Source organism: Nocardioides conyzicola, assembly GCF_039543825.1.
GTDB lineage: Bacteria > Actinomycetota > Actinomycetes > Propionibacteriales > Nocardioidaceae > Nocardioides > Nocardioides conyzicola.
On the sequence record NZ_BAABKM010000002.1, the window covers coordinates 1188999 to 1246669 of the forward strand.

Annotated in this window: 46 protein-coding genes (2 of these 46 cut by a window edge); 10 read left to right on the plus strand and 36 right to left on the minus strand. The window is 72.0% G+C overall.

What is annotated here, in order from left to right; genetic code table 11:
- Nucleotides 1-514, plus strand: partial view of a class I SAM-dependent methyltransferase gene (locus ABEA34_RS08880; protein WP_345520887.1) — the 3' portion only. Its footprint begins 74 nt before the window's first position; only the last 514 of its 588 coding nucleotides appear in the window; its start codon lies beyond the left edge, outside the window; its stop codon occupies nt 512-514.
- On the opposite strand, the gene ABEA34_RS08885 is transcribed toward ABEA34_RS08880, so the two are convergent.
- Entirely contained in the window at nt 511-1596 is a 1086-nt protein-coding gene (locus ABEA34_RS08885) for a LacI family DNA-binding transcriptional regulator (protein ID WP_345520888.1), read from the minus strand. The genes ABEA34_RS08880 and ABEA34_RS08885 overlap by 4 nt on opposite strands.
- A 134-nt stretch (nt 1597-1730) precedes the next feature.
- Between ABEA34_RS08885 and radA the strand changes: the two genes are divergently transcribed.
- Complete coding sequence (gene radA, locus ABEA34_RS08890) at nt 1731-3143, plus strand: DNA repair protein RadA (RefSeq protein WP_345520889.1); 1413 nt, start codon at nt 1731-1733, stop codon at nt 3141-3143.
- 113 nt (nt 3144-3256) lie between these two features.
- The gene (gene disA / locus ABEA34_RS08895) at nt 3257-4339 is read left to right on the plus strand and encodes a DNA integrity scanning diadenylate cyclase DisA (protein ID WP_345520890.1); all 1083 of its coding nucleotides are present in this window, start codon (nt 3257-3259) and stop codon (nt 4337-4339) included.
- A 13-nt stretch (nt 4340-4352) separates the two neighbouring features.
- On the opposite strand, the gene ABEA34_RS08900 is transcribed toward disA, so the two are convergent.
- Nucleotides 4353-5144, minus strand: coding sequence for a hypothetical protein (locus ABEA34_RS08900; protein WP_345520891.1), 792 nt, complete (start codon nt 5142-5144; stop codon nt 4353-4355).
- Between the two features lie 76 nt (nt 5145-5220).
- Between ABEA34_RS08900 and ABEA34_RS08905 the strand changes: the two genes are divergently transcribed.
- On the plus strand, nt 5221-6087 hold the full coding sequence (locus ABEA34_RS08905) for an HhH-GPD family protein (protein ID WP_345520892.1): 867 nt from the start codon (nt 5221-5223) through the stop codon (nt 6085-6087).
- A 51-nt stretch (nt 6088-6138) separates the two neighbouring features.
- Here ABEA34_RS08905 and ABEA34_RS08910 read toward each other — a convergent pair whose 3' ends face one another.
- Nucleotides 6139-8715 (minus strand): ATP-dependent Clp protease ATP-binding subunit, encoded by a 2577-nt coding sequence (locus tag ABEA34_RS08910; protein ID WP_345520893.1) that lies wholly within the window; start codon nt 8713-8715, stop codon nt 6139-6141.
- 273 nt (nt 8716-8988) lie between these two features.
- Between ABEA34_RS08910 and ABEA34_RS08915 the strand changes: the two genes are divergently transcribed.
- Nucleotides 8989-9909, plus strand: coding sequence for a hypothetical protein (locus ABEA34_RS08915; RefSeq protein WP_345520894.1), 921 nt, complete (start codon nt 8989-8991; stop codon nt 9907-9909).
- Between the two features lie 19 nt (nt 9910-9928).
- On the opposite strand, the gene ABEA34_RS08920 is transcribed toward ABEA34_RS08915, so the two are convergent.
- The 9 genes from ABEA34_RS08920 to ABEA34_RS08960 all read right to left on the minus strand — a co-directional run bounded on the left by ABEA34_RS08920 (nt 9929) and on the right by ABEA34_RS08960 (nt 18241).
- Complete coding sequence (locus tag ABEA34_RS08920; RefSeq protein WP_345520895.1) at nt 9929-10255, minus strand: histone-like nucleoid-structuring protein Lsr2; 327 nt, start codon at nt 10253-10255, stop codon at nt 9929-9931.
- 52 nt (nt 10256-10307) lie between these two features.
- Nucleotides 10308-10745 (minus strand): hypothetical protein, encoded by a 438-nt coding sequence (locus ABEA34_RS08925; protein WP_345520896.1) that lies wholly within the window; start codon nt 10743-10745, stop codon nt 10308-10310.
- Nucleotides 10746-10815: 70 nt separating this feature from the next.
- The gene (locus ABEA34_RS08930) at nt 10816-11589 is read right to left on the minus strand and encodes a type III pantothenate kinase (RefSeq protein ID WP_345520897.1); all 774 of its coding nucleotides are present in this window, start codon (nt 11587-11589) and stop codon (nt 10816-10818) included.
- Nucleotides 11590-11592: 3 nt separating this feature from the next.
- Complete coding sequence (gene nadC, locus ABEA34_RS08935; RefSeq protein WP_345520898.1) at nt 11593-12465, minus strand: carboxylating nicotinate-nucleotide diphosphorylase; 873 nt, start codon at nt 12463-12465, stop codon at nt 11593-11595.
- A complete protein-coding gene (locus ABEA34_RS08940) occupies nt 12462-14123 on the minus strand; it encodes an L-aspartate oxidase (protein ID WP_345520899.1) in 1662 nt (553 codons plus the stop codon). The genes nadC and ABEA34_RS08940 overlap by 4 nt, the downstream gene beginning before the upstream one ends.
- Before the next feature lie 9 nt (nt 14124-14132).
- The gene (gene panD / locus ABEA34_RS08945) at nt 14133-14552 is read right to left on the minus strand and encodes an aspartate 1-decarboxylase (RefSeq protein ID WP_345520900.1); all 420 of its coding nucleotides are present in this window, start codon (nt 14550-14552) and stop codon (nt 14133-14135) included.
- Nucleotides 14552-15445: a pantoate--beta-alanine ligase gene (panC, locus tag ABEA34_RS08950; protein ID WP_345520901.1), complete on the minus strand. Its 894-nt coding sequence runs from the start codon at nt 15443-15445 to the stop codon at nt 14552-14554. Before panC ends, panD begins: the two co-directional genes overlap by 1 nt.
- Entirely contained in the window at nt 15442-16380 is a 939-nt protein-coding gene (locus tag ABEA34_RS08955) for a Rossmann-like and DUF2520 domain-containing protein (protein WP_345520902.1), read from the minus strand. Before ABEA34_RS08955 ends, panC begins: the two co-directional genes overlap by 4 nt.
- A 145-nt stretch (nt 16381-16525) precedes the next feature.
- The gene (locus ABEA34_RS08960; protein ID WP_345520903.1) at nt 16526-18241 is read right to left on the minus strand and encodes a class I SAM-dependent methyltransferase; all 1716 of its coding nucleotides are present in this window, start codon (nt 18239-18241) and stop codon (nt 16526-16528) included.
- 168 nt (nt 18242-18409) lie between these two features.
- Between ABEA34_RS08960 and ABEA34_RS08965 the strand changes: the two genes are divergently transcribed.
- A complete protein-coding gene (locus tag ABEA34_RS08965; RefSeq protein ID WP_345520904.1) occupies nt 18410-19036 on the plus strand; it encodes a sulfotransferase family 2 domain-containing protein in 627 nt (208 codons plus the stop codon).
- On the opposite strand, the gene ABEA34_RS08970 is transcribed toward ABEA34_RS08965, so the two are convergent.
- Together ABEA34_RS08970 and ABEA34_RS08975 are read right to left on the minus strand one after the other, a co-directional pair.
- Nucleotides 19033-20742 (minus strand): glycosyltransferase family 61 protein, encoded by a 1710-nt coding sequence (locus tag ABEA34_RS08970; protein ID WP_345520905.1) that lies wholly within the window; start codon nt 20740-20742, stop codon nt 19033-19035. The two genes, ABEA34_RS08965 and ABEA34_RS08970, sit on opposite strands and share 4 nt — an antisense overlap.
- Nucleotides 20739-21908 (minus strand): hypothetical protein, encoded by a 1170-nt coding sequence (locus ABEA34_RS08975; RefSeq protein ID WP_345520906.1) that lies wholly within the window; start codon nt 21906-21908, stop codon nt 20739-20741. The genes ABEA34_RS08970 and ABEA34_RS08975 overlap by 4 nt, the downstream gene beginning before the upstream one ends.
- Before the next feature lie 135 nt (nt 21909-22043).
- Here ABEA34_RS08975 and ABEA34_RS08980 point away from each other — a divergent pair, with 135 nt between their 5' ends.
- Nucleotides 22044-23456, plus strand: coding sequence for an SDR family NAD(P)-dependent oxidoreductase (locus tag ABEA34_RS08980; protein ID WP_345520907.1), 1413 nt, complete (start codon nt 22044-22046; stop codon nt 23454-23456).
- 69 nt (nt 23457-23525) lie between these two features.
- Here ABEA34_RS08980 and ABEA34_RS08985 read toward each other — a convergent pair whose 3' ends face one another.
- From ABEA34_RS08985 to ABEA34_RS08995, 3 genes are all read right to left on the minus strand, one after another.
- Entirely contained in the window at nt 23526-24785 is a 1260-nt protein-coding gene (locus ABEA34_RS08985) for an HNH endonuclease signature motif containing protein (protein ID WP_345520908.1), read from the minus strand.
- Between the two features lie 323 nt (nt 24786-25108).
- The gene (locus ABEA34_RS08990) at nt 25109-28681 is read right to left on the minus strand and encodes a bifunctional glycosyltransferase/CDP-glycerol:glycerophosphate glycerophosphotransferase (RefSeq protein ID WP_345520909.1); all 3573 of its coding nucleotides are present in this window, start codon (nt 28679-28681) and stop codon (nt 25109-25111) included.
- A 108-nt stretch (nt 28682-28789) separates the two neighbouring features.
- Entirely contained in the window at nt 28790-30160 is a 1371-nt protein-coding gene (locus ABEA34_RS08995) for an endonuclease/exonuclease/phosphatase family protein (protein WP_345520910.1), read from the minus strand.
- A 138-nt stretch (nt 30161-30298) separates the two neighbouring features.
- Here ABEA34_RS08995 and ABEA34_RS09000 point away from each other — a divergent pair, with 138 nt between their 5' ends.
- Nucleotides 30299-33514 carry a bifunctional glycosyltransferase/CDP-glycerol:glycerophosphate glycerophosphotransferase gene (locus ABEA34_RS09000; RefSeq protein ID WP_345520911.1) on the plus strand — a complete coding sequence of 1072 codons (3216 nt, stop codon included), beginning with the start codon at nt 30299-30301 and terminating at the stop codon, nt 33512-33514.
- On the opposite strand, the gene wecB is transcribed toward ABEA34_RS09000, so the two are convergent.
- Nucleotides 33515-34597 (minus strand): non-hydrolyzing UDP-N-acetylglucosamine 2-epimerase, encoded by a 1083-nt coding sequence (wecB, locus tag ABEA34_RS09005; RefSeq protein ID WP_345520912.1) that lies wholly within the window; start codon nt 34595-34597, stop codon nt 33515-33517. It lies immediately after the preceding gene.
- Nucleotides 34598-34680: 83 nt separating this feature from the next.
- On the opposite strand from wecB, the gene ABEA34_RS09010 reads away from it, so the two are divergent.
- Complete coding sequence (locus tag ABEA34_RS09010; RefSeq protein ID WP_345520913.1) at nt 34681-35934, plus strand: nucleotide sugar dehydrogenase; 1254 nt, start codon at nt 34681-34683, stop codon at nt 35932-35934.
- Here the strand turns inward: ABEA34_RS09010 and ABEA34_RS09015 are convergent.
- The 17 genes from ABEA34_RS09015 to dacB form a co-directional block, all read right to left on the minus strand.
- Entirely contained in the window at nt 35931-38531 is a 2601-nt protein-coding gene (locus ABEA34_RS09015; RefSeq protein ID WP_345520914.1) for a bifunctional glycosyltransferase/CDP-glycerol:glycerophosphate glycerophosphotransferase, read from the minus strand. The two genes, ABEA34_RS09010 and ABEA34_RS09015, sit on opposite strands and share 4 nt — an antisense overlap.
- A 95-nt stretch (nt 38532-38626) precedes the next feature.
- Nucleotides 38627-40801: an acyltransferase family protein gene (locus ABEA34_RS09020; protein WP_345522774.1), complete on the minus strand. Its 2175-nt coding sequence runs from the start codon at nt 40799-40801 to the stop codon at nt 38627-38629.
- Between the two features lie 91 nt (nt 40802-40892).
- Nucleotides 40893-41909 carry a hypothetical protein gene (locus tag ABEA34_RS09025; RefSeq protein WP_345520915.1) on the minus strand — a complete coding sequence of 339 codons (1017 nt, stop codon included), beginning with the start codon at nt 41907-41909 and terminating at the stop codon, nt 40893-40895.
- Between the two features lie 96 nt (nt 41910-42005).
- A complete protein-coding gene (locus tag ABEA34_RS09030; protein ID WP_345520916.1) occupies nt 42006-43169 on the minus strand; it encodes a glycoside hydrolase family 16 protein in 1164 nt (387 codons plus the stop codon).
- 29 nt (nt 43170-43198) lie between these two features.
- Nucleotides 43199-45298 carry a glycosyltransferase gene (locus ABEA34_RS09035; RefSeq protein ID WP_345520917.1) on the minus strand — a complete coding sequence of 700 codons (2100 nt, stop codon included), beginning with the start codon at nt 45296-45298 and terminating at the stop codon, nt 43199-43201.
- Between the two features lie 111 nt (nt 45299-45409).
- Nucleotides 45410-46492 carry a GNAT family N-acetyltransferase gene (locus ABEA34_RS09040; RefSeq protein WP_345520918.1) on the minus strand — a complete coding sequence of 361 codons (1083 nt, stop codon included), beginning with the start codon at nt 46490-46492 and terminating at the stop codon, nt 45410-45412.
- 79 nt (nt 46493-46571) lie between these two features.
- Nucleotides 46572-47183 (minus strand): hypothetical protein, encoded by a 612-nt coding sequence (locus ABEA34_RS09045; protein ID WP_345520919.1) that lies wholly within the window; start codon nt 47181-47183, stop codon nt 46572-46574.
- A gap of 9 nt (nt 47184-47192) precedes the next feature.
- Nucleotides 47193-47699 carry a DUF3180 domain-containing protein gene (locus tag ABEA34_RS09050; RefSeq protein WP_345520920.1) on the minus strand — a complete coding sequence of 169 codons (507 nt, stop codon included), beginning with the start codon at nt 47697-47699 and terminating at the stop codon, nt 47193-47195.
- A 20-nt stretch (nt 47700-47719) separates the two neighbouring features.
- Nucleotides 47720-48289, minus strand: coding sequence for a 2-amino-4-hydroxy-6-hydroxymethyldihydropteridine diphosphokinase (folK, locus tag ABEA34_RS09055; protein WP_345520921.1), 570 nt, complete (start codon nt 48287-48289; stop codon nt 47720-47722).
- On the minus strand, nt 48286-48651 hold the full coding sequence (folB, locus tag ABEA34_RS09060) for a dihydroneopterin aldolase (RefSeq protein ID WP_345520922.1): 366 nt from the start codon (nt 48649-48651) through the stop codon (nt 48286-48288). The genes folK and folB overlap by 4 nt, the downstream gene beginning before the upstream one ends.
- Nucleotides 48648-49481 carry a dihydropteroate synthase gene (gene folP / locus ABEA34_RS09065; RefSeq protein WP_345520923.1) on the minus strand — a complete coding sequence of 278 codons (834 nt, stop codon included), beginning with the start codon at nt 49479-49481 and terminating at the stop codon, nt 48648-48650. The genes folB and folP overlap by 4 nt, the downstream gene beginning before the upstream one ends.
- Before the next feature lie 193 nt (nt 49482-49674).
- On the minus strand, nt 49675-50292 hold the full coding sequence (gene folE, locus ABEA34_RS09070) for a GTP cyclohydrolase I FolE (RefSeq protein WP_345520924.1): 618 nt from the start codon (nt 50290-50292) through the stop codon (nt 49675-49677).
- A 16-nt stretch (nt 50293-50308) separates the two neighbouring features.
- The gene (ftsH, locus tag ABEA34_RS09075) at nt 50309-52375 is read right to left on the minus strand and encodes an ATP-dependent zinc metalloprotease FtsH (RefSeq protein WP_345520925.1); all 2067 of its coding nucleotides are present in this window, start codon (nt 52373-52375) and stop codon (nt 50309-50311) included.
- 141 nt (nt 52376-52516) lie between these two features.
- A complete protein-coding gene (gene hpt, locus ABEA34_RS09080) occupies nt 52517-53068 on the minus strand; it encodes a hypoxanthine phosphoribosyltransferase (RefSeq protein WP_345520926.1) in 552 nt (183 codons plus the stop codon).
- A gap of 14 nt (nt 53069-53082) precedes the next feature.
- Nucleotides 53083-54060 (minus strand): tRNA lysidine(34) synthetase TilS, encoded by a 978-nt coding sequence (gene tilS / locus ABEA34_RS09085; RefSeq protein WP_345520927.1) that lies wholly within the window; start codon nt 54058-54060, stop codon nt 53083-53085.
- Between the two features lie 7 nt (nt 54061-54067).
- Nucleotides 54068-55105 carry a zinc-dependent metalloprotease gene (locus tag ABEA34_RS09090; RefSeq protein ID WP_345520928.1) on the minus strand — a complete coding sequence of 346 codons (1038 nt, stop codon included), beginning with the start codon at nt 55103-55105 and terminating at the stop codon, nt 54068-54070.
- 29 nt (nt 55106-55134) lie between these two features.
- Nucleotides 55135-56547: a D-alanyl-D-alanine carboxypeptidase/D-alanyl-D-alanine endopeptidase gene (gene dacB / locus ABEA34_RS09095; protein WP_345520929.1), complete on the minus strand. Its 1413-nt coding sequence runs from the start codon at nt 56545-56547 to the stop codon at nt 55135-55137.
- A 99-nt stretch (nt 56548-56646) separates the two neighbouring features.
- Here dacB and ABEA34_RS09100 point away from each other — a divergent pair, with 99 nt between their 5' ends.
- A complete protein-coding gene (locus ABEA34_RS09100) occupies nt 56647-57162 on the plus strand; it encodes an inorganic diphosphatase (protein ID WP_425576868.1) in 516 nt (171 codons plus the stop codon).
- 121 nt (nt 57163-57283) lie between these two features.
- Here the strand turns inward: ABEA34_RS09100 and ABEA34_RS09105 are convergent, their stop codons facing one another.
- Nucleotides 57284-57671, minus strand: the final stretch of a protein-coding gene (locus ABEA34_RS09105; protein ID WP_345520931.1) for an acyl-CoA dehydrogenase family protein. Its footprint extends 1595 nt past the window's final position; the window shows 388 of its 1983 coding nt (coding positions 1596-1983); its start codon lies beyond the right edge, outside the window — the gene reads right to left on this strand; the stop codon is at nt 57284-57286.

The following is a 57671-nucleotide window of genomic DNA, read 5'->3' on the forward strand; positions in this document are numbered from 1 at the left end:
GCTGGCCGCGACCGCGTCGTCGGTCGTGGGCGTCGAGCCGCACGGCGACCTGGCCGCCCTGGCCCGTCGCCGCACCCGCCGGCTGACCAACGTCACCGTGCTCGACGGCACCGCGCAGGCCCTGCCGCTCCCGGACGCGTCCGTCGACGTCGCGCACGCCCGGTGGGCCTACTTCTTCGGTCCCGGCTGCGAGCCGGGCCTGGCCGAGCTCGACCGGGTCGTACGCCGTGGCGGCACGGCGTACGTGATCGACAACGACCCGACCCGCTCGACGTTCGGCGGGTGGTTCCGGCAGGGTTACCCCGAGGTGGACCCGGGCGCGGTCGAGCGGTTCTGGTCGACCCGGGGCTGGACCCGGATCCCGGTCGACATGCGGTGGTCGTTCACGTCCCGGGCCGACCTGGAGTCGGTGGTGCGCATCGAGTTCGCGGCCGCGGTCGCCGACGCCGTGCTGGCGGAGCACGACGGCACCGAGGTCGACTACGCCGTCAACGTCTGGTGGCGCTCCTACTAGGAGGACCCGCGTACGGCGAGGGTCGGCGTCAGCATCACGCCGGTGGCGGCGGCGGGAGGGTGGGCGAGCAGGCCCTCGAGCGCGGTGACGACCTCGACGGCGACCTGCTCGAGCGGCTGCCGGACGGAGGTGAGCCCGGGCGGCACGACCTGGGCGACCTGGGAGTCGTCGAACCCGATGACCGCGACGTGCTCGCCGGCGCGCATCCTCCGGTCCCGCAGGGTGTGCAGCACCCCCATCGCGAGGGTGTCGGAGGCGCAGACGAACGCCGACGGCTCGGCGCTGTCGAGCAGGTGGGCGCTCGCCTCACGGCCGGAGGCGATGGTGTCCTCGACCCGCGACGCGAGGCCGGTGGTGGGCAGCCCGCGCTCGTGCATGGCCCGAGTCCATCCCGAGCGGCGGTCCTCGCCGATCCGGGAGTCCTTGCGCCACCCGATCCACGCGATCCGGTGGTGGCCCTTGTCCAGCAGGTGCCGCGTGGCGAGCTCGGTGCCGGCGGCGCCGTCGACGTCGACCCAGGAGTGCCGCGCCTGGCCCCCGTCTGCCGACTGGAGGGAGTCCCAGGGCCGGCCGAAGGCGACGAAGGGCGCCCGGCGTTCCTGCAGCCACGCGGCCTGGGGGTTGCCGAGGTAGGTGTCGGTCACGACGAACGCGTCGACGGCGGTGGAGCGCAGCAGGTCGTCGTACCCCGCGACCGGGTCGGTCGCCGACCCCGTACCCGCGAAGAGCAGCACGTGGTAGCCGGCCTCGCGCGAGGTCTCGACCAAGGAGTGCACGAAGCGGTCCATGGTCGCGTTGGCGGTGCCCTCCTGGGCCGGACCGATCCGCATCCCGATCAGGTGCGAGGCCCGGGTGCGCAGGTTGCGCGCGGCCCGGTTGGGCGAGTAGCCGAGGGCGTCGATCGACTCCTGGACCCGGGTGAGCGTGTCCGGCCGGAGGAGGTCGGGGTTGTTGATCGCGTTGGAGACGGTCTGCCGCGAGACGCCGGCGCGCTCGGCCACGTCGGCCAGCGTCGGCGGGGTCGTCGGCACGGTGGCTCGGGTCTGCACCCGACCGATGGCGTGCTCGTCGTTCCGGGGCACCCACACCTCCTCGACCTGCAGGGTGGCCGCTTGATCGTTCCAATGAGAACACACCCGGTCGCTCTTGGACACGTGTTCCACCACGACGCCGGTGTCGTACGCCGGGTGTCGGCGCCGCCGCCTAGCGTGTGCGCATGCCCAAGACCGCGAGACCCGCCTACCGCTGCTCCGAGTGCGGATGGGAGACCGCCAAGTGGGTCGGCCGGTGCGGCGAGTGCCAGGCGTGGGGCTCGGTGGCCGAGGCGGCGGCGGTGCCGAAGGGGCGGACGACGGCGAGCCCGGTGACGACCCCCGCGGTCCCGATCGGGCAGGTGTCGGTGAAGGAGTCGGCGTTCCGCACCAGCGGGGTCCCCGAGCTCGACCGGGTGCTGGGCGGCGGCCTGGTGCCCGGCGCGGCGATCCTGCTCGCCGGCGAGCCCGGTGTCGGCAAGAGCACCCTCCTGCTGGAGGTCGCCGCGCAGACGGCGCGCTACCAGCGCCGGACGCTCTACGTCACCGGCGAGGAGTCGGCCTCCCAGGTGCGGCTGCGCGCCGACCGCACCGGCGGGGTCCACGACGAGCTCTTCCTCGCCGCGGAGACCGACCTCGGTGCGGTGCTCACCCACATCGAGCAGGTGCGGCCGTCGCTGCTGGTCGTCGACTCGGTGCAGACGATCGGCGCCTCGGGCATCGACGGCGTGCCCGGAGGCGTCACCCAGGTCAAGGAGGTCTCGGCCGCCCTGGTCCGCGTCGCCAAGACGCACAACATCACCACCGTGCTGGTCGGCCACGTGACCAAGGACGGCTCGATCGCCGGACCCCGGGTGCTCGAGCACCTCGTCGACGTGGTGCTCAACTTCGAGGGCGACCGCAACTCCCGGTTCCGGATGGTTCGCGCGATGAAGAACCGGTTCGGGCCCATCGACGAGGTCGGCTGCTTCGACCTCGGCCCCGACGGCATCACCGCCGTGACCGACCCCACCGGCCTGTTCGTCGAGAACCACCACAGCCAGGTGCCCGGCACCTGCGTGGCCGTGACCATGGAGGGACGCCGGCCGATGCTGGCCGAGGTGCAGGCGCTCGTCACCCACAGCGCGGCCGAGCGACCCCGGCGTACGACGTCGGGCCTGGACTCGTCGCGGGTCGCGATGGTGCTCGCGGTCCTGCACCAGCACTGCCAGATCCGGCTGCAGACGATGGACGTCTTCGCGTCGACCGTCGGCGGGGCCAAGATCGTCGAACCCGCGAGCGACCTCGCCGTCGCCGTCGCGCTCGCCTCGGCCAGCCAGGGGGTCGCCGCGCCGCGCGGGATGGTGGCGATGGGCGAGATCGGGCTGGCCGGCGAGCTGCGCCGCGCCCGCGACCTCCCGCAGCGGCTCGCCGAGGCCGCCCGCCTCGGGTTCCAGCTCGCGGTGGTGCCGACCGAGCCCGGCCGCACGGGACCCCGCTCCCCCGAGTCGTGGACGGTCGACGGGATGCGGGTCGTCGACGTGCCCGACGTCCGAGCGGCCCTGCGCCTGGTCGACCTCGCCTCGGACGCCGACCGGCGCGGACCCCGGCCGGTGTGAACCGGCGACGGCCGTGAGCGTTCTGTGACCTTCTGGGACCCCTTCACGCCCTAGACTGGCCGCGCGGGGTCGACGTTCAGCGCCCCGGCTTCAGCCCATGGGAGGACCTCGCGGTGGCCATCGACCGCTCGGACGAGCAGCTGCGCCTGCGCGCCACACTCGCCACGATCGCGCCCGGCACCCCGCTGCGCGACGGCCTGGAACGCATCCTCCGGGGCCGCACCGGCGCCCTGATCGTGATGGGCCAGGACAAGGTGGTCGAGTCGATCGCCACCGGCGGCTTCATGCTCGACGTCCCGTTCACGGCGACCGGGCTGCGCGAGCTCGCCAAGATGGACGGCGCGATCATCGTCGACAAGGACGTCACCCGCATCCTGCGCGCTGCCGTCCACCTGATGCCCGACCACACCATCCCCTCCGAGGAGACCGGCACCCGGCACCGCACCGCCGACCGGGTCGCGCGGCAGACCGGCTTCCCGGTGATCTCCGTGTCCCAGTCGATGCAGATCATCGCGGCGTACGTCGGCGAGACTCGCCACGTCCTCGAGGACGTCGGTCAGATCCTGTCCCGCGCCAACCAGGCCCTGGCGACCCTCGAGCGCTACAAGCTGCGGCTCGACGAGGTGTCCAGCACCCTCTCCGCGCTGGAGATCGAGGACCTGGTCACGGTCCGCGACGTCGCGGTCGTGGCCCAGCGGCTCGAGATGGTCACCCGGATCGCCCGCGAGATCGAGGACTACGTCCTCGAGCTCGGCACCGACGGCCGGCTGCTGTCCCTGCAGCTCGAGGAGCTGATCACCGGCGTCGACCTCGAGCGCGAGCTGGTCATCCGCGACTACCTGCCGGTCGGCCGGCGCTCCCGCACCCCCGAGTCGGTGCTCGCCCGCCTGGAGTCGCTCTCCTCCATCGAGCTGGTCGACCCCGCGGCCGCGGCCCGGGCGCTCGGCCTCGGCACCGGCGAGCACCTCGACGGCGCCGTCGCGCCTCGCGGCTACCGGCTGCTCGCCAAGGTGCCGCGGCTCCCCAGCACCGTGGTCGACCGGCTCGTCGACCACTTCGGCACCCTGCAGAAGCTGCTCTCCGCCGGCATCGACGACCTCCAGGCCGTCGACGGCGTCGGCGAGCTGCGCGCGCGCAGCGTGCGCGAGGGGCTGTCCCGGCTCGCCGAGTCGACCATCCTCGAGCGGTACGTGTAGTCGAGAAGCAGGTTCAGTCGGAAGAGCCGGTGGGCTCACCGGTCGGCTCGTCGCTCGACTTCTTGCCGGGCTTGCCGCTGGGCGTCTTCGACGGCTTCGGCGTGGACGTCACGGTGACGGTCGCGGCCACGGGCGTGGTCAGCTCGAACTGCACGTCCGACGGCTCTCCACCGAGCGCCGAGGCGGTGACGTGGTAGAAGCCGGGATAGGCCCAGTCGCCGCGCACGGAGCACTCGGCGTCGGCGCGCTTGGCCTGCTTCCAGACGACCCCGATCTCGGTCGTCACGTCGTGACGTACGACGACGTCGCGCCGCGCGATCGCCCGGTGGCAGGTCCGGCTGTTCCAGATCGCGTCCTTGCCGGACGTGATGGACACGGTGAGCGTCTCCGGCGCCACCCGCCACGTGCAGGCCGGCGACTCCATCGTGCGCAGCTGCAGCACGATCATCACGTCGCGGCCGGCGATGGCGTTCTGGACCTTCGGGGTGACCGCGATGTCCGAGCCGACGCACTCGCCCTCGGGCTCCGCGAGCACGGGCGCCTCGCTGGTCGTCGGGCTCTTGCCCGGCTTGACCTTCGTCGTCGTGGTCGACGTCGGCGGCGTCGGGTCGTCGGTCGGCAGCGAGGACGACGGGCTGTCCGCGGACAGCCGGGCCGCGTCGTCGCCGCCCGTGGAGGACGCGTCGCTCCCGTTGCCGAGCAGGTGGGCGATCGCGATCACCAGGAGCACGGCGGTGCCGAGCACCATGAGCCGGCGTACCCAGTAGACCCGAGGAGGCAGGGGTCCTTGGGTCAGAGCGGGCATGAACTCACGCTAGTCAGTTCGCGGCGACCGACGGCGGTGCCACTCCGGGGACGACGCCAGGAGACAATGCCGTGACATGAGCGAGCTCCACGAACCCGTGCTGCAGTGGTACGACGACCACGCCCGCGAGCTGCCCTGGCGTGGCGCGGGCGCCTCGGCCTGGTCGGTCATGGTCTCGGAGTTCATGCTCCAGCAGACGCCGGTCGCCCGGGTGCTGCCCGTCCACGAGGCGTGGCTGCGGCGCTGGCCGACGCCGGCCGACCTGGCCGCCGAGCCGACCGGCGAGGCGGTGCGCGCGTGGGGCCGGCTCGGCTACCCGCGGCGGGCCCTGCGCCTGCACGCCGCCGCCACCGTGATCGCCGAGCAGCACGGCAACCAGGTCCCGTCGGCGTACGCCGACCTGCTCGCGCTCCCGGGAGTCGGCGACTACACCGCGGCGGCGATCGCGAGCTTCGCCTACGGCCGGCGCCACGTCGTCCTCGACACCAACGTGCGCCGGGTCTTCGCCCGGGCGGTCCAGGGCGTGGAGTTCCCCTCGGCGGCGGTCACGCGGGCCGAGCGGGAGGTCGCGACCGGGTTGCTGCCCGACGACGACGCCACCGCAGCCACCTGGGCCGTCGCCGTCATGGAGCTCGGCGCCCTCGTCTGCACGGCGTCGAATCCGCGCTGCGGCGACTGCCCGCTCGCCGAGCTGTGCGCCTGGCGCGCCGCCGGCCACCCGGCGTACGACGGGCCGGCGCGCAAGGTGCAGACCTGGGCCGGCACCGACCGGCAGTGCCGCGGCCGGCTGCTCGCCGCGCTACGGGACAGCGACGGTCCCGTCCACCGCTCGACGCTCGACCTGGCCTGGGCCGACGAGACCCAGCGGACCCGCTGCCTGGCGTCGCTGGTCGAGGACCGGCTCGTCGTCGCGGCCGGCCCGGACGCCTACGCGCTCCCCTGAAATGCCGAGTCGGCGCCAGATTGCTGCAATCTGGCGCCGACTCGGCGTGGGTCAGAGCTCGCGGGGGACGTCCGTGGCGCTGTCGCTGTCGTCCGGGCCCTCGATCGGAGCCACGTCGGACGACGCGACCTCGGCGGTCTCGAACGGCGGCAGGTCGGGCAGCTCGCCGATCTTCTGGCCGTCGAAGGTGAACTTCGCCTCCGGGCCCTCGCCGTCGACGTCGACCAGCACGATCTGGCCGGGGCCGACCTCGCCGAAGAGCATCTTCTCGGAGAGGACGTCCTCGATCTCGCGCTGGATCGTGCGCCGCAGCGGACGGGCGCCGAGCACCGGATCGAAGCCGCGCGTCGCCAGGAGGTTCTTGGCCGCCTGCGTCAGCTCGAGCTTCATGTCGCGGTCGCGGAGCCGCAGCTCGACGCCGGCGATCATGTTGTCGACCATGTGGACGATCTGCTCCTGCGTGAGCGGCGGGAACACGATGATCTCGTCGACACGGTTGAGGAACTCGGGCCGGAAGTGCTGCTTGAGCTCCTCCGACACCTTCGCCTTCATCCGGTCGTAGGAGCCCGCGTCGCCACCCTGCTGGAAGCCGAGGTTGACGCCCTTCGAGATGTCCCGGGTGCCGAGGTTGGTCGTCATGATGATGACGGTGTTCTTGAAGTCGACCACCCGGCCCTGCGAGTCGGTCAGGCGACCTTCCTCGAGGATCTGCAGCAGGCTGTTGAAGATGTCCGGGTGCGCCTTCTCGACCTCGTCGAAGAGCACGACGGAGAACGGCTTGCGGCGCACCTTCTCGGTGAGCTGGCCACCCTCTTCGTAGCCGACGTAGCCGGGAGGCGAGCCGAAGAGCCGCGAGACCGTGTGCTTCTCGCCGAACTCCGACATGTCGAGCTGGATCAGGGAGTCCTCGTCGCCGAACAGGAACTCGGCGAGCGTCTTGGACAGCCAGGTCTTACCGACACCCGACGGGCCGGCGAAGATGAACGAACCGCCGGGGCGCTTCGGGTCCTTCATGCCGGCACGGGTACGGCGGATCGCGCGGGAGATCGCCTTGACGGCCTCGTCCTGCCCGATGACGCGCTTGTGGAGCTCGTCCTCCATGTTGAGCAGCCGGGTCGACTCCTCCTCGGAGAGCTTCACGATCGGGATGCCGGTCGCGACGGCGAGCACCTCGGCGATGAGCTCCTCGTCGACCTCGGCCACCTCGTCCATGTCGCCCGCGCGCCACTGCTTCTCGCGCTCGGACTTCTTCAGGATGAGCTGCTTCTCCTCGTCGCGCAGACGGGCGGCGGCCTCGAAGTCCTGGCCGTCGATCGCGGCCTCCTTGCGCTGGCGCACCTCGCCGATCTTGTCGTCGTACTCGCGCAGGTCCGCGGGCGCCGTCATCCGGCGGATCCGCAGGCGCGAGCCGGCCTCGTCGATCAGGTCGATGGCCTTGTCCGGCAGGAACCGGTCGGAGATGTAGCGGTCGGCGAGCGTCGCGGCCGAGACCAGCGCCTCGTCGGTGATCGTCACGCGGTGGTGTGCCTCGTAGCGGTCGCGCAGGCCCTTGAGCATCTCGATCGTGTGGGCGATCGACGGCTCGGCGACCTGGATCGGCTGGAAGCGGCGCTCGAGGGCGGCGTCCTTCTCGAGGTACTTGCGGTACTCGTCGAGCGTGGTCGCGCCGATGGTCTGCAGCTCGCCGCGGGCCAGCATCGGCTTGAGGATGCTGGCGGCGTCGATCGCGCCCTCGGCCGCACCGGCACCGACGAGGGTGTGGATCTCGTCGATGAACAGCACGATGTCGCCGCGGGTGCGGATCTCCTTGAGCACCTTCTTCAGGCGCTCCTCGAAGTCACCGCGGTAGCGCGACCCGGCCACCAGGGCACCGAGGTCGAGCGTGTAGATCTGCTTGTCCTTGAGCGTCTCCGGGACGTTGCCCTTGACGATGTCCTGGGCCAGGCCCTCGACGATCGTCGTCTTGCCGACGCCGGGCTCGCCGATCAGGACCGGGTTGTTCTTCGTACGCCGCGAGAGGATCTGCATGACCCGCTCGATCTCCTGCTCGCGACCGATGACCGGGTCGAGCTTGCCCTCGCGGGCGTCCTGGGTCAGGTTGCGACCGAACTGGTCCAGCACGAGCGACGACGACGGGGCGTCGCTGGTCGAGCCGCCGGGAGCGGCGCCCGCGCCGGACGCCTCCTTGCCCTGGAAGCCCGAGAGCAGCTGGATGACCTGCTGGCGGACCCGGTTGAGGTCGGCGCCGAGCTTCTGCAGCACCTGGGCGGCGACACCCTCGCCCTCGCGGATCAGGCCGAGCAGGATGTGCTCGGTGCCGATATAGGAGTGGCCGAGCTGGAGCGCCTCGCGCAGGGACAGCTCGAGCACCTTCTTGGCGCGCGGGGTGAAGGGGATGTGGCCGCTGGGGGCCTGCTGGCCCTGGCCGATGATCTCCTCGACCTGGGCGCGGACGGCCTCGAGCGAGATGTCGAGGGACTCGAGCGCCTTCGCGGCCACGCCCTCACCCTCGTGGATGAGGCCGAGCAGGATGTGCTCGGTGCCGATGTAGTTGTGGGAGAGCATGCGGGCCTCTTCTTGGGCCAGCACGACAACTCGTCGGGCTCGGTCTGTGAACCGCTCGAACATGCGCATCGCTCCTGAAGCTTCGTGGGGCCCTCCCCGCCGGCATCGGAGGGAGGGTACGAGACAACTAACCCCGCTGACAGCCTACGCGTTCCCCCGCGAGGGCCAACGCAGTCCGCTGAGAGCGAACACGTCCAGACAGGCCACCTCCCCGTGGCCCGTCGAGGTGACTCCACGCCTAGCCCATCTGCGTCAGGCGCCGCCCGAACTCGGGCGCCTACGTTGCGATCACCGGCGGGATCGCCCAGAGCCCGTCACACGGGCAGGGGAACCACCATGTTGAAACGCACCTCGAACTACCTCGCGCTGGTCGTCGCACTGTTCGCGCTCTTCATCGCCATGGGCGGCCCTGCGTGGGCCGCCGAGAAGATCAACGGCGCGAACATCAAGAAGTCCACCGTCACCGGCAAGCAGGTGAAGAACTCGTCACTGGCCGGCGCCGACATCAAGAACGGCTCCCTCACCGGCGCCGACGTGAAGGACGGCTCCATCGGTGCCGGCGACCTGGCCCCCGGGTCGGTCACCACTGGCAGCTTCGCCGGCTCCGCGGTCGCGCCGTCGGCGGTGAGCGCCCAGACGGCGGACTCCGCCCAGACCGCGGACACGGCCCAGAAGGCGCTCGCCCTGCCGGGCGTCCTCCCCGGCGACTTCAGCACCGCGGGCGGCACCGGGAGCACGGCCGGCGCCTTCAGCCTGGCCCTCGGCCGGCGGGCGCAGGCGACCAACACCGGGTCGTTCGTGTGGGCCGACAGCACCGCCGCCAACTTCTCCTCGACCGCCGACAACCAGTTCGCGATCCGGGCTGCGAACGGCATGCTCCTCGCGAACGACGCCGGCAACGCCGCGACGGTGCCGATCGGCACCCGCTTCCGCGACAACGCCGTCGTCGCGTGGGCCCGGGTCACCGCGGCCGGCACCCTGGACTCGAACTTCAACGTCAGCGCGATCACCAAGGTCGGCACCGGGCACTACCACGTGGTGCTGAACACCTCGCTGCTCAGCGGCTTCACCCTGATCCCTGCGGTGACGCCGGAGGTGGACGAGGCCGCCGGCAACGTGCCGCCGACGGGGGCCGCGAACGTGCGGATCGCCGTGACCAACCAGTTCGCGTCCGGCATCACCTTCGACGTCTACATGTACAACGGCAGCTTCGCGTCGGTCGACAACGACTTCCAGCTGCTGGTCACGGGCCGCTGACCCGGTCGCCAACGACGGGTCAGTTGGCGGCTTCGTACGCCGCGCGCACGTCGGCCGAGACGCGGCCGCGCTCGGGGACGTCGTAGCCGTTGCTGCGCGCCCAGTCGCGGATCTCCTTGGCGCTGGTGCCACCGGTGCTCGCGGCCGCCTTGCGTCCACGACGCGGGGCGGAGCCGACCTTGCGACCGTGGCCGACGTAGCCGGCGAGGGCGTCGCGCAGCTTGGCGGCGTTCTTGTCGTTGAGGTCGATCTCGTAGGACGTGCCGTCGAGACCGAAGGAAACGGTCTCCGTCGCCTCGCTTCCGTCAAGGTCGTCGACGAGAACAATGCTGACCTTCTGGGCCATTTCGGAAAACCTCATTCGTGGAAGCGGAATTGTGGATTCATCATGCCACGCGTTATCCGACTTTTCGAAGTCCGCGTCCGATCCGGGCATCGTCGACGAATTGGTAGCGAATGGTCGCACCGAATTCCATGGGTGGTTTCCAGACCCGCACGACCAGGACCAGCCCGAAAACCTCCTCGTCCTCACCGGAGCGGTAGAGCGACGCCGCCCGGCGGGCGACCCGCCGGGCCGCCGGGACACCGTCGACGCGCGCCTGCACCTCGATGCGGCCCCACACGCCGTTGTCGAGCCCCGTCGACCAGCTCACCCGGTCGACCCGCGTCACGCCGTCGAGGGCCGCGACGTCGTCGACGACGCCCTGCAGCGCCGCGGTGCAGGTCGCCCCGGGGCAGGTGTGCTCCTCCTGCAGGTCCGAGCAGCCCAGCACGCCCAGGCCCAGGACGCCTGCCACCACCACCGCCCACACCCGCATGTCCACCTCCGAGGTCACTCGGGGGAGCCTCACCGTCACCGGCGAGTGGAAACAGGCGCTGACCGAGGCTTGTGGAGAAGCCCGGGTCTCAGCGGTTCCGGGAGAACACCAGCTCGAGCCCGCGCAACGTCAGCCACGGGTCGTGCTGGGTGAAGCTGCGGCACTCGTCGAGCACCAGCGGCGCCAGGTAGCCGGTGGCGATCACCTGGACGTCGGCGGTCCGGGCACCGAGCTCGTCGATCATCCGGGACACAATTCCCTCGACCTGGCTCGCGACGCCGAAAACCATTCCGGCCTGGAGTGCCTCCACGGTGTTCTTCGCGATCACCGAGCGCGGCCGGAGCAATTCGACTTTGCGCAGCTGCGCGCCGCGACGACCGAGTGCCTCGAGCGAGATCTCGATACCGGGCGTGATCGCACCGCCGACGTACTGGCCAATTCCTGAGATCACGTCGAAGGTGGTGGCGGTCCCGCCGAAGTCGACCACGATGGCCGGGCCGCCGTACTCGTGGACCGCGGCGAGCGCGTTGATGATCCGGTCGGTGCCGACCTCGCGCGGGTTGTCCATCAGCACCGGGATGCCGGTGCGGACCCCGGGCTCGACCACCAGGTGGGGCACCTCGGCGAACGCCTTCGCGAGCATCTGCCGCCACTCGTGCAGCACCGCGGGCACGGTGGCGCACACGGCGATGCCGTCGACCTCGTCGAGCGCCGGACCGAGCAGCCCACGCAAGAGCACCGCCCACTCGTCGGAGGTACGGCGCTCGTCGGTCGCCACCCGCCAGTCGGCCGTGACCTGGCCGTCGACGACCAGCCCCAGCACCGTGTGGCTGTTGCCGATGTCAGCGGCGAGCAGGGCCATGGCTCAGCCTTCGCTGAGATCGAGGCCGAGGTCGAAGACCTTGACGGAATGGGTCAGGGCCCCGACCGAGATGAAGTCGACACCGGTCTCGGCGACCTCGCGGGCCCGCTCGATGGTGAGCCCGCCGGAGGCCTCCAGCGTCGCCCGACCGGCGGTGATGCGGACCGCCTCGGCCATCGTCGGCGAGTCCATGTTGTCGAGCAGGATCTCAGTGCAGCCCACGGCGAGCAGCTCGCGCAGCTGGTCGAGGTCGGTGACCTCGACCTCGACACGGAGGTCGGGGTACGCCGTGCGCACGGCCTCGTAGGCCGGCACGACTCCGCCGGCGGCGACGACGTGGTTGTCCTTGACCATCGCCCGGTCGCTGAGGCTGAACCGGTGGTTGACGCCGCCGCCACAGCGCACGGCGTACTTCTGCAGGGCGCGGTAGGTGGGGAGCGTCTTGCGGGTGTCGAGGACCCGGGCGTCGGTGCCGGCGAGGGCGTCGACCCAGTGCGACGTGGCGGTGGCGACCCCGGAGAGGTGGCTGGCGTAGTTGAGGGCGGTGCGCTCGGCCGTGAGCAGGCCGCGGGTCGGGCCGGCGACCCGCATCACGACGTCGCCCGGCTCGACGTGGGTGCCGTCGGGCAGCCGGTCGGAGACGGTGACGGTGTCACCCATGACCTCGTGGAAGACCAGTGCGGCGACGCCGAGCCCGGCCACCACCCCGGCCTCGCGGGCGGCGAAGACCCCGACCCCTCGGGCGTCGGCGGCGATGGTCGCCTCGGACGTGACGTCTCCCCCGGGCAGGTCCTCGGCCAGCGCCTCCAGCACCTGCGCGCGTACGGCGTCGGGGTCGAGCCCGGCGGCGCGGAGCTCCTCGTCGTACGGCGTCACGCCGCACCGTCCGTGGCGGGTTCGGGGACGAACGACAGCGTGCTCGCGCCGTCGCTCATCACCACGTCGAAGTGGCCGGCGAAGCCGGCGTCGTCGCGCTCGGGGAAGTCCTCGCGCCAGTGCGAGCCGCGCGTCTCCTCGCGCAGCGCCGCCGCGTCCGCCAGGGCCAGGCTGATCGTGACCAGGTTGGTGGTCTCCCACGACTCCTGGTCGATCGCCTCGGCGCTGACGCCCGCGAGCTTGTCGAGCAGGGCGACGGCGTCGGTCAGCCCGTCCGCGGTGCGGAGCACGCCGACCAGGGAGGTCATCGCCTCCTGCAGCTCACGGCGTACGACGCCCGGGACGAGCCCGGCCGTCCGCGTGTCGGCGACCGGGGGCATCAGCGGGCGGAGCTCGCCGGGCAGCACGGTCGCGATCCGCCGGGAGAAGACCAGGCCCTCGAGCAGCGAGTTGGAGGCCAGCCGATTGGCGCCGTGGACACCCGAGCAGGCGACCTCACCGGTCGCGTAGAGCCCGGGCACGTTGCTGCGCCCCCACAGGTCGGTGCGCACGCCGCCGGAGGCGTAGTGACACGCCGGTGCGACCGGGATCAGGTCGGTCACCGGGTCGACGCCGTGGCTGCGGCAGGTGGCGAGGATGGTCGGGAAGCGGCGCTCCCAGAACGCCGCGCCCAGGTGCCGGGCGTCCAGCCACATGTGCGGCTGCCCGGTCTCGAGCATCCGGCGCATGATCGCCTTCGCGACCACGTCGCGCGGCGCGAGGTCGGCGAGCTCGTGCACGCCCTGCATGAAGCGGTTGCCCTCGAAGTCGACGAGGAACGCCCCCTCGCCACGCACGGCCTCCGAGATCAGCGGCTGCTGGCCGCGGGACTCGGGGCCGAGGTACATGACGGTGGGGTGGAACTGGACGAACTCCAGGTCGCGCAGCACCGCACCGGCGCGCAGCGCGACGGCCATCCCGTCGCCGGTGGAGACCGACGGGTTGGTGGTCTGCGCGAAGACCTGGCCGAGGCCGCCGCTGGCGAGCACGATCGCGCGGCACAGCACCGCGCCGACGCCGTCGCGCTGGCCCTCGCCCATGACGTGCAGGGTGAGCCCCGCGACCCCGCCGTCCTCGGCCAGCAGCAGGTCGACGGCCAGCGCGTGCTGGATGACCTCGATCTCGGGCGCCTGCTCGACAGCGGCGATCAGGGCGCGCTGGATCTCGGCGCCGGTGGCGTCGCCGCCGGCGTGCGCGATCCGGTCACGGTGGTGGCCGCCCTCGCGGGTCAGCGACAGCTCGCCGTCGGGGTTGTGGTCGAAGTTGGTGCCGAGCGCGATCAGCTCGCGTACGGCGTCCGGGCCCTCGGTGACCAGGACCTCGACGGCGGCCCGGTCGCAGGCGCCCGCGCCGGCGACCAGGGTGTCCACCTCGTGCTCGTGCGGGGTGTCACCCGGGCCGAGGGCGGCGGCGATGCCGCCCTGGGCCCACTGCGTCGAGCCGGCGGCGAGCACGTCCTTGGTGACCACCAGGACCTTGCCGACCTCGTGGCGCAGGCGCAGCGCGGCGGTCAGCCCGGCGATGCCGGATCCGATGACGACGACGTCGGCGGTGGTGGTCCACCCGGGCTCGGGGGCGAGGAGGCGCCCGGGGACGCGGCGTACGGAGGCGACGGGCATTGTCGCAATCTAACGCGCGGCGAGCTGGTCGCCGCGGAGCAGGCCGGAGCCAGCGGGCGCCTCGGCCGGGTCGAACCCCGTCGCGAGGATCTTGTTGTCGGCGTCGACGAACACCACGTGGGGCTGGAAGTCGCGCGCCTCGGCCGTCTCCATCTGCCCGTAGGCGATCAGGATGACCAGGTCGCCGGGGTGCACCAGCCGGGCCGCGGCACCGTTGATGCCGATCACGCCGGAGCCGCGCTCGCCGGCGATCGTGTAGGTCTCGAGGCGGGCGCCGTTGGTGATGTCGACGATGTGCACGAGCTCGCCGGACAGCAGGTCAGCGGCGTCGAGGAGGTCCTCGTCGACGGTCACCGACCCGACATAGTGCAGGTCGGCCTGGGTCACCGTCGCCCGGTGGATCTTGCTCTTCATCATCGTCCGCAGCATCAGGACGCTCCTTCCCGCGGCGGCACGGGGGAACCGAGCACCAGCGGCATGTTGTCGATCAGACGGGTGGTGCCGACCCGGGCGGCGATCAGGATCCGGGCCTCGGTGCCCGGGGGTACGTCGGCGGGCAGGACGCCCAGTGCCGGGTCGGTGATGACGAGGTAGTCGAGGTCGACGCCGTCGGCCGACCGGAGCTCGGCGCGGGCGGCGGCGAGCGCGACGTCGGCGCCGTAGTAGGCGCCCTCCTGCGCGGCGCGCAGGGTGCGGCTCAGGGCGGTCGCGTACTGGCGCTGCTCGTCGTCGAGGTAGCGGTTGCGGCTCGAGAGCGCGAGGCCGTCGTACTCGCGGACGGTCTCAGCACCGACGACGTCGACGCCCATGTTGAGGTCGAGCACCATCCGCCGGATGAGCGCGAGCTGCTGGTAGTCCTTCTGCCCGAACACCGCGACGTCGGGGCGCACCAGGCCGAAGAGCTTGGCGACGACGGTGAGGACGCCGCGGAAGTGGCCGGGGCGGGTCTTGCCCTCGAGGACCTTGCCGAGCGGGCCCGGCTTGACGGTCACCTGCGGGTCGCCGCCGGGGTAGACCTCCTCGACGCCGGGCGCGAACACGATGTCGACGCCCTCGCGCTCGCAGATCTTGAGGTCGTCCTCCAGCGTGCGCGGGTAGCGGTCGAGGTCCTCACCCGCGCCGAACTGGAGCGGGTTGACGAAGATCGACACGACGACCGGTCCGCCACCGACGCGCTCGCGTGCCGTCTGCATCAGGCTGGCGTGGCCTTCGTGCAGGGCGCCCATCGTGGGCACCAGGCCGACCGGGCGCCCGCCGATGCGGGCGTCGGCGAGCAGGGCCGAGAGCTCGTCGCGGGTCGTGGCGACGACGGGCGTGCTCATGGACGGCGTACGTGCGACGGCGCGCGCACCGGGCGCTCCGCCGCGTCGAGCGCTCGCAGGATGGCAGCGGCGCGGATGGGCAGCACCCGGCCGTCGGTGACCGCACGGTCGAGGGTGTTGCGGGCGAGGGCGACGTACGACGTCAGCGTCTGCGGCGCGTTGGCGCGGATGTCGGCGAGGTGGGCGCGGACGGTGTTGACGTCGCCGCGGACGATCGGCCCGGTCAGGGCGGCGTCACCGTGCTCGAGCGCGTTGTCGAGGGCGGCGGTGAGCAGCGGGCGCAGGGTGCCGGCAGGGTCGTCGGCGCCGGCCGCGGCGAGCATCTCCATCGCCTGGGTGACCAGGGTGACGAGGTGGTTGGCGCCGTGCGCGAGACCGGCGTGGTAGAGCGTCCGCATCTCCTCGGGCACCCACATCGGGGTGCCGCCGAGGTCGGCGACCAGGGACTCGGCGAGCGGCCGCTCGGCGTCGCCCGCGGTCAGGCCGAAGACGCAGCCTCCCCCGAATTCAGCAGAGAGACGCTCGAGGTCGATCGCGGTGCCGGTGAACGTCATCGCCGGGTGCATCGCGACCACTCGCGCGCCGACGGCGGCGGCCGGCTGGAGCACCTCGAGGCCGTGCCGGCCCGACGTGTGCACGACGTACTGCCCGGGCCGGATGGCGCCCGCGTCGCTCAGGGTGGTGACGACGTTGCGCAGCATGTCGTCGGGGACGGTGAGCAGCAGCAGGTCGCAGGTGCGCGCGACCGCGGTCGGCTTCAGCGTCGGGACGCCCGGCAGCAGGTCCGCGATGCGGGTGCGGGAGGCGTCGGACTCGCCCGCGGCGGCCACGATCTCGTGACCGGCGGCGCGCAGGGCGGCGGCCAGGACGGCGCCGACGCGACCCGCGCCGACGACCCCCACCCGCAGTCCGGTCGCCCGGGGGTGCAGCGTCATGTTAGGACCTTTCGTTCCAGTCCCTCCGACCACTCGCTCCCAGACTTCGGGGGCGAGCCGGGTGGGGTACCGGACTACCGATGCTGACGCTGTGAGCGTACGCCGCGCGCTACCTCCCCGAAACAGAGCCGTCACGTGGGGTAGGTCACAGGCGGTGCGCGACCACCCGCATCAGCACCGGGTCCTCCTCGCCGTACGGCGAGAGGCCGGTCCCCTCCTCCTCGTGCTCGACCGCCCAGCCGCGTCCTCGGAGGTCGGCCACGAAGGCGGGCCCGTTCTGGAAGCGCCGGTAGTGCCGGGTGTGGACCTTGGTGGTGCGCGCGTCCTGGTCGGTGCGGAACTCCGCGGCGAACGCGTCACCGGGCCGGGCGTGGGCGTCGATCGCGTCCAGCAGCGCAGCCTGCACCTCCTCGCGGATGGCGTGCAGGAAGAAGCGCAGGTAGAAGAGCACCGGGGCGCCGTCCGGGTCGCGGACCACGTCGAGGGCGGCGCCGAGGTCGTCGACGCTGGCGACGTCGCAGGTGCGGAACTCGACCCGGTCGAGACCGAGGTCGGCCGCCCGCTTCTGGGCGTGCTCGATCCCGACCGGCGACTGGTCGAGGCCGAGGACCCGGCGGTCGGTGGTGCCGAAGGCGCACGAGTCGCGCCCGTCGCCGCAGCCGATGTCGACGACGGTCCCAGCGGTGTCGGGCCGGGCGCTGACGAACTCGAAGAACGTCGAGCCGGTCGTGTACTCGGTGCGCGCGTAGAAGTCGGCCCAGTAGACCTTGGTCCGCTGCTCGACGCTGAGGCGGCCGTCGAGCGCGGCGCTGGTCCGGTCGATGTCCCAGTTGAAGCCGGGCTTGGGCAGCCGCCAGTCCGCGCCGTACAGGTGGGCGATCAGCGCCTCCGGGTCGCGGGGCGCGAGCGCAGTGCCGCCCGGCAGGTCGATCTCGGCGGTGCCGCTCCACTGCGACTCGGTGAAGTCGGTGCTGCCGGCGACCCCGAAGGGGAAGCACAGCCGCCCGTCGGCGTCGAAGTAGGTGTGGAAGAGGTCGATGCGGTGGTCGGGGTTGTCGGGATCGACGATGTGCAGGCACGCGGGGTGGGCCTCGGCGCGGAGCCCGTCCGCGACCAGGGCCAGGGCGATCCGGACGAGCTCGTCGGCCGCCTCGGGGCCGGTCCGGGCACGCGAGACGTACGCCGCGTCGAAGTCGACGTCGTGGCCGATGTAGCCGCCGTCGCGGACCGCGCCGAGCAACGTCCCGTAGATCACGAACGCGTCGTAGTCGAGATCGGCACGCAGCAGCGCGCGCACCCGCTCGTAGAGGGCGAGCACCGCGGCCTGCCACTCGGTGTCGAGGCGCTTCGAGAGCTGGACCCGCCCCCACTGACCGAGGACGTAGCCGCTCGCCAGCTTGTCGCGCAGGTCGGCCGGGGTCTGGGTGCCCTTGGTCCGCGGCCGCAGGAACATGCCGTGCTGGTTGATCGGCAGGGGCTGCCCGTCGGCGACGACGCGCACCTGGGTGTCGGGGCCGCAGTAGTCCCAGATCTCGCGCAGCCGGAAGGAGAAGGTACGGATCTCGGCCCGGCTGTTGCGCCGGTCCTTCGCCGGGCCCGGCAGCATCGGGTCCCCGCGGCCGGGTCGGCGCGCCTTGCCGGCGCGGACGCTCGTGGAGCCGCTCATCGCACCACCCGGGGTGGCGTACGTCGAGCAGACGTCGACCTGGCCGACCCTCAGCGTGATGCGCGTGGGCGGCGTCCCCGGAGGCACGGACACCCAGCCGGTCAACAGCGTGTGGGAGAAGTGCTCGACGATGCCGACGACGGGCGGCGCCGCGACCGGGGCCCGCCCGCGCAGCCGTCCGGCCGCTCTGCCCAACCTGCCCACCAACGACACGTTGCTCCACCTTCCAGCCGGCCCGGGTGGGGTAGTTGACCGACGAGCCGACACTCTATTGCTTGGTCGCCGGCCGTTAGGGTGGGGGAACGACGAGTCCCCGCCTCGGGTTCTCGGTGGGGTGCCGTGGGTGTAGAGGAGCGACGTGTCGTGCCGGTGTTGATCAAGGACGGCCGTTCGGTCCTGTTCATCCACATCCCGAAGACGGCGGGGACCGCGGTCGAGCGGTCCTTCGAGCGCGCCGGCTGGTCGGTGCACTACAAGGAGAACCGCCGCACCCACCCCGAGACCTTCGACCTGCTGCGCTGCCCACCGCAGCACTTCCAGGCATCGCTGCTCACCGAGATGTTCGCGCTCAAGAAGTTCGACCTGATCTTCACCACGGTGCGCGACCCGATCGCCCGGTTCCGCTCCGAGTTCACGATGCGCAACCGGAAGCTGGAGGAGCCCCCGACCAGCGAGCAGGTGGACGCCTGGGCCGAGCGGGTCTTCCGGCGCTACGAGGTCAACCCCTACATGTTCGACAACCACCTGCGCCCGCAGACCGAGTTCCTGGTGCCCGGCGCCGAGGTCTTCCGCCTGGAGGATCGCCTCGAGACCATGTACGCCGACCTCAACGCCCGCTTCGACTTCGGTCTGGACGGGAGACCGCGCGGTCTCAGGAGCGGCAACGTGACGAACCTGCACAGCTCCGAGGTGCCGATCTCCCCCGAGCTGACGGGCTACCTCCGCACGCGCTACGCGGCGGACTTCCGCGACCTCGGCTACGACAGCTAGGGCAGCTCGTCGAGGAGCCCCCGCAGGAACGGGCCCTCGCGCTCGGGGTCGTAGCGGAACGAGTCGTGCAGGCCGCCGCCCGAGCGGCAGACCACCGCATCGATGTGGTGACGGCGCACCGCCGACATCAGGAACTCGTTGCGCGGCATGTAGGACTCCGACGTCACCGTGATCACGCGGGTCGGCTGGGGCACGAACGCGATCTGGAAGAGCCCGCTCCCGGCGTACCCACCGATGGCCTCGGCGCCACGGAAGAGCTGCACCTGCTCGCCCAGGCTGTAGTCCTCGGGGTAGACGACCTCGAAGCCGTAGCCGGCGAACACGCCCTCGAGCTCGTCCGGGTTGACGCAGGCCCGCTTGTCGCCGCGGCGGCCGACGAAGAACCGCCGTGGCCACTCGCGTTCGGGGGCCGCGGCCGCGAGCCGGTCGCCGACGGCGTCCCAGGTCTCCACGATCCGCGGGTGGATGAAGTCGCCGAGGCAGAACATCGGGCTGCCGGAGATCAGCCGCTCGACCCGGACCGGGCCCTCGACGAAGGTGATCCGGTCGCGCGGGATGCCGCAGGCCTCGTAGAACTGGAGCTCGTACTCGACCAGGCCCTGTCGCTTGGGCGTTGGCGTGAGGATGACCCGCGTGTCCGGGTCAAGCGCGAGCGCCTCGGGCCAGCTCCACACCCTCGAGATGGTCTCGGTCATCAGGTGGCCGAAGTGGCCCCGGAACTCGTCGTCGAGGTGCAGGAACGTGCCGGACAGGTGCGGGATGTCGTCCGCGAGGCGCTGCCGCGGGAGCGCGAAGTCGTCGGCGATGTCGACCAGCTGCCGGTGCCGCAGCACGCCGTTCTGGTTGTGCCGGAACGTGTCGGGCAGCAGCACCCGGCCGTCGGTGACGATCTGCCGCGTGCGTACGACGACGTCGCGGTAGTCGCGCAGGCTCAGCTCGGCCGCCGTGATCGGACGGTGTCCCGGGCGGAGCCGCGGCTCCGGGCCTTCGACGCCCTCCGGTGGCTCCGGCGGGTCGCCCGCCGGGATCTTGAGGACGACCCGGTGGGGCGTGTCGGCGAGCTTGAGGTAGCGGTTGAAGCGCGCCTCGTGCAGCTTGACCAGCACGTCGGGCAGCGCGTGCCAGAGGAGGAGGTGACCGCCGGACGCCTTGCTGCGGACGTGCTTGCTGATCGCCACCAGCTGGTTCTCCGGCACCCGCCGCCGCCAGTTGAGGGTGCGCAGCGGCGCGGGCTCGGTGGCGGCGCCCGCGGCGAGCAGCTCGCCGAGCGGTCCGGGCTCCTCTCCGAGCTCCCCCGCACCGCCCACGACGATGTAGCGACCACGCGGGCGGAGCTGGAAGAAGGTCGCGCTGAAGCGCCGTTGGCGCTGGTCAGCGGGACCGGCGTCGACGATCACGTCGAACGGGCCGGCCGCGGTCATCGCCAGGTGTCGCTTGCCCCCACTCTCCGGAGTCTCGATCACCCGGGCCTGCGGCACCGCGGCCCGCAGGAGCTCCAGCAGCTCCGGCTCCGCCGGGCCGAGGACCGCCACGACGGCACCGTCGGGCAGCGAGAGCGACCGGATCAACCGCTCGACCCGGACGGGGCCTCGCGGCTTGACCGCGGGCTCGGCCGGGTCCACCTCGGGCTGGCTCCGCCGCACCCATCGGGCCGTGCTGCGCGCACCGGGCACCCGTGCGACCGCCCGGCGTACCAGACCCGTCATGTGCGCTGCCTCAGCCGGCGACGGGCTCGCTTGCCGACCTCGCGCAGCAGCTGGCGGCCGCCGTACGCCTCGAGGCCGGGGGCGTCGCCCTCGGAGGCCGGTGGCTGGTAGTCGAGCCCGGACTTGTAGAAGATGTCGGCGATCCGGCCGGCCGAGTCCACCGAGACGGTGTCGGGAGGTGTGGCGTCCTCGGGGAAGGCGGCGGGGTCGACCAGGAGGTCCTGCAGGTCGCCGATGACCGTGGCGTCGGAGCCCTCGACGGCCGAGATCCAGCCCTGGGTGTAGTCGTTGGCACGCTCGGCAGCCCAGCGCGGTGTCCGGATCGGGTACGGCGTCAGGCCGGTCAGGTGGCGCAGGCCGGTCTTGCCGGCCGCCCCGACGGTGAACATCCACGTGGGGTGGTCGCCCCCGCGATCGGTGTAGGCGATGTTGAAGTGCCGCAGCATCTCCGCCTCGGGGTAGGGCAGCGACGAGTTGTCGAGGTCCTGCAGCTTGAGGGTCTCCTCGGGCACGCCCATCAGCCCCTCGAAGGCCCGGAGGTGGGCGGAGCGGTCACCCGGGGCGGGCACGACGAACACGAGCTTGTCCTCACCGAAGACCGCGCCCCACTCCTGGACCACGCGACGCAGGCTGAAGCGGTGCAGCTCGGGCATCACCCGGGTGTACTTGACGTGGACCTCGCCGTCGACCGACACGGCGTCGAAGTGGCGGTGCAGCCAGGCGTCCAGCGAGTCGGTGCCGCGCCGCCGCAGCACCTCCTGCCACTGGGAGGCGAGCAGCGGGGCGAGGGGGCGCAGGGTCAGCACGACGGTGACGTCGCGGCCCAGCTCGTCGGCGATGTGCTGGATGCGCTCGGGGCTCGCCTGCGTGAGGGTCTCGCTCGACCAGATCGTGCAGCGCGCCGTCGAGGTGCGGAAGCTCGTCGCGAGCTCCTTCCACCGGTCCTGCCAGGCGTCGTTCCAGTACGGCGCCAGCGTGCCGGCCGCGGTGAGCGCCGTCTTCATCTCGTGCCGGCCACGTCCGACGTTGGCGACGCCCAGCCCGCGCAGGGTGGGACGGGCGTCCTGCAGGGCTGCCTGGAGCGCCGTGGTGCCCGTCTTGGGCATGCCGATGTGGATCAGGGCCGACCCGTCCGGCAGGGGTGCGGCGGTCTCCGCTGAGCGCATTCGGAACGTCATCTCCTTCGTCGCACCGCAGCCGGCGGGTGGGGAACGCGGTGCCGGTGCACTCTACCGGGGGACGACCCGGCCGACCTGCCCTGCCGGGGCTGGCGGCGGACGACGCACGATAAGGTCGGCGCCGTGAGGAACGTAGCCGTGCTGCTGGCCGGAGGTGTCGGCGTACGGGTCGGTCTCGACGTGCCGAAGCAGCTCATCAAGATCGCCGGACACCCGATCATGGAGCACACGCTCGCGATCCTCGACCGGCACCCCGACGTCGACGAGATCGTCGTCATGATGGCTCCCGGCCACCTCGACGCGGTGCACGCGATGGTCCGCGACGGCGGCTACTCCAAGGTCACCTCGATCCTCGAGGGCGCCGGCACGCGCAACGACACCACGCTGGCCGCCCTGGCCGCCCTGGGCGACGAGGACTGCAAGGTCCTGTTGCACGACGCCGTACGCCCGCTGGTCAGCGCCCGGATCATCACCGACTGCTTCACCGCGCTCGACACCCACGACGCCGTCGACGTGGCGATCCCGTCGGCCGACACGATCATCGAGGTCGGTCCGGACAACACGATCCGGGACATCCCGCCGCGCTCCAACCTGCGTCGCGGCCAGACGCCCCAGGCGTTCAAGCTCGCCACGATCCGGGAGGCCTACCGGCACGCCGGCGAGGACCCGAACTTCGAGGCCACCGACGACTGCACGGTCGTGCTGCGCTACCTGCCCGACGTCCCGATCTGGGTCGTCCCCGGCGACGAGCGCAACATGAAGGTCACCGAGCCGATCGACATCTACATCGCCGACAAGCTCTTCCAGCTGACCGGGAACGACGCACCGGCGATGCGCAGCGACGAGGCCATGCGCGCCGCCCTCGACGGCAAGACCATGGTGGTGTTCGGCGGCAGCTACGGCATCGGCGCCGACATCGCCGAGCTCGCGGCGTCGTACGGCGCGAACGTGGCGTCGTACAGCCGCTCGACGACCCAGACGCACGTGCAGCGCCGCGAGGACATCGGCGCCGCGGCCCGCGACGCCGTCGAGCGGTTCGGGTCCGTGGACTTCGTCGTCAACACCGCCGGCGTGCTCCCCCGCGGCACCCTGGTCGAGGCCTCCGACGAGACGATCTACTCGGCCACCGACATCAACTACATCGCGCCGATCCTGATCGCCCAGGAGTTCCACCCGCTGCTGCGCGCCACCCAGGGCAGCCTGCTGCTCTTCACCTCGAGCTCCTACACGCGCGGACGCAGCGGCTACAGCCTCTACTCCTCGGCGAAGGCCGCGACGGTCAACCTGACCCAGGCCCTGGCCGACGAGTGGGCCGCCGACCGGATCCGCGTCAACTGCATCAACCCCGAGCGCACCGGCACCCCGATGCGCACCAAGGCCTTCGGCGACGAGCCCGCCGGCTCGCTCCTCGAGTCGACCGCCGTCGCCAAGGCCTCCCTGGAGGCGCTCGTCTCCGGCGGCACCGGGCACGTGATCGACCTGCGCCGCCTCGACCCGCTCGAGTCGCTGCGGTTGACCGATGACATCGAGGCCTGAGCCTCGAACCCACCCTTGTCCGCTGCCGGACATGGCTGTGACCCCGTCGGCGGTGCCGGCGGGGTGTGGTCAGCGGGTATGTCGGGTGTGGGTGGTGTCCCAGGCGTAGGAGTACCCGTAGGGGGTGGTCCAGGTGAACGTGGTCGGTCCGGTGCGGGTGACGGTCCAGCCGCCGTGGGTCTTGTAGCGGTGGTGACCCCGGCAGAGGGGCGCGAGGTTGACGGACTCGGTGTTGGTGCCGTCGAAGTTCTCGAGATGGTCCAGGTCCGCTGGCCGGGCTGGTCGGGTGCAGTGCGGGAAGACGCAGGTCGCGTTGGTCAGGATCGCCTGCTCGCGCATGGTCTCGGTCGGTCGGTAGGCGTCCGTCGACAGGTGCTCGTTGAGGTCGATGACCGGGCGGACCGTCACCTTCGTGTTGATGCCGGCGCACCAGCCCTTCACCTGGTCGACTGACACCGCGGAGCGGGTGTTCTCGACACCGGCGACTCCCGCGTCGGAGAGGTGCACGTAGATCACGAGCTCCCGCTTCCGCTGCGGCCGCGGTTCGTCCTGGGTGCCGAGGTCGAGGGTGAGCTCGCGGCGGGCCAGCGCTCCGGCGGCCATGGACCGGCGGACGTTGAGCGACTCCTCGCACCCGAGGTCGGCGAGCTCCTTCGCGCCGGCGGCGATCGCGTCGTTGAAGTCGATCGCATCGGCCAGGTCGAGCTCCCCGTCGACGTGGACGGTCCCGTTGAACGACACCTGGTCCAGGTCCACATCCAGGCACCTCTCGTCGGAGGCCTCCCGGCGCCGCTTCTCCGCGAGGTCCGGGTCGAACCGGCGGATCGCGTCCTCGACGGCGCGGTCGATCTGCGCGAACGAACACCGACGGAGGTGATGCGCGAGGTGGGCGTCCACGTGACGCGCACCGTCACGGCACAGCGGCTTGGTGGCCTGGGCGATCTTGCGGGCCTTCCACACCTGCACCCGACCCGCGGTGACCGCGGCCCAGATCTTCGGGAGCCGGTAGCGGATCTCAACCGCATCACCCAGGTAGGTACGGCCGGCATCGGTGGACATCCCCAACGCCATCGCGAGGTCACCGACGCAGAACTCCGCCACCAACGGCGCACCCAGTCCGGCGACCGCGAGCTCGCCCTGGGTGCCGTCCACGGTCGCGGCGTCATCGATCGTGTCGGTGGGGTTCATGACCGCCCACTGCACAGCCAGCTTCAGCTTGTCGATCTCGACCTGGTTGCCGATGAGGTGGCGGTCGTGGAGCGCGGCCAGCACCTGGTCCGGCGAGTCGTACGACTCCCCGGATCCGGTGGTGTGCTGGCCTTCGCTCATAGGTCCAGCCAAGCACTGGCCACCGACATTGAGGTGCTCAGAACCCCTTGTTTGACTGGGATGTGGACACTTTCCAGAAATACTTCCGAGGATCTTTTCGCGGCCGCCGGTGGGTGGTTGCCGGCGGTCGGAAGGCCGGGCACCAACCGCAACCCGCTGCCCGCCGTACCCGGCGTAGCTGCCTATCGGCGGCCGACCCGAGTCGACCCGCAGCCATCGCACATCGCGCTGCCCACGCTGCGGGGGTCTCGACGACGCTCGCTGGCGCTCGCTGCTCGACCACCGAAAAGCCGGACGCGAGCCGTCGACCGACAGTCGACGGCTCAGCCGAAGAAGGCCTTGACGACCTTCTGCGCCGAGTGGCCGTCCTGGAGGTAGTTGTAGCGGTCGTGGAAGGTCTTCATCGCGTCGGCGTACTGGCGCTGGACGCCGTCGAGGTCGCGCAGGAGGGCGATGACCTGGTCCGGGGTGTCGACCAGCGGCCCGGGCGCGGACTCCTCGAACGGGTAGAGGAAGCCGCGGACGCCGCCGGTGTAGGTCGCGAGGTCGGGGACCAGGAACACCATCGGCCGGCCGGTCAGCGCGAAGTCGAACCGCAGGGACGAGTAGTCGAGCACCGCGGCGTCCGAGGCCAGGATCAGGTCGTTGATCTCGGGGTAGTGGGTCACGTCGACCAGCTGGGCGTCGCCGTCCGGCGTCGCGGTGCGGCCGTGGAACCGGTGACCGCGCATCAGCAGGACGTAGTCCCGACCGAGCTTGCGGCTCGCCGCCTCGACGTCGAGGTGCAGGACCGCCTCGGCCCGCCGCCAGTTGGTGGCCAGGTCGTCGCGCCAGGTCGGCGCGTACAGGATCGCGCGCTGACCAGGGGCGATCCCCAGCCGGGCCCGGGTCTCCTCGCGGATCCGCTCCGCGTCGGGTGAGAGCAGGACGTCGTCGCGCGGGTAGCCCTCGTGGTGGATCGGGCCGTCGTAGCGGTACTCGCGGCGGTAGTGCTCGTCCATCTCCGGGGCGGGGGTCAGGATCATCGACCAGTCCCGCGACGTCCGGGCCAGCTCGAGCTCGATGCGCCGCGGCGTGTAGCCCTTGCCGTCCCACATCCGGATGCCCATGGACTTGGCCGGGTAGCCGTGGAACGTCTGGAGCATCTGCTGCCCGGGCCGCAGCGCGAACCACCGGTCCGGGTCGATGTTGAGGCACAGGTAACGGGCGGTGGCGATCACCCGGTACCACTCGCGGGAGTGCATGAGCAGGGGCGTGCCGCCCTCGGGCACCACGGAGGCGCCGTCGACGACGCCCCAGTAGATGGTGAGGTCGGGCCGGGACCGGCGCAGCTCGTCGTGGATCGCCCGCTGGCTGTCGGTGGCGGTCACGCCCGTGTAGGACTGGAGGTAGACCGCGTTGTCGTCGAGGGGCAGGTCGCAGGCACGGTACGCCGCCTGCAGACGGGCCTGGGCGAGCTGGCCCCGGTCGGCGTCCGAGAGCGGCGGCATCAGGACCAGGCCCGCCTCGCGGCCGCTGCGCGAGCGCCGCATCCGCACCTGGTCGGTCACGGTGAAGTCGAGCAGCTGGTCGAGCAGGCCTTCGCCGACCAGCGCGCGCCCGGCGTACGGCGACGCCTGGGGACCGAACTCCACGCTGAAGCGATAGCCGCCGATCGGCAGCAGGGTCTCTCCGAGGCCCCACTCGTCCCAGCGCATCGGGAACCGGAGCCGGAGCCCACCGTCGGCCTCGCTGACCTGGCCGTCCACGGTGACCCGCCGGCGACCGAGGCGGACGGCGTACCGGGCGGGCGGGGTGCCCAGCCAGCGCGCGGTGACGTCGATGGTGCCGTCGCCCAGGTCGATGTCCTCGACGACCAGTGTGCCGAGCACGTCCACCACGTCGACGTCGCCACTGTCGGACCGGCTCAGCGCGACGGCGCCGGTGCCGGTGCCGAGCCACTGCGGCGCGTCGGCGGGCCAGGCGATGCCGACCTCACGTCCGGACGCGGTCACGGCCACCAGCCGCAGCCGGCGCGGCGGGTCGGCCGGCCGTTGGCGGGGCAGCTCGAGGCTGATCGTGGTCGGTCCGACGGTGTCGGCGCACCGGACCCGCGCGACCGTCCCGACCTGGTCGACGGCCCGGACCTCGGTCAGCCGCTCGCCCTCCGTCTCGACGGTGGCGTGGACGGTCGAGCCGGCGACCGTCGCCTCGACGAGCCGGGGCCCGGAGGCGGGCGCCGCGACGAGCTTGAACCGGCTCGCGTGCCGGCCCCGGACGCCGACCCGCGCACCTGCGACGAGCCGGTCACCCAGGTGCCCGGTCTCGACCATGCCGGCGGACGCGCGGTCGTCGATCTCGGCGATGGAGCCGGTTCGGGTCAGCCCACGGGCCTGGACCTCGAGCTCGATCCTCCACGAGGTCTCGCGACCTCGCTCGGCGGCCCGAGCAGCCAGCACGGTCGTGTCGACGGCGAGGGTGACCGCGCCCTCGGCGTAGTCCTGGTAGCGCGAGCCCTCGAAGAGGTTGGCCCGCACGTCGGCGTACCGCGTCACCTCGACCGGCAGCCGCTCGCCGCTGCCGTGCTCCACGAGCCAGGCCCGCACCGCGGTGTCCGGCCCGAGGTCGACGTGCTCGATCCGCGCGAAGCCGCGCAGCTCGAGGCGCTGGGGGGTGACCCACTGGATCCGGTAGAGCGCGGCCCACAGCGGCGTCTCGGCCTCGCGCATCTCGAACGCGTCGAGAGGTACGCCGACCGCAGGGTCCTCGAAGTACGGCAGCCGCGCGAGCACGACGCCGTCGCGGACCTCGGTGGGCCGGTGGGAGCGTTCGAACAGCCGGGCCTCGACGTAGTGCTCGAGCTCCTGGCGCCGGTCCTCGCGCACCAGCCAGAGCTTGACGCGCGAGTCCGCCCGCAGGCTCGCCCACGCGCTCTCGCCCCCGGACGCCACGAGCTCGTCGACGACGTCCCGCAGTCGTGCCCACTGCTCCGGTGTCGCGCGCTCGACGTCGCCGAGGAAGGGCTGGATCGCCGCGTCGAGCGTGCCCCAGAGCCACCAGTCGAGGACGTCGGGGAGCTCGAGGGCGGCCACGGACCGCTGGGTGGCGGCGTGCTCGTCGAGCCAGCCACCCAGCTCGGACAGCACGTCGCGGACGGCCCCGACGCTGACGCCCTCGCGGCGGCCGGTCGGGATGTAGGTCGCGTCGCGCAGCAGGTCGAACGACGGCGCCGCGACGTAGGACTGCAGCGCGAGCTCGGTGCCCAGCCGGTCGCGGGGGTCGAACCGGAGCCCGGCCTCCTGCCAGAACGAGCGCCGGAGCATCCGGTTGCCGACCCCGAGGTCGGTGATCGCGACCGGGGTCTCGGCCAGGGTGGTGCCGCGGATCTCGGTCTGGTGGGCGGCCTCGAACGGCGACTCGACCGAGGCGTTCAGGGACAGCGGTGGCTCGATCCGGCCCACGGCCATCGCCGACCCGGTGTCCTCGAGGCACAGCACGAGCCGCTCGATCGCGTGCCCGGCCAGGTCGTCGCCTCCCCGGGCGAAGACGAGGTAGCCGTCGCGGGCCCGAGCGGCACCGGCGTTCCAGGCGGACGCGAGGTCCGCGGCCGGCGACTCGATGCGGATGCGCCAGTCCTCGGCGGCCTGCTCGCGGGCCGCCGCCAGCGCTCCGGCCGCCGGTCCGTAGGGCACGACGAGGACGTCGAGGTTGCGGTGGCTCTGGCCCCGGATCGACTTCAGGCAGGGGACGATGCGGCGGGTCTCGGAGTCGCTGACCGCGACCACGATCGTGACGCGCGGCCCCTGCCAACGACCTCGGAGGGCCCGGGTGGTCCGGCCCAGTGGTCCCCGGACGGCGGGCGGGGCGGCACGACCGATCCGCACGAGCGTGCGCTCGAGCCGTTGCCGTGAACGCACCCAGGTCTCCTTCCGTCCGCAAGCCCCACGATCGTATCGGGACCGCTGCCGTCGGCTACGCCGAGGTGGACCCCGGCGCAGCAGGTGGCGGAAGGGTGACCGGTCCCGTCAGGGAAGCGGCTCGCCGATGGGCATCTCGGCGATCTGCATGAAGTGGTCGGACGCCACGTTGACCGCCTTGGTGTAGGCCAGGTTCTTGTACCAGTACGACCCCTTGAGGGGGCCCTTGCTCATGATGTAGTCGCGACGGAGCGGCTCGGCCACGACCGGGAAGTCGAAGTCGTTGGTGCTCGGGTACTGGCCGTTCATGACGTCGTTGGTCGCGAGGGAGTCGTACCAGCCGGACTGGATCAGGAGGCGGTGGACCGCGTTGTCGGGCGGCGTGTAGATCGTGGAGTTCAGGTCACCGGCGAGGAAGACCTGCTCCGAGGGGCGCGCCGCCTGGAAGTCCGCGACCTTGTCCAGGATGGCGTTGGCCTGCTTCAGGCGGGCCTTCGTGTACTTGCCCGTGGTGCCCTTCGGGTCGTTCCCGGTCGACAGGTGCGCGGAGATGAAGGTGAAGGTGATGTTGGTCGAGCGCTGCCGGAACCGCGCCCACGAGGTCCAGCAGGTGTCGGAGGCGGCCACGCCCTCGACGTGGAAGAAGCCCTGGTCGAGCAGCTCGTACTCGCTGTTCTTGTAGAGGATGCGGGTCCCCTGGCGACCGTTGCCCGGCTGCGTGGCCGTCTTGAAGGGCAGCGAGTTGGCCAGCTGCCAGTCGGCGGCGGGGTAGAGGGCGGCGAGACGGTTCTCGATCCGGTTGTACTGCCGCTCGTTCTCGTTGCTGTAGCCGACGTCGTCGCTGCCGCTGGCCTCCTGGATCGAGACCACCCCGGCACCGCTGTCGTTGATCGTGGGGTAGACGTAGTCCTGACGGTTCGCCCACGAGTACGGCTCCGACTTGCTCTTCTCCACGTTCCAGGAGCGCACGTTGAACGTGCCGAGCACGGCCGTGCCGGTCGCGGTCGGGGTGACCGTCACCGGGGCCTTGATCCACTTGGTGGGGGCCTTGCCGACCGGGCCGTACTTCTTCTTGCGCACCATCTTGACCTGCACGAAGGTGAAGGCACCGGACGCCGGCGTGACCAGGCTGGCGTGCGGCACCACGATGCTCCGGCGCTTGTTCTTCAGCTTGTAGAGACGCGTGTGCTGCTCCATGGTGCGTCCGGTGGAGGTGCGGACCTCCCAGCGGACGATCCGCTTCGTCTTGGTGGTCGTCTTCCACGTCACCTTGATGGTGCCGGCAGCCGTGTTCCGGAGACCCACCTCGAGGTAGCCGGTGGGCTCGACGAAGCCCTGGTACGCCGTCGTCGTCACCTTCGCCGCCGCTGCCGGCGGGGTCGGCGCGGCTCCTGCGCCCTCGGTCGTCACGGCCGGCATCACGCCGGCCACGAGCCCGATCAGGCAGAGAGCCACCATGCGGCGGAGGGAGCGGGTCATCGTCGTCCTTGGGTTCGGCGTGTGGGAGCGCCACCATCATCGGTCAGAGTCGGCGCCACCGCACAAAAACCGACGAGGTCGATCGGCGGCGCACCGCCCGATACGCTGCGAGCCCCCGTCGCCCACCAGAACAGGCCGATGCCCGATCGTCCACGACGCCGTCGACTGACCGACCTGATCGGGCAGCGCGGCGACCCGACTCCGCAGCCGGCGGCCGAGCCTGCTCCCGACCCGTCTGCGCCCGGTCGTCACGAGGTGGCCCCGGTCCTCACGGTCGTCGTGCCCGTCTACAACGTCGTGGAGTACCTCCCCGAGTGCCTCGACAGCCTGCTCGGGCAGACCCTCAGGCGCCTGGAGGTCATCGCCGTCGACGACGGCTCGACCGACGGGTGCCTCGACGTCCTGCGCCGGTACGCCGAGAACGACGCGCGGCTGCGCGTCCTGACGCAGGAGAACTCCGGCCAGGGCGCGGCCCGCAACCTCGGCGTGGCCGAGGCGCGAGGCGAGTTCCTCACCTTCTGCGACGCCGACGACGTGGTCCCGCCTCGGGCCTACAAGGCGATGGTCCGCACCCTGCAGCGCACCGGCTCCGACTTCGTGGTCGGCGCCGCCCAGCGCACCCGGCACGGCCTGGCCCGCCAGGTGGCCTGGGGTCGCGCCGTCCACGAGTTCGACCGGCTCGCCACGACCATCGACGACTTCCCGGCGGCGATGCAGGACATCATCGCGTGCAACCGGGTCTTCCGCACCGCCTTCTGGCGCGACCGGATCGGCGGGTTCGGCGCCCGGACGGCGTACGAGGACCACGTCCCGATGCTGGCCGCCTACGTGCGCGCCGAGCGGTTCGACGTCCTCGCGCGGGTGACCTACCTGTGGCGGATGCGCGAGGACCGGACCAGCACCGGCCAGCAGAAGGCGGTGCTGCAGAACCTCCTGGACCGGATCACGGTCAAGGAGGAGGCGTTCGCGCTGCTGCAGGCCGAGGCCAGCGAGGCGACGTACGACGCATGGGTGGGTCGCTGCCTCGACATCGACTTCCCGCCGTTCCTGGCGCACGCCCTGATCGGGTCCGACGACTACCGTGCCGCCCTCGCGGCGACGTACCGCACCTTCCTGGACCGGGCGACCGACCGGGCGCTGCGCATGGTGCGGCACGACCGCGCGGTGCGCGCGTGGCTGTGCGCCGAAGGCCTCTGGGACGAGCTGGCGGTGGCCGACGAGCACTTCCGGGGTGCGGCCCTGCCCGCGGTCCGGGTCGAGGGCGACCGGCTGTACGCCGTACCCGACCTGCCGGACGCGGTGAACGCGCTGGTGCCCGGCGAGCTGTGGGCGCTGGCCGACTCCGAGACCGCGCCGCGCACCGGGCTGCGGTCCGTGGCCGTCGACGGGACGACGATCCGGCTGTCGGGTCGGGCGCTGGTCCCGGGTCTCGGCACCTCGGAACGGCCGCTCGACCTCGAGGCCTGGCTGGTCGAGGCGTCGACGGGCGCGGTCGCGGCCCTCCCGGTCGAGACGTACGCCGACCCCGAGGTCGACCAGTGGGCCGACGACGGCAACGTCAGCTACCTCCACTCGGCGTTCGACGCCACCGTCGACGTCGCCGCGCTCCCTCCCGTGGAGGAGCCGGCCACGTGGACGCTGCGGCTACGGCTGCGCGCGGGCCTGGTCGTCCGGGAGTCGGGGGTCTACGAGGCCGTCGACGGATCGGCCGCCCAGCAGCTCCGACCCGAGACGGTCGAGCTCGGCGGGTCGGCGGTGCTGGTCGAGCCGGGGTGGGACCAGGCGAGCGGGTTCCGGCTGCAGTGCGGCCCCGCCCCCGCGCCGGAGCCCGACAGCGAGCCGGTGCGCGGCCTCCAGGTGCTCCGCCTCGAGCTCGAGCCGGGCGCGCTCGTCGTCGACGCCACGGCGACGGACCTCTCCGTGGACGAGCTCGCGGCCGCCGTGTGGCGGGGCCAGCACGTCGACCTCCCGGCGAGCGCCGTGGAGACCGGCGCCGGGTCGGTGCGCCTCCGCTTCGCCACGACGACCACCCCGCCGCACGGGCTCGCCCTCCTCGCGCCGAGCGGGCGCTACACGCTGGTCGTCCCCACCGACGACGGAGCCGAGGTCGAGGCGACCGCGGCGGCGCCGCTGGCCCGGACCCTCCCCCGGTCGAGCGTCGACGAGGAGCTGAGGCTGACCCGGCGCCTGCGGCCCAACGGCACGCTCGACGACGACCAGCGGCGCCCGGACGTGCAGCTGCGATCGCGCCGAGCCCACCAGCTGCGGACCACCGAGCCGGATCCGACCCCCGGCGTACTGCTCCGCGCCGGTCGTGGCGCCGTCGACGACAGCCCCGCGGCCCTCGACGCCGCGCTCGCCCGGCTCCGGCCCGACGTCGGCCGCACGTGGGCCGTCCGGGACCGCAGCGTCACCGTGCCCGAGGGCGCGCGCGGCGTGCTCGTCGACGGACGGGGCTGGTACGACGCGCTGGCGGCGTCCCCGATGCTCTGGGTCAGCGGCGAGCTGCCCGACTACTTCGTCAGGAGCCCGCAGCAGCGGACGCTCCAGACGTTCGCGGGCTTCCCGACCGCGCCGATCGGCGTCAGCGCGTGGCAGGCCCGCGGCCAGAACGCCCGGGCGGTCGGCCTCGAGGTCGCCCGCCGACGACAGCAGTGGGGGTGCCTGCTCGCCCCGACCGACGCGGTCGCGGAGCTCTACCGCACCGAGTTCGAGTTCGAGGGCCCCGTCCTCGTCACCGGCTACCCACGCTGCGACGACCTGGTCACCCGGGACCGGGACCGGGTCCGGGATGCCGTGCTCGCCCGCATGGGCCTGCCGGCCGACCGCACCGTGGTGCTCTACGCGCCGGTCCACCGGGACCGCGCGGCCCGCGCGCTGCTGCGGTCGGCACCGGACCCGGACCTCGACGTACGCCGCCTCGCGGCCGCGCTCGGACCCGACCACGTGGTGCTGACCCTCGGCGTACGCGCTCCGGACCGCCCGGACCCGGGTGCGGCTCCCGTCGTCGACGTCACCTCCTGGCCGGCCGTCAACGACGTCCTCCACACCGCCGACGTCGCCGTGCTCGACTACTCCGAGCGCCGCTTCGACTGGGCGCTGACCCGACGTCCGGCGATCTTCCACGTGCCCGACCACGACGCCTACCTGGAGGCCTATCCCGGACCGATCGACTTCGACAGCACCGCCGCAGGGCCGCAGGTGGCGGACCTGGAGGGCGTCCTCGGCGAGCTCGGTGACCTCGCCGGGCTGCGGGAGCGCTACGCGGGCGCCGTCGACACGCTCAACTCGACGTACAACGCACTCCACGACGGCCACGCCGCCGAGCGGGTGGTACGGGCACTGCTCGGCTGATCAGCCGGGCAGCCCGGCGACGACGATGTCGGCGATGCGCTCGCCGGCGGCGCCGTCCCACAGCGGCGGCACCAGCCCGTGGGCCGGGCCACCACCGGCCAGCACGGCGTCCACGTGCTGGGTGAGGTCCTCGGTCGTGACCAGCCGGTTGGTGCCGTGGGTGATCGTGACCGGCCGCTCCGTGTTGGGCCGCAGCGTCAGGCAGGGGACACCGAGGACCGTCGTCTCCTCCTGGATGCCGCCGGAGTCGGTCACCACCAGCGTCGAGCCCTCCACGAGCCCGAGGAACTCCAGGTAGCCGAGCGGGTCGGTGGCATGCACCCGCGGGTGGTCGAACAGGCCCGACGCCGCCAGCTGCTGCCGGCCGCGCGGGTGCACGGGGAGCACGACGTCGATCCGGTCGCCGACCTCGCGCAGGGCGGTCACCATCCGGGCCAGGGTCGTGGGGTCGTCGACGTTGCCGGGCCGGTGCAGCGTGGCCACGGCGTACGTCGTGGGCAGGCTCAGTTCAGCCACCACGCGGGAGCCGTCGAACCGGTCGCGCAGCCGCAGCAGCGTGTCGATCATCGGGTTGCCGACGAAGTGGAGCCGGTCCGGGTCCACGCCCTCGCGGGCGAGGTGCACGAGCGCGTCGGCGCTGGTCACGAGCAGGACATCACTCAGGCGGTCGGTGACGACCCGGTTGACCTCCTCGGGCATCGTCCAGTCGAAGCTGCGCAGGCCGGCCTCGACATGGGCGACCCGGATCCCGAGCTTCGAGGCCACCAGCGCCGCCGCCAGCGTCGAGTTCACGTCGCCGTACACGACCACCAGGTCGGGGCGCTCCTCGAGGAAGACGGTCTCCAGGGCGGTCATCATCGCGGCCGTCTGCGCAGCGTGCGAGCCGGAGCCGATGCCGAGGTTCAGGTCCGGCTCGGGCAGCCCGAGCTCCTGGAAGAAGACCTCCGACATGTTGCGGTCGTAGTGCTGACCGGTGTGGACCAGGAGCTGCCGGACACCCCGTCGCTCGAGGGCGGCGATCACCGGCGCGGCCTTCGGGAAGTTCGGTCGGGCACCCGTGACGTGCAGGACCAGCGCGGACATGCGTTCCTCTCGACGGACGGTCCCTCGGGCGGACGGGGCGTGAGAGCCTTGCCGTGGTTGGGCCTCGAGGAGCGGACAGAGCAGTGGGCAGTGTAGTCGTCGTGGGACTCGGGTACGTCGGGGTGCCGCTGGCCGAGCTGGCCGTCTCCCGCGGTCTGGAGGTGACCGGCCTCGACACCTCCGACCGGATCGTGACCGGCCTGAACGCCGGGGTCTCGCACATCGACGACCTCGGCGACGAGGACGTCGCCGAGATGCTCGCCGGCGGCTTCCGGGCGTCCTCGGACCCCGCGGTCGTGGCCACGGCCGACACCGTCGTGATCTGCGTGCCGACGCCGCTGGACCCGGCTGGCGGGCCCGACCTGTCCATGGTGCGCGCGGCAGCGAGATCGATCGCCCCGCACCTGACCAGCGGCACCCTGGTCGTGCTCGAGTCCACGACGTACCCCGGCACGACCGAGGAGGTGCTGCGTCCGATCCTGGAGGAGCTGTCCGGGCTCACGGTCGGCTCCGGGCTCGCGCTGGCCTTCTCCCCCGAGCGCGTCGACCCCGGCAACCCCGAGTTCGGCATCGCCAACACCCCGAAGGTCGTCGGCGGCACCACCGAGGAGTGCGCCCGACGGGCCGAGGAGTTCTACTCGCAGCTGACGTCCCAGGTAGTCGTCGCCCGCGGCACGCGCGAGGCCGAGATGTCGAAGCTCCTGGAGAACACCTACCGCCAGGTCAACATCGCCCTGGTCAACGAGATGGTCCGCTTCTCCCACGAGCTCTCGATCGACTTCTGGGACGTGATCCGGCTCGCGCGGACCAAGCCCTTCGGGTTCCAGGCCTTCTACCCCGGCCCGGGCGTCGGCGGCCACTGCATCCCGATCGACCCGAACTACCTCTCCCACCGGGTCGAGGAGCAGCTCGGCTACCCGTTCCGGTTCGTGGAGCTCGCCCAGGAGATCAACTCCGGCATGCCGCGGTACGTCGCCCAGCGGATCCAGTCGCTGCTCAACGACCGGTCGCTGCCGGTCAGGGGCTCGGGCGTCCTGCTGCTCGGCGTGACCTACAAGCCCGACATCGCCGACCAGCGGGAGTCGCCCGCGATCCCCCTGGCCCAGGTGCTGCTCGGGATGGGCGCCCGGGTCTCGTACGCCGATCCGCACGTGCCCGCCTGGGTCGTCGACGGTGCGGTCCGGGCCGACGACCCGGTGTCGGCCGCGGCCGAGGCCGACATCACCGTGCTGCTCCAGCAGCACCGTGCGTTCGACGTCGACGCCATCGCTGCTGCCGCGCACTGCTTCTTCGACCTGCGCGGGGTCGCGACCGGTCCTGGGGTCGAGCGGCTCTAGCCGCCGGCCGTCCCGATCCGGTCGAGCGGTCGTCCCGCGGCCGCGCGCGGGACCTTGCGGTCGAGAGCGAGGATCGCCTCGGTGACCCGTTCGCAGCACCGGCCGTCGCGCACCGGGAAGGTCGCCGCGATCCGCGCGTCGTACGGCGCGGCCGGCACCGGTCCGTGCTCCAGCGCCGCGAGGATCGCCGCGACCACCTCGTCGTGGGTCGCCCGCACGGGCCCGAACCCGTCGCGCTCGTAGTCGAAGTAGCCGGTCCGACCGACGTGGTCGCCGCCGAGGACCCGCTCGCGGTCGAACTGGTAGTAGACGACCGGCCGGTCGATGTAGGCGGAGTTGAACGCCATGGAGGAGTAGTCCGTGACGAGCAGCGCGGCGCGGGCGAAGAGCTCCCGCACGTCGGTCCCCACGAACGAGAGCTGGCGCACGTGGTCGGGCAGGTCCACGCCCTCGAGCACCTCGCTGAGGTTGGGGTGCGGCAGGAACCCGATCGTGAGGCCGTGACGAGCGCACGACTCGGCGACCCGGGGGTCGCCGAGCACCGCCGTCCAGCGCTGGAAGAACTCGGACTCGAAGAACTCGGGACCCGGCACCCCACGTCGCTGGGTGCCGTTGATCAGCGGCAGCGCCAGCCAGTTGCGCCAGGTCGGCGCCACGAGCAGCAGGTCGCGACGCTCGGGCCCGATCTCGGCGCCGACCCGGTGCAGCAGGTCGAACCGCGGCAACCCCGTGAGGACGGTCTCCACCTGCGTCGCCTTGTAGGCCGTGTGGTCGGCCACGATCGACTCGAGCTCCGGGACGGTGCTCGTGACGATCAGGTCGATCGGCTTGCGGTTCAGCCAGGTCGAGAGGTCGTCCTTGATGACCCCGTGCTGGAGGAAGGTGAAGCGCCAGGGCTTGTCGACGAAGTCGAGCTCCCCGGGGTCGACGATGGCGTCGTCGGCGTGCGACGACACCAGGTGCCGGCAGTTGAGCATCAGCAGCTTCCACTGGTCGGACCCGAACGCGACGAGACGTCGACCGTGGCCGTCCTTGCGCAGGCGGCGCCAGTCAGGCGTGTCCTTCTCCAGGACGAACCATGCGTTGATGTCCGGTCGCTCGCGGCGGAGATGACGGAAGAGGTGCTCGCCGCTGTCATCGGCGTCGTGGATGCGGTCCATGAGCACCCAGGCGCCCTCGAAGCGCCGGCGCGTCTTGCGGGAGGACGCCTGGTCCAGCAGCTGGTGTTGCTCGGGGGTGAGGCCGGGCGGTCGCTCGATGCCGCGGCTGCGGTCGTCGGCCTGCTGGATCTTCCCGGGGAAGAGCGTGCGGACGACGGGGTCCGGCTCGCTCGGGTGCAGCACCACGTCACGGTGGTCGAGCTGCAGCCGGATCGAGGCCCGCGCCGACGTCCAGAGGATGCGCTCGTGCAGCAGCACCCGACCGTGCGACACGACGTCGCGGATCTTGGCGGCGTACGGCGTCACCGTGACGCCCTTGACCTGGAGGCGCTCGTGCGGAGCCGCGCCGGTGAAGTAGTAGGACAACCGGACCAGCTCGCGACGCCGGTCGTACCCGGTCACGGTGGCCTGCCCCTCCTGCCACGCGTCGCTGGCGTAGCCGTGGAGCAGGAGGTAGCGCCACTCCCGCTTCAACGGACGCGCCCGGAACCCCTCGACGACGCTCGGCTCGAGGTGGCCGACGATCTCCGCCAGCAACGAGTGGAACTCGTCCGCGACCGCACCACGACCGGCGGTGGCCGCGCCGTACCTCTCATCGGTGCTGAAGAACCACGACAGGTCGTAGATCACCAGGGCCTGGAGCCATGCCGGGACGGCACCGTGCTGGGCCACCGCGCGCTGGAGGACGTCGAGGTAGCCGTACCGGAGCACGCTCGTGTAGCGGCCGGCGTCGGAGAGGCTGCGCTGGAGGGTCGAGGTCCCGTCAGCGCGGCGGCGGTAGTGGTAGCGGGCCCGGCCGATGAAGCCGACGACGGGGTCGGGGACACCCAGCAGGTACCGCGCGGTGAAGTGCCCGTCCTCGAAGTTGGGCCGGACCCGGTCGTCGAAGCGCAGGTCCTCGTCGATCAGCCGATCGCGACGGAAGAACGCCGCGGGAGCACTGCCGGTGAAGAAGTCGATCCCGTCGTTGAGCCGCCGGGGGACGTCACCGTCGCGGAACATCGAGCGCAGCGGGTGCCGCCTGACCTCGCCGGTGGCGTCGTGGACGATGGAGAACTGCGTGACCATCAGGTCGATGTCGGGACTCGAGTCGACGAAGTCGCTCACCCGCTCGAGGTAGTCCTCGGCCACCCAGTCGTCCGGGTCGGTGAAGGTCACCCAGGTCCCTGAGGCGTGCCCGAGCCCGAGGTTGCGGGCGCTGCCCTGACCGCTGTTGGTCTGGGTGAGGACCTGCACCCGGATCGCGGACTCGGCCTGCCACCGCCGGAGCCTGGCCAGGCTGCTGTCGGTCGAGCCGTCGTCGACGACGATGACCTCGAACCGCTCGGGCGCGAGGGTCTGCGCCTCGATCGAACCGATGAACTCGTCCAGGTACGGCGCGACGTCGTACACCGCAGACACGATCGAGAACGAGGGAGCGTCGGTGCGCGGCGACATGGGGCGGTGACTCCTCAACCGGCACTACTTCCGAGATTCCGGCTACCTCGACGGATGGACCTCGGGCAGTCTAGCGAGGTGCCGGGGCCCGGACCTCAGGGCTTCGGGCCCATCGCGGCCACCAGCTCCGGCTCGAGGAACGGGCTGAGCGAGCGGGCGTAGGTCGCCGTCAGGTGGGAGCCGTCGAAGTAGACGACCACCCCGCCGACGACGGGCCGGCACTGCCGCGGCCCGCAGATCCTGTCGTTGAGATCGACGACGTCCACGGAGGGTGAGTCGATGGCTCCGGCCGCCGCGACCGAGGGGTCCGCAGGCTCCCAGTCGGCGCGCGAGCCGGCACAGGCGGCGAAGTCGTCGCCGTGGCTGGCCAGACAGTCGGGCACGGAGGGCACGTCTCCGTCACCCGGCGCGGGAGTGTCACGCAGCACCACGACCGGCAGGTGCTCGTCCGACCACGAGCGCAGCACGTGCTCGTAGCCCTGCTCGTACGGCGTGGCGCTGTCGGCCAGGTCCGCTCCCTCCACCGGCAGGGAGACCCGGTTGGCCACCACCACCAGGTCGGGCTGCTCGGCACCCACCCGGGCCGTGACCCGGTGGACCCAGTCCAGGCAGGCCGTCGACTGCTCCGCGGTGTCGAACTGCTGGCGCACGTCCGCGAGCGCGCACCGCGAGGACAGGTACGTGACGACCTTCCAGTGCTGCTGGCGTGCGATCTGCTGCAGGGCCGGCACCCACTGGCCCGCGTGCGAGTTGCCGACCAGCGCGACGGTCCGCTCGGCCGTCCGGTCGCCGAAGACGCACTGGACCGTCGGATAGGCGGGCAGGGCCGAGAAGCAGTCCTTCCCACCGTCGGAGCTGCCGTACGCGGCCGACTTGTCCAGCGCCGCGAGCACCGGAGCAGGGACGGGATCCCCCGTGCTGGGCGGACACTGCCGAGAGGCGACCAGGGCGCCCGCGCCGAAGCAGGGATCGTCGGAGCGCAGCGCCCGCCCGAGCTCGCTGCGCGCGGCGTCCTCCCGGGCGTGGAGGTCGACGACCAGCAGGGCTGCCGCCGCGATCACCACGGCCATCCCGGCGGCGCCGAGCGCATAGGTCTGGCCGAGGCGACGCGACCAGGACGGCGTCCGGAAGACGTCCTCGACGTACGTCTTGGTGAGCGCCGCGAGCACGAGGGTCGCCACCACGATCACACCGTTGTCGATCGCACCGCGGTGACCTCCGCTGACAGCGGGGGCCAGGACGATGAGCGGCCAGTGCCAGAGGTAGACCGAGTAGGAGATGTCGCCGAGCCACTGGCACGGGCGGAGCGCCAGCAACCGGCCGGGCGACCAGGCCTGGGTCCCCGCGGCGACGCCCAGGACGAGTGCCGTGCCGCCGACCGGCACCAGCGCCTGCCACCCCGGGAAGGGCGTCGAGCCGGTGTAGGTGAAGCCGGTCCACACGATCGCAGCGATCCCGATCCACGCCGCGACGGCCGCGAGCGCGGGGTCGAGGCGGAGCGGTCGGTCGCGCAGCACGAGGAGCGCCGCGACCAGGCCGCCCAGGCCGAGCTCCCAGATCCGGGTCGTGGTGACGAAGTAGGCGCGGGCCGGGTTCGCTGCGGTGAGGTGGACCGACCACGCGAACGAGAGCGCGACCACGAGGCCCAGGCCCACGAGGAAGAGCAGCCGCAGCCGCCGCAGCGAGCCGGCGATCCGGGTCGCGATCGCGACGTGCCCGACCAGGAGCACCAGCACCGGCCACCCCGCGTAGAACTGCTCCTCCACCGAGAGCGACCAGAAGTGCTGCACCGGTGAGGGCGCGGATGCGGCCGCGAGGTAGTCGACCGAGTCGTTCGCGAGCAGCCAGTTGACCAGGTAGGTCGCGGCGGCCGCGCTCTGCCGGGCGGTGACCTCCCACTGCGTCACGGGAGCGACCCAGCGGGTGGCGACCAGCGTGACGAGGAGGACCAGCAACGACGCGGGCAGCAGCCGGCGGATTCGCCGGGCCCAGAACTCCAGGAGGTGACGCGGGCGGGTGGGACGCCGCGTGAGCAGGTGGGAGGTGATGAGGAAGCCGGAGACGACGAAGAAGACGTCGACGCCCACGAAGCCGCCGGTGAGGGCGGCGGGCACCAGGTGGTAGACGACGACGAGAGCGACGGCGATCGCGCGCAGACCCTGGATGTCGGTCCGCTTGCCCGGAGAGGCGGTCGCGCCCGTACCGTCGACGGACGCCACCTCGGAGTCCGCGAACGTGGCCATGACCGTCGGCACCTCCTCGTTCCGCATCCTCACCAGCACCCGAGGATAGGGGCATCCCAGGTCAGCGCCGCATCGCCCGCGCGGCCGTGCTCAGCGGGACCCGGCGATGCTCGAGCGCCTACCGATCGCCGCCGTCGATGGCCGCGGCGCCGTCGTACGGCGCGTTGGCCTGCCCCCGGCGAGCGTCGGAGGTCCTCGTGGAGACGACCGCCAGCCGGGCCTCGATCTCCCCGAGGGTGTCGCGCATCCGGAGACCTCGTGCGTCGATGACCTGGGCGCGCCTGGTGAGCTGTCGCAGGCCCCGCTCCAGGTCCTTGCGGATCCGCCGGGTGCGGGCGGCCTGCTCCTCGACCCGGGCGGTCAGGCGACGGATGGCCAGCACGCCCCACGCGAGGACCAGCAGGATCGCCGCCACGGCGACGAGGGTCACGGCGGCGAGCGGGTCGCTGGCGATCCGGGCCAGGCCGAGGCCGGCCAGCACACCGGTGCCGCCACCGACCGCCAGTGCGGCGACGGCGAGCCGGCGCCGGCCCGGTGGCGGGGGCGCCGCCGGCACCGGGGCGGCGGCGGCCCGGCGCGGAGCACTCGACCCGGCGGCCTCGTCGGTGGCGGTCGGTCGTTCGACGCGTGCGAGCTCGAGCCCGGACCGGAGGATCTCGGCGTGCGCGCCGAACGCATCCGGGTCGATCGAGGACCCACCGGGGACGGCAGCAGCCGATCCCCCGGGGAGGTCACGAGGGTCCACCGGCCCCAGGTCGGCCGCCGCCCACCACGTCACGGGCAGCTCGCCGAGGCGACCTCCGCCGATGATCTTGAGTCCCGCGCTGTCCACGCCGCCCAACGATGCGTTCTCGCGCGGCACCCCGAGGGCCAGCAGCACGCCGGAGTGCACCGTCACGTGGTCGACGACCAGCTCCCGCACGTCGGCAGGCACCACCCCGTCGACCACGATCACGACGCCCCGGGCGGTCGCTGCTTCGTCGAGGTCCGCACGCACCCGGTCCCACCGGGCGAGGAGCACGTCGTCGAAGGCGGCACCGAGCGCCTCCAGCGTGCGCAACGGCTCCGCGGCCACGACGAGCACTCCGCCGGGGCGGAGCGGACGTGCGGCGACGGACGGCGAAGGGGACGACACAGGAGATCCTTCCGGGACAGACAGGCTGAGCCTAGTCACAAATGAACTCCGGTGACGCTCACCGTGCGGCGAGCGTCACCGGCGCCACCGGACAGGTCAGGCCGGCCGCTGCCAGACGCGCACCCAGTCGTACTTGGTCTCGCTCGGCAGGCGCTTCACGTCGAGCGCCGGGATCTCCCACGTCGAGGTGAGTGCGCTGAGCACCACCTTCTCCGCGATCTTGGAGATGTTCTTGGCCGTCTTGAAGGTGACCTTGCCGTCGACCCGGAAGACATAGCCGGTCGGGCTCCACTCCACGGAGTACACGTGCCAGCCCTGCGACCACTCCTTCTTCTTCGGCAGCAGGTGGCGCGACTTGAACTCCCCGCCGACCGACGTGACCTTGCCGGTCGGGCTGACCCGGTGCACGAAGCTGGCCAGGCCGCCGCGGGGCCGGTCGTCCCCGAAGTACTCGGCGATGTCGACCTCGGCACCCGTGTAGTAGTCGGGCGTGTCGGTGGGGGTGCTCTGCGGGACGTCGAGCCAGAAGGCACTGTGCTGTCCGCGCGCCGGCGAGAACTTCACGCGTGCCGCCGCGAACCCGTAGGCGAGCAGGTGCTCCGGGTTGTCGGCCTGCACGATCGCGTTGCCGAACTGGCCGTACGGGCACTTCTTCGTCTTCTTGCCCTTCGCTCCGGGCAGCCGGGTCACCTTCAGCACCGCAGCGCCACCGCGCCGGGAGGCGTTGCCGGGCAGCATGTCCGAGCAGCTGAGCTTCGCGTCCTTGCGGTTGGTCGGCCAGGTCGACCAGATCGCAGGGTCCAGGGCGCCGCTGCCGGAGAACTCGTCACGCCAGGTCGGCGCTCCCCAGTTCGCCGAGGTCACGGCCCTGGTCACGACCTTGGCGTCCTTCTTCGTCGCCGAGACGACGGCGCGGTACGCGAGCGAGGGGTTGGCGACCGTGAAGCTCACCTGGCCGCGGCTGTCCTGGACGGCCTTGCTGACCGTCTTCCACCGCGAGCCGACCTTGCCCTGGATGAGGACCATGCGCCCGGGTCGGGCCGGCTTGAACGTCACCAGGCCGGGGGTCACGCCGGCCTTGCCGCTGGCCGACTGTCCGACCGGCGCCGCGACCATCGAGATGACGCCCGAGCCGGCGCGTCGCTTCGCCGAGTCCTGGCTCACGGGCACGCCGCAGGCCTGCACGACCGTCGCGCCGATGAGCGCCGCGACGATGCCGATGACACTGGTCCTGAACGCGATCCTTCGAGCTCCGCTCACAGAATCTGTCTCCCTCAGAGGTGGGTGGTTCACACGTGGTCCTTGATGATGGCGACCAGCTGCTCGTGGGCAGCATGGGCGTCGCCGATCCGCGACTGGTAGCGGGTCTTCTTCTTCGACAGCACGCTGCCGGGTTCGACGATCGCCCAGACGTCTGATCCGCTGCCGGCGTAGTCCGACCACTTCGACGGCAGGTACGGGTTGAGGGAGTGCATCCCCACCGTCGTGGCGTCGTTGATGATCAGGGCATCCATCCGGGTCGCGAGGTTCAGCGCTTCCAGGTATGGGACGTACGAGTTCGCGATGATGACGCCGTTCAGGCCGGCGTCTCGGACCGCGATATCGAGCTCCTCCGGCTGCGGGGTGAAGACGTGGAGCCGCAACCGACGCTGACGCTCGGCGGACAGGGAGGAGACTGCCTCGATGACCTCGCCGAGGCCACGGGTCTTGTAGAAGGCGCCGAAGTACGCGACGTTGGCCACCGTCGGGTCGAGCACGTAGTCGGACGGTGCGAGCTGGTAGAAGTGCGGCTCCAGCGTCGGGTGCTCGCTGATGGTCGAGCGCTCTCGCACCCGCTCCTCGAGAGCGGGACGGCCGAGGTAGTCGAGCATCATCGTCTGCTGGTTCTCGTTGGTGAACACGATCTCGTCGGCCAGGCTGTAGGCCAGCACCTCGACCAGCTCGGAGATCGCGACGTCGGGCGCGAGCTCGACCCCGGTCGCCGCCAGGGCGGCGAGGAGCTCGTCGAGCAGGGGTCCCGGTCGGCAGCGCGCGCCGCGGAAGCCTCCCCGGCTGTCTCGCTGCTGGGGATCCGAGAACTCGGCGATCCAGGTCGTCTCCGGGCGGCGGATCTTGTACAACGCGGCGAGGAAGTGCGACGCCGGCCACATCGAGCGGCTGTAGACGGACCGGTAGCTGCCCTTGGTCGCCTCCCAGGTGGCGATCTGCTGGAAGCCGGCCGTGACGAACCGGTCGATCGGCCGCCACTCGAAGACCCCGGCCTTGCCGGCGAGCTCGGCGTGGTCGCCGATGAACTCCTGCGCGATCAGTCGACCGCCGGCGTCGCGCTCGGACCACGACCTCAGGGACTGCGACACCACGTCCACGACGACCCCGCGGCGCCGGATCCGGCGCGCCGAGACCGACCCGCTGGTGTCCACCCACGGCGGGAACGCGTAGCAGATCGCGAGGTCGTGGGCCAGGCCGGCGTTGAGGACGTCGTAGCGCACGAACGACTCGAGGCCGAGCTCACGGATCTGGTCGACGGCGCGCAGCCGCACGTCCTCGCCCATCTCGCGCAGATAGCCGTTGATCAGCACCGTCTGGCTCACCATCAGGACGTCGCGCACGCGCGCGGCGGCCGGGTGGGTCACCTCGCGGCTCGCCAGTCGCTGGATCACCTCGAGCCGCTGGCTGACGCTGAAGTCGTAGCTCGCCGCCTGCCGCGAGATGGAGCCGACCCGGATCGAGCGGTGGTACGCGGCGCCGGTGTGGCTGTCCACGACGCTGAACAGGAAGGGCGCCCGGTTGAAGAGGTCGAACCAGTAGACGACGTCCTCGCCGCTGCGCAGCGACGTGTCGAACTCGGCCGTTCGCGCGAGTGCCGTCGGCACCAGCTTGCCGGCCACGAATCCCAGGGCGGTCGGGAGGGACTCGCCGGCCACGGTCTGCCCCGTCTGCACCGAGATGCGCCGGTTGAGGTAGTTGTCGAACTCGATCACGCTCGGCACGGAGTCGGTGACGACGTCAGCGACCATCGACAGCGGCACGACGCCGTCCGCGACCTCGGCGGCGAGCGACTCGAGCATCGTGGCGGAGACCGAGTCGTCGTCGTCGACGAAGGTCAGGTAGGTGCCCGCCGCGGAGGCGACACCGGCGTTGCGCGCGTGCCCGGCCCCGACCTCCGGGATGGTGATGCTCCGCAGCCGCAGCTCCGGGTGCTCACGTCGGATCCGGTCGAGGACCTCGGGCGTGCCGTCCGCCGGGCCGTTCAGGACGACCACGACCTCGAAGGCCGCCCGATCCATGGTCTGGTGAGCCAGGGAGCGCAGCGTGTCGCCGATCCGGTCCGCTCCCCGGAAGGTGGGAACGACGACGGTCACCAGGGGCACAGAGATCCCGTGACTCATCCATTCCCCCTGAGTGAAAGGCGACCCGTCGTCAACGAGCCCCAACGATGGTAACCGGGCCCGGACACGCGACCGAATCATCCAAGTTCGTTCGAGCGCGTCGAGAGCCGGCTACGTGACCGGCACGTCGCGGTGCCAGGACTCGGTGACGTACTTCGTCGTCCAGCCCATCGAGGTGTACAGACCGGCAGCGCCCGTCGGCGAGTCGGCGTCGACCTCCAGGCCGACGCGGTCCCGACCGCGGACGGCCGCGTCCGCGATGATCGTGCGCAGCAGCCCCTTGGCCACGCCGCGGCCCCGGGCCGCCTCGAGGACGCCGAGGTAGGAGACGTAGGAGCCGTCCGGGCCGTTCGCGCTCTCGGACACGGTCCCGATCAGCGCGCCGACCGGCACCGGCGCGTCGCCGTCGACCAGCTCCGCGAGCCACCAGTGGTCCCAGCGGTGACCGGGGTCCTCCCGCAGCCGGTAGAGGAACTCCTCGAAGGTCTCCTCACTGGAGTTGAAGTGGTCGACGAAGGCGCTCTCGAGCACCTCGTGGATCTCCCGGAGGTCGTCGACGTCCGGCAGGCCGTCACCCGTACGACGGACCAGGCGGAACACGACGTCGCGCTCCTCCCAGTGGTCCGGGGTCGCAACCAGGCCCTCCTCCTCGGGGGTGACCGGCCGGCTCATCTGCCACCACGTGCGCACGCGCTCGAAGCCGGCTCCCGCCAGCCAGCGTGCCTGGCGCTCGTCGTCCGGGAACGCACCCGTGTCGATCTGCTGCGTCTCCAGCCCGCGGGCGGCGCCGACGGCCCGGGCCTGCGCCGCCGCCCAGTCGAGCAGCAGCTCGGAGCAGCGGTCGGCGACGTCGTCGGGGAGGTCGCGCTGCACGACGTGCACGAAGAGCATCCGGCCGACCGACCGGTCGTGGACGCTCCCCCACGCGTGGATGTCGCCGTCCTGGTCGCGCACCACGACGTTCTCGCGCATCCGCAGCCCCCGCTCGGAGACCTCGACCAGCACGTCGTCGACGCCGGCCCCGGCCCAGCCGCGGCCGTGCCGTTCGTGGGCGCGGAGCAGGTGGGTCAGCCGAGCGACGTCGAAGCGGTCGGCCGGGTCGGGCGTGCCGATGGTCCAGCCCTGCGGCAGCCCGGACACCGCGCCCAGGGCCGCGTCGGGGTCACTCTCGAACCGGTTCTCGTCGGGGATCACAATCGTCCATCCTGCCCGGCCGGGCGCGGCGCGAACCGGCCGGGGACGGCGTACGGCGTGAGGTTCGACTCGGGTCGAGTCAGGCGTGACGGCGCTGCGCGGCCTCGGCCGCGTGCCACGCCTGCGTCACCGTGGTGAGCTCCGCGCGTACGACGTCGAGCTCCTGCTCCAGCTCGACGACCCGGACGACGGCCTCGGCGACGCGCTCCTCGGCCTCGGCGAGCCGCTGGCCCAGCCGCTCCTCGACGTCGTGTCCCTGGCGCTCCGCGGCGTCGGCCCGGCGGGCCTCGGCGTTGAGCTTGCGGGTCGCCTCGGCGGCCCGCTGCTGCGCCGACGTCAGCGCGACCCCGAGCTCGTCGACGGCCGTCTGCTGGCGGGTCAGCCTGTCCTGCATGGAGGTGACGAACGCGGCGTTCTCCGCGGTGCGCTCGTCGGTCAGGCGGCGGTAGGCCTGCGCCTGCTCCGCCCGGTCCCGGGCGGCGTCGCGCCGCGCGGTGACCAGCTCGCTGTGGGTGATCTTGGTGGCGGTCGCTCCGAGGAGCACGCCGAGCGCGGCGGCGAGCGTGACGAGGAGCCACGCGCCGCTCACGACGGCGCCCACCACCAGCACGGCGGCGAGCGCGAGAAGGGACACGGCGACGGTCAGCCGGGTGCTGCGCTGACGACGCCGGGTGGAGCTGGGGGAAGCCATACCAGCAGGCTAAACGGCGTCGCCGTCGGATCGGACGCGACACGCACGCTCCAGGAGCAGGGCCGTGATCACGACCGCCGACCCGGCCAGCCCCGCGATCAGGGAGCGCGAGAGGCGCTGGTCGGCCAGCTCGGTGTCGACGCCGGTCCAGCTGAGGGCGTAGCCGAAGTACCCGCCGGCCATCAGGGCACCCACGAGGGCGCACGCCCGCGCGAGCACGAGGCGGTTGACGGCGCGGCGCGGGTCGAGGCGCTGCTGGTGGACGTGCACCTCGCGCCAGGTGAGGTACGCCGTGGCGCCGAGGATCGCCGCGACCAGCAGCAGCGCGAGGGGCTGCGCCCAGGTGACGATCGGCGCGGTGTCACGGACGCGCTCGGCGAGCGGGTGCAGGAGCCAGCCGCCGACCAGGCCGACGAGGGCCCAGCCGGCCAGGGCGGCTCCGGAGGTCGGGCGGAGCCGGCCCGGGTGGACCCGCTCCTGCTCCTCGTCCTCGCGTTCGGGCGGGCCGTCGATCACGGCAGCGTCACCTCAGGGCGTCACTGGATCTCGAGGACCAGGTCCTCACGGACCTTGATGCCGCTCTGGTCGGCCCGGTCGAGGAGGTCGGCGACGGCACCGTGCTCGGGCAGCTCGGCCGTCGGGTCGACGTCGAGCCACGGCCGCAGCACGAACGCGCGCTCGTGGGCCCGCGGGTGCGGGAGCCGGAGCGACTCCTCGTCGCTGCGGCGGTCGCCGACGACGATGAGGTCGACGTCGAGGGTCCGCGGTGCGTTGCGGACCTCGCTGCGCTCGCGCTCGAACGCGTCCTCGATCGCCAGGGCGCGGTCCATCAGGCGCGAGGCGGCGAGCGTGGTGTCCATGAGCACGACGGCGTTGAGGTAGTTCTTCGCCTCGGCCGGGCTGTCGACCGGCTCGGTCTCGTAGACCGGCGAGACGCCGGTGATCCAGACGTCGGGCGTGTCCGCCAGCGCGTTGACCGCCCCCTGGAGGCTGGCCATCCGCTCCCCGAGGTTGGACCCGAGCGCCAGGACGGCACGCCGGATCGGTCGCATCTCACCGGTCAACGTGTCGGTGTCGACGATGTTGGGGTTCGGGGTCTCAGTCACGGGCGGCCCTTCCGGGTGATCGTCAGCGCCACGTCCGAGAACGTCGCGTCGATGGGTGCGTTCGGCTTGTGGACCGTCACCCGCGCCCATTCAACACGGTCGTCCAAGAGACAGACGTCCGCGATCCGCTGGGCGAGGGTCTCGATCAGGTCGACCGGGTCCTTCTCCACGGCGGCTTTCACCGAGGCCACGAGACTTCCGTAGTCGACCGTGTCCCGCAAGTCGTCGCTCGCCGCAGCGGGTGCGGTGTCGACGCCGAGGACCAGGTCGATGACGAAGACCTGCCCCTCGCGCTTCTCGAACTCGAAGACGCCGTGGTGACCGAAGCACTCGATCCCCAGGACGGCCAGCTCGTCGGTCATTGCGTCGCCTCCACCTGGTCCAGCCGCTCCAGCACTCGGAGGGCGTCCTTCGCGGCGCGTACGTCGTGCACGCGCAGCCCCCACACACCCTGCTGCGCGAGCAGCACGGTGAGAGCGGTGTTGGCGTGCTCCCGCTCCCCGACCGGCCGGGGCGACCCGTCGGAGGCCAGGAGCGTACCGAGGAACGACTTGCGGCTCGCCCCCACCAGCAGGCGGAACCCCAGGCCCTGGAGGGGGCCGAGGTCGCGAAGCAGCGCCCAGTTGTGCTCCGGGCGCTTCGCGAAGCCGAGGCCGGGGTCGAGCACGATCCGGTCCCCCTCGATGCCCGCGGCCAGCATCGCGTCGACCCGCGCCGCGAGCTCGTCGCGGACGGCCGTGACGACCCCGCCGGGCCCGTCGTACACGGCGAAGTCGCGCATGTGGTCGGCATGGGCCCGCCAGTGCATGGCGACGTACGTCGTGCCGGCGCCGGCCACGACGGCGTACATCCGCGGGTCCGCGAGGCCGCCCGAGACGTCGTTGACGATGGTCGCCCCCGCGGAGATCGCCGCCTCGGCCACCTCGGAGCGCATGGTGTCGACCGACACCGTCGCCCCGTCGGCGACCAGCGCACCGATCACGGGCACCACCCGGTCGAGCTCCTCGGTGACGAGGGGGCGGGTCGCGCCCGGACGGGTGGACTCGCCACCGATGTCGATGATGTCGGCGCCCGCGGCGACCAGCTCCCGCCCGTGGGCGATCGCGGCGTCCGCCTCCAGCCAGCGCCCGCCGTCGGAGAACGAGTCGGGCGTGACGTTGACGACGCCCATGAGCACCGGGGTCGTGACCATGGCTCCGAGGCTAGGGCACGGCCTCGTGGGCCGGACTGGACACCCCACGGAGCCCCTCGACACCGACCCGCGCATCGGAGGCGCTCGGCTAGCGGCTCGCCGTACTCCTCGGGCACTTCGTGAGCTTCTCGGGCACTGCAATGCCCGAGAAGCTCAGGGATACCCGGTTAACCGGGTATCCCTGGGACGGCGACTAGCGCCGGCTGTTGATCAGCGCGAACGCCTCGGCGCGGGTCGTGGAGTTGGAGCGCATCGTGCCGCGCACGGCCGACGTGATGGTGCGGGCGCCGGCCTTCTTCACGCCCCGCATGGTCATGCAGAGGTGCTCGGCCTCGATCACGACGATGACGCCGCGGGCCTCGAGGAGGTCGACCAGCGCGTCGGCGACCTGGGTGGTCAGTCGCTCCTGCACCTGCGGCCGCTTGGCGTAGACGTCGACCAGCCGGGCGAGCTTGGAGATGCCGGTGATCTTGCCGGACGCCGCCGGGATGTAGCCGACGTGCGCCACGCCGGTGAAGGGCACCAGGTGGTGCTCGCACATCGACCACAGCTCGATGTCGCGGACCAGGACCATCTCGTCGTGACCGATGTCGAACGTCGTCGTGAGGACGTCCTCGGGGGTCATCCGGATCCCGGCCGTGACCTCGGCGTACGCCCGCGCCACCCGGGCCGGGGTCTCCAGCAGGCCCTCGCGCTCGGGGTCCTCGCCGATGGCGATCAGCAGCTCGCGCACGGCGGCCTCCGCGCGCGGCTGGTCGAACGCCGGGATGTCCTCCGGGCGCCGCTCGTCGGGACGGATCGAGTCGGTCATCGGTTCAGTGCCGCCCTCAGCGCGGCGGCTCGGCGCCGGAGCCCTGGACGCCGGGGTCGCCGTGCACGTCGCCGCCGGAGCCCGGCGGCGTCAGGATCGCGCCGGGGCCCTCCTCGGTCTCCTTCGGCCCGTCACCGTTCGACGCGGCGAACGCCGCCGCGTGGGCGGTGGTCCGGTCCTTGATCCACTGCGGGATCTCGACCGGCGGGATCGAGGACGGGACGCGCCGGTCGGACCCGGTCCACGCGGGACGCTCGGGACGACGGCGCAGCGGCTCGAAGATCCGCGCGACCTGCTCCTTGTCGAGCGTCTCCTTGTCGAACAGCTCGAGCACGAGCGTGTCGAGCACGTCGCGGTTCTCCTCGAGGATCTCGAAGGCCTCCTGGTGCGCGACGGCGAGGAACTTCTTGGTCTCGTCGTCGATCTTCGCCGCGACGTCCTCGGAGTAGTTGCGCTGGTGACCCATGTCGCGGCCCAGGAACGGCTCGGAGGTGGAGTCGCCGAGCTTGATCGCGCCCAGCGACTCGGTCATGCCGTACTGCGTGACCATCGCGCGGGCCAGGCTGGTGGCCTTCTCGATGTCGTTGCCGGCCCCGGTCGTGGGGTCGTGGAACACCATCTCCTCGGCGGCCCGGCCGCCGAGCATGTAGGCCAGCGAGTCGAGCATCTGCGAGCGGGTCTGGGAGTACTTGTCCTCGTCGGGCAGCACCATCGTGTAGCCGAGCGCGCGACCGCGCGGGAGGATCGTGATCTTGTGCACCGGGTCGGTGCCGGGCAGCGCCGCGGCGACGAGGGCGTGCCCGCCCTCGTGGTAGGCCGTGATGAGCTTCTCCTTCTCGCTCATCAGGCGGGTACGCCGCTGCGGGCCGGCGATCACGCGGTCGATCGCCTCGTCCAGGGCGCCGTTGGTGATCAGCTTCTGGTTGCCCCGCGCCGTGAGCAGCGCGGCCTCGTTGAGCACGTTGGCGAGGTCGGCACCGGTGAAGCCCGGCGTACGACGCGCCACCGACAGCAGGTCGATGTCGGAGGACATCGGCTTGCCGCGGGAGTGCACCTTGAGGATCTGGTGGCGACCGGACAGGTCGGGGGCGTCGACGGCGATCTGGCGGTCGAAGCGACCGGGGCGCAGCAGCGCCGGGTCGAGCACGTCGGGCCGGTTGGTCGCGGCGATCAGGATGACGCCGCCGCGGACGTCGAAGCCGTCCATCTCGACGAGCAGCTGGTTGAGCGTCTGCTCGCGCTCGTCGTGGCCGCCGCCCATGCCGGCGCCTCGGTGGCGACCGACGGCGTCGATCTCGTCGATGAAGACGATCGCCGGGGCGTTCTCCTTGGCCTGCTCGAAGAGGTCGCGGACGCGGGACGCACCCACGCCGACGAACATCTCGACGAAGTCGGAGCCGGAGATCGAGTAGAAGGGGACGCCCGCCTCGCCGGCGACGGCGCGTGCGAGCAGGGTCTTGCCGGTGCCGGGAGGTCCGTAGAGCAGCACGCCCTTGGGGATCTTGGCGCCGACGGCCTGGAACTTGGCGGGCTCCTGGAGGAACTCCTTGATCTCGCCGAGCTCCTCGATGGCCTCCTCGCAGCCGGCGACGTCGGTGAACGTCGTCTTCGGCATGTCCTTGGAGATCAGCTTGGCCTTGGACTTGGCGAACTGCATGACGCCGCGGCCGCCACCACCCTGGACCTGGTTCATCAGGAACAGGAACAGGAAGATGATCAGCGCGAAGGGCAGCAGCGTGGCGAGGATCGAGCCGAGCAGGCTGGGCTTCGGCACGTCGACGGTGTACTTCTCGATCGTGCCCTCGTCGACCTGCTTCTGCACGGCGTCGCGGATCGTGTCCTGCGTGCCGGCGAGCCAGAACGACATGACCTTGTCGCCGTTGTCGAGGGTCGCCTTGATCTGCTGGTCACCGCCGTCGACGAAGGTGATCTCCTTGACGGCGCCGCTGGAGATGTTGCTCTCCATCTTGGAGGACTCGATCTCGTCGTACCCGCCGCTGGGCGCGAGGTACTGCAGGGCGATGAGCACGCCCACCACCGCGAGGACGATCCACAGCCATGGACCCTTGAATATGCGCTTCACAGGCTTCTCTCGACACGAGCTTGCCGCCCGACGGTCTGATGACCGCGTAGGCGCTCAACTGAACTGATGACGGTACACACCGTCGCCAATGAGCATTCTCTCAGCAATCGGCCATTCGGGCGCATCGGACCTGATCCCCGGTCAGGAGTACACGTGGGGTGCCAGGGTGCCGATGTCACGCAGGTTGCGGTAGCGCTCGCGGTAGTCGAGGCCGTAGCCGACGACGAACTCGTTGGGGATGTCCCAACCGACGTACTTCACGTCGACCTGCATCGTCAGCGCCTCGGGCTTGCGCAGCAGCGTGCAGATCTCGACGCTCGCGGGGGTGCGCGACGCGAGGTTGGCGGTCAGCCACGAGAGGGTGAGTCCGGTGTCGATGATCTCGTCGACGATGACCACGTGCCGGCCGGAGATGTCGGTGTCGAGGTCCTTGAGGATGCGGACGACGCCGCTGGACTTGGTGCCGGAGCCGTACGACGACACCGCCATCCAGTCCATCTCGAGGTGCCGGCTGAAGCTGCGGGCGAGGTCGGCCATCACCATCACCGCACCGCGGAGGATGCCGACGATCAGCAGGTCCTTGCCCGCGTAGTCGGTCTCGATCTCGACCGCGAGCTCGCGCAGCCGCCCCTGGATCTGCTCCTCGGTGAAGAGAACGTTGACGAGGTCGTCCGGTACGTCGGCTGCGTCCATGGGCGAGAGCCTAGTCAGCGGACCGGGTCGAGCTGCAGCCGACCATCGCTCCGCGAGCACCGGACCGGCCCGGGCAGGTCGACCCAGCGCTGGCCGTGCCAGTCGGTGAGCAGCGCGTCCATGGCCGTGACGTGCTCGTAGAAGAGCTCCGAGGCGGGCGCACCGGCGTCCAGGGCGGCGAGCCGCAGCACCCGGTGCCGGATCGGCGTGGGCCGGCCGGCGAGCCCGGCGACCGGGAGTGCGCCGTCGGCCGACCGGAGCTCGGCGTACGCCGTCTCCGCGAGGTCGTCGAGGTAGTCCATGTCGCTGCGGAGCTGGTCGGCGGTGCGGGCGAGGGTGCTCGCGACGCCGGGTCCGAGCTGCTCCTCCAGCAGCGGCAGCACGGTGTGCCGCACCCGCGCCCGGGTGTACGCCGGGTCCTCGTTGTGCGGGTCGTCCCAGGTCTCGAGGCCCTCGACCAGGCAGGCCGTGACCGTGTCGGCCCGGCCGACGTCGAGGAGCGGGCGGACGAACCGGTCGTAGCCCCGCCGCATGCCGGCCAGCGAGCGACCGCCGGAGCCCCGGGCGAGCCCGAGCAGGACGGTCTCGGCCTGGTCGTCGCGGGTGTGGCCGAGCAGCACCGCGGCGGCGTCGAAGCGCTCGCCGACCTCCTCCAGGACGGCGTACCGCGCGCGGCGGGCGGCGGCCTCCGGTCCCAGGCCACCACCCTCCACGTGGACCCGGGCGTTGAGCGTCTCGTCCGCGCCGATCGCCGCCATCCGGGCGACCAGGGCCGCGGCCCGGTCGGCCGACCCGTCCTGGAGGTCGTGGTCGACGGTCGCCCCGATCACGTGCCAGCCGGCCTTGCGCCCCTCGAACACGGTGGCGGCCAGCAGCGCCGTCGAGTCCGGGCCGCCGGAGCAGGCGACGACGACGGTCCGTCCCGGCGCGACGTCGGCGAGCGCTCGGCGTACGCCGAGACGGACGGCGGCGACGGCCGGGTGGAGAGTCATGCGGTCCTCAGAGGACCCGGGAGATCCAGGCGGCGGGGTCGGCGATCTCGGCCTTGGTGGGGAGGTTGTCGGGACGCTCCCAGACGGCGTTGAACTCGTCCATCCCGGCCTTGTCGACCACGGCGCGGACGAAGATCGCGCCGTCGCGGTACTGCGCCATCTTGGCGTCGAGGCCGAGCACGCGGCGCAGGGTGCGGTCGAGGACGCCGACGCCCTTGCGGCGCTTGGTGAACTTCCTGCGGATGTCGCCGACGGTCGGGATCACGCTCGGCCCGACGCCGTCCATGACGACGTCGGCGTGGCCCTCGAGCAGGGACATGACGCCGGTGACGCGGTCGACGATCTCCTTCTGCTCGGGGGTGCTGACGACGTCGAGCAGGCTGCCGCCGCGGGCGCCGCCCTTGAGTGCCGCGGCGATCTTGCCGAGCCCCTCGTCGAGCAACCCGGAGGGTTCGATGCTGTCCGCGATGCCGTGCATCTCGCCGAGCAGGTGGTCGGCCAGCCACGGCGTCGCGGTGAACTGCACCCGGTGGGTCTCCTCGTGCAGGCACACCCAGAGCCGGAAGTCGTGCGGGTCGACCTCGAGCTCGCGCTCCACGTGGACGATGTTGGGCGCGACGAGCAGCAGCCGGCCCGACGGCGCGAAGAACGGGTCGAACTGGCCCAGCACCTTGCCGGCCAGGAACCCGAGCAGGCCGCCGACCTCGGCGCCGGTGATCCGGGAGCCGACGGCGTGCGCGACCCGCGACGGCGTCTTGTCCCCGGTGAGCTTGTCGACGATCGGGGCGAGGATGGTCGCGAACCCGTCGGCGTTGGCCTGCACCCAGCCGGCCCGGTCGACGACCACGATCGGGGCGGTGTTGGCGGCCGCCTCCAGCCCGGTGAACTCACGCACCAGGCCGGTCGAGCGGTTGGCGCCGTCGCGGAGCTCCTCCACGACCGCCGCGGCCTCGGTCCAGGTGACGGACGGGCCGTCGCCGGCCAGCCGGGAGCCGATGGAGACGGCGAGGTCCCAGTCGACCATGCCCGAGCGCGGGTTTGTCATGCGGAGACCGTACTCGCGGCGTCCAACGCCTACGCCGCGCAGCGACAGGCCGCGAGAGCCGACGCGATGTCGTCGAGGGCGGCCCGCGCGTCGAGGGTGTCGAGCAGCGCGATGTGGTCGGCGAGCACGGCGAAGACCATCGGCGTGCCCGTGCGGTCGGTCACCGTGCCGGCGAGGCCGCTGACGCCGGTGAGGGTGCCGGTCTTGGCCCGGACGCTCCCCCTCCCCTCCTTGTCGGAGCTCTCGGTGAACCGCTCCGAGAGCGAGCCGTTGAAGCCGGCGACGGGCAGACCGGTCAGCACCGGGCGCAGCGTCGGGTGCTCCGCCGAGCCCGCGGCGTCGAGCACGGCGGTGAGCGTGGCGGGGGCGAGCCGGTTGTCGCGGGACAGCCCGCTGCCGTCGTACGTCCTCGCGCCGGAGGTGGGGACCCCCAGCCCGGTGACGGTGTCCAGGACGGCCGCGGCGCCGCCGGTGAAGCTGGCGTCGGCGCCCGTGGCGAGGGCGACCTGGCGGGCGAGCACCTCGGCGGCCTCGTTGTCGCTGGTGAGCAGGGTGTGCTCGACGATCTGGGAGAGCGGGGGACTGGTGACCCGCGCGAGCTCGGCGGCGGCGGGGTCGGCCGTCTGCGGCGTCGGCACACCCACGACCTCGATGCCGGCGCGGGTGAGCGCCGCGGCGAACACCGTCGCCGCGGCCTGGGCCGGGTCGTCCACCCGGCCGTCGCCGTCGGCCGGCCGGCCCTCGTCAACCCAGAGCGACTGGATCGGTGCGACCACGCCGTCGGGGATGTAGGAGTCGGGCCAGTGCGGGCTGACGTCGGGGCCGGTGAACAGCGACGCGTCGTACCCGAGCCGGATCCGGGTGGTCCCGCTGGCGCTGAGCTGGGCGGCAGTCGCCCGGGCGAGGGTCTGGACGTCGGCCGGCCGCGGGTAGTCGTCCGGCTTCGGGCGGCTCGCCGACAGCAACGGGTCTCCCCCGCCGACGAGCACGATCCGCCGCGGCCCGGCGGAGACGACGGTGGTCGCGAAGGTCTGGTCCGGGCCCATGGTGTCGAGGGCGGCCGTGGCGGTGAGCAGCTTGAGGGTCGACGCGGGGACCGCGCCACCGCTGCCGCGGGCGAGCAGCGAGGTGCCGTCGAGCCCGGTGACGACCGCCAGCACGTGCGAGCCGAGGTCGTCGTCCTTCAGCAGGGGCGCGAGCGCGCGGCGTACCTTCGCCGGATCGGCGGTGCCGGTCGCCGCGACGGCGACCGGGCTGGGGTCGGTCAGCGGCGGCAGCTCGAGCCCGGCCGGCGCGGCGACCTGCTCCGGTTCCTCGGACGGATCGGGCTGGTCGCGGTCGACCCAGTACGCCGTACCTGCGCCCCCCAGAAGCGCCAGCACGACGATCACCGGGAGCCAGAACGCGAGGCGCGAGCCGTGGCGTGCGTCACGTCGGCCCACTTCTCGCCCCTTCCCGACTCCACGTTTGGCGCCATTGTGCGCGAGACTGGTCCGGGCCCGCGGGGCGGGCCTACCCAAGACTTAGTTGTTGGCCTGACGATGGCGGAGGATGACGTGCTCGAGTTCGACGTGCTGGTGGAGATCCCCAAGGGTGAGCGCAACAAGTACGAGGTCGACCACGAGTCGGGCCGGCTGCGCCTGGACCGCACGCTCTTCACGTCGACGGCGTACCCCGCCGACTACGGCTTCATCGAGGAGACCCTCGGCCAGGACGGCGACCCGCTCGACGCGCTCGTGATCCTGCAGCAGCCGACCTTCCCCGGGTGCCTGATCCGCTGCCGCGCGATCGGCATGTTCCGGATGACCGACGAGGCCGGCGGCGACGACAAGGTCCTCTGCGTCCCCGCCCAGGACCCGCGCCTGGAGCACCTGCGCGACATCTCGCACGTGTCGAAGTTCGACCGCCTCGAGATCCAGCACTTCTTCGAGGTCTACAAGGACCTCGAGCCCGGCAAGTCCGTCGAGGGCGCCGAGTGGGTCGGCCGGACCGAGGCCGAGGCCGAGGTCGTGGCCTCCTTCGAGCGCGCCAAGTCCGAGGGTTACACGACGCACTGAGCCGCTCCCAGGGATACCCGGTTAACCGGGTATCCCTGAACTTCTATGGCATTGCAGTGCCTGAGAAGTTCGAGATTCCCCGGTAGACCGGGGATTCCTGGGACAGGTGTGACTGCTGTGACTATCCCACCAGGTCCGGCGACCGCAGCATCGCGTCGGGGACACCCCAGGCGTCGACCAGGTCGACGGCGATGGGGCGGATCTTGCGGCACAGGGAGTTCACCTCGCGGCTGATCGCCTTGGACCGCTGCACGGTGAGCCGGCCGTGCTCCATGAACCACGCCCGGTCCGCCTCGATGGTGGACAGCGCGAAGAGGTCGCAGAGCAGGCCGAGCGCGACCCGGTTGCCCTCGGGCGCATCGGCGGGCAGGTCGCGGAGGCGCTCGACGAACGCCTCGAGGACGAGTCGCTCGACGTGCGCGTTGGCGGCACCGATGACGTGGTCCTGGACCTCGGAGAAGACGACGCCCGGGTTGAGCTTGCGGTCGATCCCGCGCTTGAGCCGGCGC

Excerpts from the sequence above, each read along its gene's own strand:
- radA (WP_345520889.1), top strand. The coding sequence starts at position 1,731 with ATGCCCAAGACCGCGAGACCCGCCTACCGCTGCTCCGAGTGCGGATGG.
- ABEA34_RS08900 (WP_345520891.1), bottom strand. The coding sequence starts at position 5,144 with ATGCCCGCTCTGACCCAAGGACCCCTGCCTCCTCGGGTCTACTGGGTA.
- ABEA34_RS08905 (WP_345520892.1), top strand. The coding sequence starts at position 5,221 with ATGAGCGAGCTCCACGAACCCGTGCTGCAGTGGTACGACGACCACGCC.
- ABEA34_RS08910 (WP_345520893.1), bottom strand. The coding sequence starts at position 8,715 with ATGTTCGAGCGGTTCACAGACCGAGCCCGACGAGTTGTCGTGCTGGCC.
- ABEA34_RS08915 (WP_345520894.1), top strand. The coding sequence starts at position 8,989 with ATGTTGAAACGCACCTCGAACTACCTCGCGCTGGTCGTCGCACTGTTC.
- ABEA34_RS08920 (WP_345520895.1), bottom strand. The coding sequence starts at position 10,255 with ATGGCCCAGAAGGTCAGCATTGTTCTCGTCGACGACCTTGACGGAAGC.
- ABEA34_RS08930 (WP_345520897.1), bottom strand. The coding sequence starts at position 11,589 with ATGGCCCTGCTCGCCGCTGACATCGGCAACAGCCACACGGTGCTGGGG.
- ABEA34_RS08940 (WP_345520899.1), bottom strand. The coding sequence starts at position 14,123 with ATGCCCGTCGCCTCCGTACGCCGCGTCCCCGGGCGCCTCCTCGCCCCC.
- panD (WP_345520900.1), bottom strand. The coding sequence starts at position 14,552 with ATGCTGCGGACGATGATGAAGAGCAAGATCCACCGGGCGACGGTGACC.
- panC (WP_345520901.1), bottom strand. The coding sequence starts at position 15,445 with ATGAGCACGCCCGTCGTCGCCACGACCCGCGACGAGCTCTCGGCCCTG.
- ABEA34_RS08955 (WP_345520902.1), bottom strand. The coding sequence starts at position 16,380 with ATGACGCTGCACCCCCGGGCGACCGGACTGCGGGTGGGGGTCGTCGGC.
- ABEA34_RS08970 (WP_345520905.1), bottom strand. The coding sequence starts at position 20,742 with ATGACGGGTCTGGTACGCCGGGCGGTCGCACGGGTGCCCGGTGCGCGC.
- ABEA34_RS08975 (WP_345520906.1), bottom strand. The coding sequence starts at position 21,908 with ATGCGCTCAGCGGAGACCGCCGCACCCCTGCCGGACGGGTCGGCCCTG.
- ABEA34_RS08985 (WP_345520908.1), bottom strand. The coding sequence starts at position 24,785 with ATGAGCGAAGGCCAGCACACCACCGGATCCGGGGAGTCGTACGACTCG.
- ABEA34_RS08995 (WP_345520910.1), bottom strand. The coding sequence starts at position 30,160 with ATGACCCGCTCCCTCCGCCGCATGGTGGCTCTCTGCCTGATCGGGCTC.
- ABEA34_RS09000 (WP_345520911.1), top strand. The coding sequence starts at position 30,299 with ATGCCCGATCGTCCACGACGCCGTCGACTGACCGACCTGATCGGGCAG.
- wecB (WP_345520912.1), bottom strand. The coding sequence starts at position 34,597 with ATGTCCGCGCTGGTCCTGCACGTCACGGGTGCCCGACCGAACTTCCCG.
- ABEA34_RS09015 (WP_345520914.1), bottom strand. The coding sequence starts at position 38,531 with ATGTCGCCGCGCACCGACGCTCCCTCGTTCTCGATCGTGTCTGCGGTG.
- ABEA34_RS09020 (WP_345522774.1), bottom strand. The coding sequence starts at position 40,801 with ATGCGGAACGAGGAGGTGCCGACGGTCATGGCCACGTTCGCGGACTCC.
- ABEA34_RS09035 (WP_345520917.1), bottom strand. The coding sequence starts at position 45,298 with ATGAGTCACGGGATCTCTGTGCCCCTGGTGACCGTCGTCGTTCCCACC.
- ABEA34_RS09045 (WP_345520919.1), bottom strand. The coding sequence starts at position 47,183 with ATGGCTTCCCCCAGCTCCACCCGGCGTCGTCAGCGCAGCACCCGGCTG.
- folB (WP_345520922.1), bottom strand. The coding sequence starts at position 48,651 with ATGACCGACGAGCTGGCCGTCCTGGGGATCGAGTGCTTCGGTCACCAC.
- folP (WP_345520923.1), bottom strand. The coding sequence starts at position 49,481 with ATGGTCACGACCCCGGTGCTCATGGGCGTCGTCAACGTCACGCCCGAC.
- folE (WP_345520924.1), bottom strand. The coding sequence starts at position 50,292 with ATGACCGACTCGATCCGTCCCGACGAGCGGCGCCCGGAGGACATCCCG.
- hpt (WP_345520926.1), bottom strand. The coding sequence starts at position 53,068 with ATGGACGCAGCCGACGTACCGGACGACCTCGTCAACGTTCTCTTCACC.
- tilS (WP_345520927.1), bottom strand. The coding sequence starts at position 54,060 with ATGACTCTCCACCCGGCCGTCGCCGCCGTCCGTCTCGGCGTACGCCGA.
- ABEA34_RS09090 (WP_345520928.1), bottom strand. The coding sequence starts at position 55,105 with ATGACAAACCCGCGCTCGGGCATGGTCGACTGGGACCTCGCCGTCTCC.
- ABEA34_RS09100 (WP_425576868.1), top strand. The coding sequence starts at position 56,647 with ATGGCGGAGGATGACGTGCTCGAGTTCGACGTGCTGGTGGAGATCCCC.